Source organism: Halobaculum sp. P14 (genome assembly GCF_051195155.1).
Classification (GTDB): Archaea; Halobacteriota; Halobacteria; order Halobacteriales; family Haloferacaceae; genus JBNTKA01.
This window is the reverse complement of the sequence record NZ_JBNTKB010000001.1, coordinates 1-55,576: the sequence shown is the minus strand read 5'-3', so window position 1 is coordinate 55,576 and position 55,576 is coordinate 1. Positions and strand designations below refer to the sequence as shown.

Genomic DNA, 55,576 nt, shown 5'->3' with positions numbered 1-55,576 from the left:
CACAGTGATTCTATGAAGCGACAGTACAAAGCCGCACTCGGCATCGGAGGCATCGTTCTCGTCACGGTACTCGTCGGTCTCGGCGTGTTCCTCTACTTCGGCTCACAGCTCGGCGTGTACGTGCTGGGCGTCGGCGTCCCGGTCGTCATCGTCGCGTCCATCGGGCTGTACGTCCGCGGCGTCGTGACGCGGTCGTCGACCTCCGAAGGGGAGTTCCTGCAGGACGCCGCGCGCAGCGCCGCGGACTCGTTCCGCGCGGAGCTCACGACGTACAACCAGCTCCGCAGCGACTACCCGCAGTGGCGGCCCGACGGCGTCCAGACGGACGCCGAACAGCTCGCAGACGACTTCGCGGACGCCGGCGTCGACGTCGACGTCGACGCGGCGACGTTCACGGTCCGGTCGCCCGACCGCGTCCAGGAGTTCGACCGGCTGTCCGACCGCGTCGGCTCGTTCGCGGCGGACCGCGACGACGCCTTCCGCTCGTTCGCGGAGGACGACGTGGAGCGCGCGCGTGACGCGGCCGCGACGGCCGCCGAGGACTTCCTCGGCGAGGACGGCACGCCGGTCGACGTCGCCGCGCGCGACGTGCCGGCGGACGGCGGCTACGGCGACGCGGAGGCGGTGCTGCAGGACGCCCGCGAGCAGGCCGCGGCCGCGTTCGGCGACGCGGTCGACCGCATCGAGCGGACCGTCGAGGACTACGACGGCGACGCCGACCGCGTCCGCGAAGAACTCGACGAGGCCGAGCGGTTCGTCGACGCCGCCAGGTACGACGACGCGCTCGCGGCGCTGCGCCGCGCGCGGCAGCACGCCGAAGGCGAGGTGAGCGAGCAGTTCAGCGCCGACCGCGAGGCGCTGGAGAACACGCTGTCCACCATCGACTCCGTCGGCGTCGACGGCTTCGTCTCCGACGAGCACCTCGACACGGTCCGGCGCGTCGAAGACGAACTGGCGTCGATGGACTCCGCGCTCGCGGCGGACGACCTCGACCGCGCCGCCGCCGACGTCCGGTCGGCCGCGACCGCGATGATTCGCGAACTGGAATCGGACCTGGAGCGGCACGTCGACACCATCCGCGACGCCGACGTCCCCATGGGCTTTTACACGGCGCCGCCGGCGGTCGCGACCGACTACGCGGCGCAGCTCGACGACGCTGAGTCGCTCGAGGAGTTCCGGTCGGCGTGGCTGAGCGCGGCGAGCGAACTGACGGACGCCGTCGAGGCCGCGGAGACGAAAGCCGCGGTCGCCGAGTCGTACCCGACGGTCCGCGAACGCATCGACGAGGGGCTCCGGAGCAGCGGCCGGGTCGGCGCCGACGACCTCCCGGTCCGCGACGCGGAGCCGTTCCTCGAACTGTACGCCGACGCCGCCGACGACGTCGAGTTCGACCCGGACGGCCCGGCGGTCGTCGCGGCGGGCGGCGGCGAGTCGTACAGCGTCGAACTCACCGCGCAGCTCGCCGCGAGCACCGGCGAGGAGCACGACCTGACGCTCCGGCTCGACGGCGACGGCGTCGACCGCGAGGCGACCGCGTCGACGTACGTCGCCGCGACGGAGACGTTCGACGACGTGCCGTACGGCGAGTACACGGTGTCGGCGTCGACGCCGACGGACGGCTTCACCGACGCGACCGAGTCGGTCCGCGTCGACGCCGACCGGTCCGTGGAGCTGACGCTGCCCGAGCGCAGCCTCCGCGAGCAGGTGTGCGGCGACGACGCAGCCGACGTCGAAGAACAGTTGCCGACGGTCGCGCCGGAGCTCGAATCGAAGTTCGACGACGACGAGTACCTGACGCCGGAGACCGACCTGCCCATCGCCGACGACTACGTCCCGTGTCTGCTCGTGCTGTGGGCGGAGCAGGAGGGCCACACGGCGACGCTCGACGACGGCGACGTGCTCGTGTACGACCACGACCAGTTCCGGTCGAGGCTGGAGACCATCATCGACCACAACCTCACAGACGGAGACTCAATGACTTTCGACGAGATGCGGACGAAGTTCCTGTCGGTACCGGCCTCTGACGACCTCGTCGCGGCGACCATCCGCGAACTCGACGCCGACGTCACGGTCGGCGACGCGGGGGTGACAGCCTGATGTCTCAGCGCGAACGGTCGTTCACCCGGTGGGCGCTCATCTCCTCGGGAGAGGGCGGCGGCCGCATCGCCGCCGAGTTCCTCGCACGGAACGAAAACCCCGGCATCGAAGACCGCATCCTGATTCTGAACACGAACCGCGCGGACATCCGGAACACGATGGACCACGCCGGGCTGGAGGACGCGCTGGACGACGACCCCGGCGTCGTGTTCGGGTCGAAACGCGGCGTCGGCAACAACTTCCTCGCCGGCGAGGAGTGCGCCCGCGAGGACGTCAGCAAAATCATCGACAACGTCGACGACTTCACCATCGGCTCGGACGCCTTCGTCTACCTCACGACGCTCGGCGGCGGCACCGGCAGCGGCTCCATCCCGTACCTGATTCGGCAGATATCGCAGGACTCGGACGTCGAACTCCCCGGCTGGCTCGACAACGACACGCTCGTCAACGTCGCGTTCGCCGCGTGGCCGTACTACGACGAGCCCGCCCAGCGGCAGTTCAACGCCATCTGCGGGCTGTCACGGCTCCTGATGGACCGCGACGGCTCGCAGAACGCCGACATGGTGCTGCTCGCCGCGAACTCCCACCTCGACAACGACGACGGCGTCGGGAGCTACGGGACGGTGAACGAACGAATCGTCACCGCCATCGACCTGCTCATCAGCGCCGGCCGGGAGGCCCGCGGCGTCATCGACGTGGAGGACTACGTTGCGAAGCCGTCCGAAATCGGCGCGTACCACTTCACGCCGGCGGTCGCCACCGGACTGAACGGGAAGATGATCGAGTACGAACTGATGTTCGACCGCGCGGCGGACCAGACGTTCGTGCCGATGGACGTCTCGACCTCGCGGGCGGCGTACGCCGTCGTCCGCGCCCCCGAACACCTCATCGAGAGCGGCGACGTCACCGAGACCGGCGTGCAGTCGGCGTTCAGCACGTGGAAGCGGAAGAACGACATCGGCGGCGCCGTCGGCATGACGACGCTGACGCCGAAGGAGGGCCGCGGCAACGACGTCGACGTCCTGCTGTTGCTCGGCGGCTTCGACCTGAATCCGCTGCTCGACCACGCCCGCGACGCGTTCGAAGAGCACAAGGACAACATCGAGGTCGCCAGACAGCTCGGGAACGGCGCGGAGAACGCGATTTCGGAGGCGCACCTCGCCGACCTGGAGGAGAACCTCGACCGGTACGTGTCGCTGAACGCGAGGTGACGACGGCATGAAACCACTCCGGACCCGGTCGGTGTTCGCCGTGCTCCTCGCCGTCCTCGTCGTCGGCGCCGCGGCGACGCCGCTCGCCGCCGCGGCGACGACCCAGGCCACGACCCCGGCGGCGACGCACGAATCAGCGGCGAACGCCGCCACGACGACCCAAGGAGCGGTGTCGCCGCCGGACGACGCCGTCACGGCCGCGCTCGCCGGCTCGGACGCCAGCCAGACGGACAGCGGCGGGCTGCGCGTCCGCATCAGCCGGTCGGCGGTCGCCGACCGGAGCGTCGAAATCGCGGTGTCGGCCGGCTCGAAGCGCCTCCAGACGTACCGGAAGACGCCGACGAACGCGAACGCCAACGGGACGCACTACCGGTACGTGGTCGGCGCGGACGCGCTGCCCGACGCGAACCTCGCGGAGGCGACGGTGGTCGTCCGGTCGAACGGGACGGCGGTGTACAACGAGACGCTCGACCTCCGGTACGTGGCGCTGGAAGGCGGCTCCGCGGCGTTCGACGGTAAGGGACGGCTGACGGTCGGGACGACGAAGCAGGTCGGGCTCGGCTCCGCCGCCGTCACCCTGAACGTGACGTCCGAGAGCGGAACCGCCGTCACCGCCTCGGCGACGCAGGTGAACAACGGGACGCTGCGGCTTCCGCGGTCCGACGCCTTCACCGCCCTGCTCACCCCGCCGCGGTCGGTGACCGTCTCGGACGCCGACGGCGGCGTCACCGTCACCGGGTCGGTCACCGCCGACCTCGGGTCGCTCGCCGCGCCGACGACGACGGTTGCCGGGAGCAAAATCGTCGTCGAGTCGCCGCTGCTCGTCGCGGACACGCAGTACACGGTCGCGATACGGACCGCCGGCCCCGCCGGGACGTACGCGGTGCACGAGACGGCCGAAACCGGCCGAATCGTCGTCACGAACGAGTACGTCGCCGGCGCCGACCGCGTGAACGCCACCGTCACCGTCGAGGGCGCGACCGTCGTCGACGACTCGACGAAGCCCGGAGAAATCATCGACGCGAAACTCCGGTCCGGGACGACGCTCGCCGCCGGACAGGCCGTCCCGGTCGACTCGGTCACCCGGGCGCTCCTCGTGACGAGCGACGGCGTCCAGACGCTCACCGGCGTCGCCGTCGACGGCTCGACGGTGTCGCTCGGCGACGTCTCGCTGAACGGGTCCAGCGGCTACCTGCTCGCGCTCGCCGGCGACTCCGGCGCGTCGGCCGTCCTGTCCGTCGGGAACGCGTCGTTCGACGCGCTCGGCTCCGCGGGCGGCAGCCCGTTCGGGGCGACGAACGCCGCCGCTGCCGTCCAGAACGGCACGGCGAACGGCACCGCAGGCACGACCAACGGGACGACGAACGGCACGACGAACGGAACGGCGGGCGGCGGGGGAGCGAAGGCCGGCGGACTCCTCGGCGGGGAAACTTACGGAGTCCCGAACTTGGCGTTCGTCGTCATACTGGTGCTCCTCCTGCTCGCCATCGTCGTGCTGCTCGTCTGGGATACGTTCCTGCGCGACGACTCCTCTGGCGGTGCTGGCGGCGGGGGGAGCCGGACGATTCAGGTCGACGTCCGCGACGGCTTCGCCGGCGGCCCGTTCGGCGCGCCCGTCCACCTGCTCGCGGAGTCGACGTCCGGCGGCGGGCGGCAGGGCGGCCGGAACGTCTCGGGGCCGCAGCCCCGCGAGTTCGAAATCGACGGCGGCGGCGACACCGTCGACCTGCCGCGGGAAGGCTGGCGGCTGACGGCGTCGTACAACGGGCTGAAGGACACCGAGACGGTCGAACTGGTCGACCCGGACCGCGCCGAACTCACGATTCCGCCGGCGCGGAAGTCGATGACCGTCGTCGACGAGGCGGGCGACCCCATCAGCGGCGCGACGGTCGAGGTGAGCTACGACGGCTCCACGGTGCAGGAGGCGACCGACGCCGACGGCGTCGCCCGGTTCGAGCTGCCGCCGACCGCGTCGGACCTGGCGGTGCGCGCCAGCCACGACCGGTTCACGGAGGAGTCGACCGAGGTGGACGACCTCGACGCGTTCCCGTCGGAGGTCCGGCTCATCGGGAAGACCGGCGGGCTCACGGTGACGACGACCGTCGGCGGTGAGCGGACCGGCGCCGTCGATGTGACGCTGACCGCCGACGAGGACTGGCTCGCCGACCACGTCCAGGGCGCCGCGCCGGAGAACCGCGACGGCACCGTCGACTTCGGCGAACTCCCGGTCGGCCGATACCGGCTCACCGGCAGCGTCGACGCACCGGCGTTCAGCGAGGCGACGACGACGGTGCAGCTCACGGAGGACGCGACCCAGCGCGAGACGCTCGACGTCGCCTTCGACTTCCGGCTCTCCGACCGGCAGCGCGACGAACTGGCGGCGCTCCGCGACGAGGCCGACGACCTCGTGCCGTCGAGCCAGCTCGACACCGCCGTCCACCGGTACTACGCCAGCGTCATCCACGACCTGGCGGACACGGTGGAGGAGGTACCGAGCCGCGGCGTCGCGTTCGCCGACGGCGGCGTCGACCCGGACCGCAGCGTCGACGGGATGCTGTCGGTCGGCCGCGGCGTCGTCTCCGTCATCGACGACGCGATGAACACGAAACACAACGTCGACCTGTTCAGCGCCTGCGCCGACCTCCGCGACGTCTCCGTGACGTGGAGCGGCGCCTACCGCCTCGACGACTTCCTGTCGTACGCGGCGATGGACCGCGTCGACCAGCGGTCCGACCTCAAAGACCGCGTCGACGACCTCGACGAGTTCCTCGACGACGCCCGCCGCGACGTGACGGTCATCTCGCCGGCCCAGGCGCTGCTGGACGAACTCCAGCAGTACGTCAGGGAGACGCGGGAGGCCGACGCCGTGAAGAACGCCGCGTTCGTGTTCGTCGTCGTCGGCGTCGCGGACGCGGTCGAGTCCCTGTTCGACGAACCTGCCCTCCTCGATAGACTCAACAGAACGGTGTACTAACATGACGGACACATCACTCACGAGGGCGCTGCTGGCCGTCTGTCTCTGCGCCACCGTCGTCGCTGGCTCGGTGCCGGCGACGGCGACCGCGTCGGCGGCCGACGGGTCGCTGACCGCCGACGAGGCGCTCCAGCAGCTCCAAGGGTTCGAGGACGAACCGGCGTTTCAGACGTACAGCGAGTTCGAAGTGCTGCGGAGCCAGGCCGTCACCGCAGTCCAGGTCGGGACGTTCACCGACGCCGACCGGAAACGGATGCAGGCGGTGCTGACGGTGCTGACGCGGTTCGTCGACGCCTACGACGAGGCGCAGAACGGCAGCCGTATCGACAGCCTCGCGCTCGCCAACGAGACGGCGGCGGCCATCGACGCGCTGCGGGCCGCCGGCGGAACGCAGTACGCGACGCTGGCCCGGCTCGGCCTCGAACGGTTCTACCGGGTGCAGGGCGACGCGCTGTACGAACGGGCGCGGAGCGCCGCTAACACGTCGACGCAGCTCAGGTACCTGGACGCCGCCGCGCAGGCGTTCAAGGCGGGCGGCGCAGCGAGCCGGTACTCGCAGGTCAGCGCGGAGGAGAGCCGGGTGCGCGCGACGTTCCGCGCCGACCGTCAGCGGATGCTGCGCGCGATGAACCAGTCCGCGGCGTTCCTGAACCGGTGCGGCGAGTCGTGCACGTCGCCGACGGGCGCCGTCGCCTCGCTCGGCGTCGGCGTGTTCGGGCAGTACCAGAACGCCCGCGCCGCCGCGGCCGACGCGAGAACAGCCGTCCGGCTCGCCGAGAAGCACGGGCTGCAGGAGGCCGCCGCACGCGCCTCCTCGCTGTCTGAGTCGATTGCCGCGGCGCGGCTCGCGCTCGCGCTCGCCGGGTCGCTGCTCGGATTCGTCTACGCCGGCCTGCTCGGCACCGTCGCGATGCTCGTCGCCATCAGGGTCGCGACGTGGGCGCAGGACGTCGACGGGTCGCAGGTCGGCCGCGTCGTTCCGCGGGAGCCGGTGGAGGTGGCGGACCAATGAGCCGCACCGCCCGCCGGTCGACCGCCGCGCGCGCCGCGACCGTCGCCGTCGCCGCGCTGTTCCTGCTCGGCGTCGCGACGCCGGCGCTCGCCGCGTCGACATCGGTGCAGGTGGACGCCGCGCTCACCGACCAGACGCGGACCGACGAGCTGTCGTTCACGTTCACGGCGTCGTCGAACCAGACTGTGACGGCGACGAGCGGCTTCTCGCGCGCCGGCGGCAACGTCCAGTTCCAGTTCGACCGCTGGGAGCGCACCGACGGCGGCGGCTCCGGGTCGTCGAACTCCTGGCAGGTCGTCTCCGGCGGCTCCTACCGCGTCACCTACGAGGTCACGGTGACCGGCGACGTCGACGACACCACCTACTCCGGAACCGTCGAGGTCTCCGGCGGCGCCGGCACCGAAGCGTCCGAACAGCTCTCCGTGAACGTCGACGTGCTGTACCCGCAGTTCGGCTCCATCGGCGCCGGCAACCCGACGTTCGTGTTCGACGACGGCAGCGGCAGCACGCAGACCCAGGAGTTCGACGTCACCGTCGAGAACACCGGGCAGGGCGTGATGGTGCTCTCGGACGTGACGTTCTCGAACGTCCCGAGCGGCTTCTCCGTCACCGCCGTCGACGTCCCGAACACCATCGCCGCGAACAGCCAGGGGACCGTGACGGTCCGCGTGGAGGCGGACAGCAGCGTCTCCAGCGGCAGTCACAGCTTCACGATGAACGTCGCTGACAACCTCGACTCCGTGAGCGACGCCTCCTCGTCCATCAGCGTCGACGTCAGGAAGCCGCCGGTCGCGGACGTCTCCGGCTCCGAAATCAACGTCGGCGACGTCCTCGTCGGCACCAGCAAGTCGACCGAGTTCACGGTGAACGAGGTCGGCGGCTACAGCGGCATCGACGGCGTCTCCATCGAGGTCGTCGGCAACGAACAGTCCGGCTCCGTCTCGTTCAGCGGCTCCGTCTCCACGAGCGCCGGCGGCAGCGACACGGCGTCCGTGACGGTCAGGGCCGCCGAGGGCGCAGCCCAGCACTCCACACTGTCGTGGGACGTCGAAATCACGCCGTACGCCGAGTACGCGCCGACGCGGACCGTCACCGTGACGGCGCGCGTCATCCACCCGGCGAAGCTTCAGCGCGTCGGCTTGAACCAGGTGACGGTTCCGTTCGACCAGCCGCGGTCGGAGGTGTCGACGTTCACGGAGGAGTCGACCGTCGACATCGTGAACTCCGGTGACCTGGAGATGAACGTCCAGAGCGCCTCCGCGTCGATGCAGAGCGGCGGGCAGTACCTCTCGGCGTCCGTCGAGAACGTCCCGAGCACCGTCGGCGGCCTGTCCACCGGTGAAGCCACGCTCGTCGTCGAGGCGGACGCAGACGCGCCGGAGGGAACCCACACCGTCCAGGTGACCGTCGACACCGAGAGCGCCGGCACCAAGACCATCACGCGCAGCGTCACGATCTCCCAGCAGCCGAGCCTCGGCGTTCAGAGCACCGTCCAGTACGGCGAGGTCACGGTGACCGAAAACCGGACGCAGAGCATCGACGTCGCCGAACAGCTCGGCTACGAGTCCATCACCGGCCTCCAGATTCAGAAGGTGTCCGGGCCGAACAAGTGGCTGACCGTGGTCGAACGGCCGCCGAGCCGGATCGAACCCGGCCAGGTGTCGCCGCTCGTCGTCGCGCTCCGGTTCGACACGCAGGCGGAACTGTACAAGCAGTACCGCTGGAAGTTCCGCGTCTCCGCGGACAACGTCCCGACGAAGACGATCACCGTCGTCGCCCGCCCGAAGCCGTACAGCTTCGACCAGATCACGCAGCCGCTCAGCGACACGGCGAGCCAGGGCGGCTGGCAGGCCGCCACGACGCGGCCGATGAACCAGATGCTGCTGCTGCTCGAAGAGCGCCTGAAAGGAGACGGCGCCGTCGCCGGCGACGACCTCTCGCGGGCGCTCGCCGGCGGCCGCGCGGCGCTGCTGTTCGTCGACTCGCTCGAACGCGCACGGACGGCGCGCCAGCAGGGGAACTACTCGGAGGCGCAGCGCGCGCTCGCCCGGGCCGCCGTTGCCCGCGACCTGCTCGCCCAGTACGTCAACAACCTCCAGGGAGACAAGCTGCAGTCGACAGCGTCGCCGGCCGTCGCCGCGGCGAACGAGGCGTTCGCCGCCACCGCGGCGAAGCAGCGCAGCCACTACGAGGAGGTGCTGGCGGCGAACGAGTCGGTCATCCGGAACGCGCAGGCGCACCGGGCGCTGATGCGGCTCGCCGAGTACACCGGCAACAGCCAGCAGGCGCAGACGCACCGCGAGGCGTACCAGCGCGCCTCCGAGAAGTACCTGCGGCTGGTGGAGCACGCCGCCAACAGCAGCGCCCGCGCGCAGGTGCTCTGGTCCGGGTTCCGCGACAACGCCACGCTCGTCATCGCCGACTACCCGCTCGTGTTGAACCCGGCGCGGGTCGACAGCGTGTACGCGACCACGAACCGCGTCGAGTCGCTGTTCTCAGAGGCCGCGTCGACGTACGCGCGCGCCGGCGCGACCGACGAGGCGGCCGCCACCCGGCAGCGGGCGTCGGCGGTCAGTTCGCGAATCCAGGCCGCGCGGTACAGCCTGCTCGGCGCCAGCGCCGTCTACGGCGCCGCGTTCCTGCTGCTGCTCGTGCGCATCGGCCGGAACACGTACGCGTACGTCCGCGACGCGGACGCCGCGACCACCGGCGACTTCCTGCTGCAGACCTGACCGCGGCAGGGACTCGCCACACGGCCCGACCGGATTCTTTCCGTTCGCTTACTCGCCGCTGCTGAGCGACCCGCTCGAGAACGGTCCGGGGACGAACGTCGGAGGCGAAGAAGGAACGTCGCAGCCGCCCGAACCGCATCGTCACCACCCGCAAGCATCGGCGTCGGAGGTACGCAGGCTGGCCGCTGTGCGTCAGCGGTAGGCGGTGGAGAGCCGGTCCGGGAGGTCGCGGCCGTGGCCGCCGGCGTCGTCTTCGATGCGCCAGGCGTCGCTCGGAATGTCGCCGTCGCCGTCCGCGGACGCGGCGACCGTGACGGTCCGTTCGTCGGCGTCGGCGCCGTCCGCGGTGAGCGTCAGCGTGACCGTGACGGCGTCGCCGCCGTCGACGCCGTCGACGTCGACGATGTGTTCGACGGACTCGCCGGCGCCGAACGACTCGACGGTCTGCGGGACGTACATCGTGTCGTCGACCGCCCCGCCGGACGCCTCGACGGTGACGCCGCTCACGTCGCCGCCGGCGTTGGTGAGTTCGACGAACAGCGCGCCGCGTCCGTCGACGACCCGCGAGTCCGTCTGGAGCGCGACGTCGACGTCCGCCAGCGCGCTCGCGTCGTCGTCTCCGACGAGCGACTCGTGGGGGCACAGCGTCCGCACCGTCTGCCGGTCGGCGCCCACCTGCCCGACGAGTTTCGCGACGACGACGCGGCGGTCCGGCTGCACCGGGAGGTCGACCTCGCCGGTCGCGGTGCCGCCCGCCGCGTCGATGTCGACCGGCACCTGCACGTCGGTGTCCGGGAAGACGAGTTCGGAGAACGACCAGTTCCCGCCGTCGGTTTCGAGGCTGTACGTCAGCGTCGCGCCGCCGTCCGCGCGGTCCCGCCACGTCAACAGCGGGACGACCGGGCTCGCCTCCACCGCGAACTCCGCGCCGTCCTCCTCGATGGTTCCCCAGTCGCCGCGGAGCCGCACCGGCGGCACGGAGACGCGGTCGCCGTAGGCGACGTGGTACCGGCGGCCGTAGGCGGTGCTGCGTCCGCGGACCGACAGCGTCTCCTCGTAGCCGCCGTCGTCCGCGGACAGCGTGAACTCGACGGGCTGGTCGCCGTCGTTGTCGACGACGAGTTTCTCCTCGAACGTGATGCCGCGCCGCGGCGTCGACGCGAACGACCGCTCGACGGACACCGGCGCCCCCGTCGACCCGGCTGCCGCGGGGCCGGAGCCGGGGTCGGGCTCGGGCGCCGCGAGGCTGTCGGCGGACTCCGACACCGCCCGCGACGACGAGCCGCGGTTCGACCCGGCCGGGTCCGGCAGCAGGTCGCTGCGTTCGAGCGTCAGCGGCTCCGTCAGCCGGCCGCCCGAGGTCTCCACGACGACGTCGCGGGAGCCGTCTTCGACGACCGGGAGCAGCAGCCGGTAGGCGCCGTGTGCGGCGAGTTCGACGCTGCGGCTGTGCTCGACGTCGGCGGCCTGCGCGTTCCGGACGGTGAGGTCGTCCGTCGCGTCGGCCGGCGTGTCGTTACGGAGCGTCACGGCGACGAAGCCGTCGCCGGTGGCGTCCACCTCGATGTCGGTCGGAACCGTCGGGACGTCGAGTTCCACCGGCTCCGGGTCGACGCCGGCCGCCTCGACCGTGAGGTCGCCGGCGGGCAGCGGCGTCTCGACGGTCACGGTCTTCGTCTCGCCGGCGGAGACCGTGCCGACGTCGCGGCCGCCGACGCGGACGCCGTCGACCGCGGCGGTGCCGTCGTTGGCGACGTCGACCTCGACCGACAGCGTCCCGCGGTCGACGCGCATCGCGCCCGTCTCGACGGCGAGCGCGGCGGTCGCCTCCGTCACGTCGACCGACTCGGTCGTCGTTTCGCCGTCGACGCCCACCGTGACGTCGACGCTGTCGGCGTCCTCGTCGAACTCGCGGAGCACGACGCGGCGGCGACGCGTCTCGCCCGGGTCGAGCGTCACCGTCAGCACCGACGACGTCGGCGTCGCCCGGTCGGCGTCGACGGTGACCTCCGGCTCGACGGTCACGTCGCCGTCGTTCGTGAACTCGACGGCGACCGTGCCGTCCGACTTCGTACAGGAGTCGGAGACGACGTCGACGGAGACGGTGCCGTCCGTTTCGCCGGTCAGCGCGTACACCGTCGCGGTGGCGCCGTCGAGTTCACAGAGCAGGTCGCTTCCGACCGTCGACGCGGCGGTGCCGCGACCGCTGACGCCGTCGACGCCGAGCCGCGACCCGTCGGGGTCGACGCCGAACACGCCGGCGTTTCCGCGGCCCGGGAGCCACGCGGCGGCCTTCGGTGCGAGCCAGTCGGCGTCGACGTCGAGCGTCCACCGCAGCTCGCCGTCGTCGGTGTAGCCGGCGAGCCGTCCGTCCTTCAGAGCGACGACGACGAGGTCGTCGAGCAGGCCGACAGCCGTGGCGGCGCCGTCGAGCGACACCTCGGTCTGCACGTCGCCGTCGTCGTCGATGACGGTGAGGAACGACCAGGCGGCGACGCCGAGCCGGCCGTCGTACGCCGCGACGGACGGCGCCTCCGCGACGTCGGCGTGCGGCTGGTCGAGCCGGTCGCGCTCCACGCCGCTGCGCCCGTCGAACACGGCGAACTCGCCGCCGCCGGTCCGGACGAACACGGTGTCGGTCGTCGGGTCCGCGTCGACCGACTCCGCGCCGGCGATTTCGGCGCCCCAGACGCGGCTCCCCTCCAGGCTGTACGCCTCGAGCGCGTCGCCGGCGAGGACGTACGCGCGGCCGCCGACCGCGACGTCGTCGACGCCGTCGGCGTCCGTGAGCACCTGGTGGCCGTCGGTTCGCACCGCCTCGACCGCGCCGGTGTCGTCGGCGACCACGACGGCGTCGTCGCCGCCGGCGGCCGCCACCGGGTCGCCGAACTCGAACGAGTCCACCTGCAGGAACCGCGTGTCCGGCGCGGAGGAGCGCTGCTCGGTCACGTCACTCGACCCCCGCGTCCGCCTCGCCCGGCCCTGGCGCGTTCGCCGCCGCGATCTCCTGGGCCTGCTGTTCGATGTACGCTTTCATCTCCGGGTACCCCTCCAGTTCGGACGCCTGCTTCATCACCGACGAGACGTACTGCCGAACCGTCTTCGGCTCCATGTCGTCGAGCTTCGACAGCAGGTACTCCGTGTTCGGCGTAATGGCCTCCTCGTCCGGGTCGATGACGCTCTCGACGAGTTCGCGCTGGAGTTCGGAGCCGAGCACGCGGTCCGCGATTTCGGCGGGCGTGTAGCCGACAGACGCCTCGCCGAGCCGCTCCACGTCGACGTCGCCGTTCTCCGCGATGCGGCCGAGCGACTTCTCCCACACCTGCGCCATCACGTCCTCGTCCGGCTGCGGGATGAACTGCTGAATCGGGAAGCGCCGCGTCGCCGCCGGGTCGATGCTGAACGGCATGTTGGTCGCGCCGATGACGAGCAGGTTGTCCTCGACGTCGTTCATCTCCTGGAGGAACGCGTTCGTCAGCGCGCGCTCGTGCCGCTGGAGGTTGTCGTCGCTCCGGTCCGGAATCAGCGTCTCCACCTCGTCGAAAAACAGGACCGCGAAGCCGTCGCCGGCCGCCTCGTGCGCCTGCTCGAAGGCGGCGCGGACGTTCTTCTCGGACTCGCCGGCGTACTTCGAGACGACGTCGCTGCCGCGCACCTGCAGGAAGACGACCTCGCCGTAGCTGTCCTCGATGGTCGAGTTGTACTTCGCCTCGTAGGCGATGGCTTCAGACACCAGCGTCTTCCCGCAGCCCGGCGGCCCGTACAGCAGCATGCCGCCGCCGCGGTCGGCGAACTCCTCGCCGTACCGCGACACCACCTCGTCGCGGACGTCCGGCTCGAACAGCGACAGCACCATCTCCGCGGTCCGCTTCACCTCCTCGAGCCCCGCGACGTCCTCCTCGAAGTTCACCTGCGGGTTCGTCGGCGTGATGTCGATGGTCGCGTCCTCCTCGGCGCCGCGGCCGCCGCCTCCGCCGGGGCCGCCTCGACCGCCCGGACCACCGGGGCCGCCGGAGGACGCGCCGTCACCGCCGCCTGTGCCGGTCGGCGGCTCGTCCAGCGAGGCAGCCGGCGGCTCGTCGAGGAACTCCAGTTCGGTGTCGTCGTCGACGCGGAGCGTCGTCGCCGCCGGTTCCAGCGTGTCGACCGTGAACTCCACCTGCTCGTCGCCGAACTCGGCGACCTCCCGGATGGGGTGGAGCAGGTACTGGTTCGACCGGAGCGCGTCGGCGAGCGCTTCCTCGTTCGCGTTCTCCGCGTACAGCTCCGCGCGCTTGCAGCTCCGCACCGCGCCGAGCGAGACGTCGGCGTCGACGTAGAAGTCGCTGGTGCGGTCGATGCCGCCGAACAGCCGCGCGACGTTGCTGTTCAGGTACACCTTGTTCTTGATGGTGCTGGCGAAGCCGTCGTCCTCGGTGCGGACGCGGAAGAAGGCCTCGCGGCCGGCGTGCCGCACCCTGACGACGTCCGCGCCGGGGCCGACTTTGCTGCGGCCGACCGTGACGTGCGACGTCGGCTGGTCGTCCTTCGTAATCGGGGTGAGATTGAGCGAAGTCATGCGTGTGGGTTGTAAGCGTCGATGGTTCGGGTCGCGAACGCCCGTATCTGCTCGTACTCCGCGTCGACGAGGTCGTCCGGCGGATTCAGCCACAGCGCCCGGGCGGCCGTGAACCGCAGAACGCGGGCGCTGTCGCGCAGCGCGTCGGCGACGTCGCGGTACGCCGCGGCGGACGAGTCGCAGTCGACGAGTCCGAGCCGCCCCGCGACGCGGTCGTAGCGCGCCGCCGCGCCGTCGAACGCCTCGCCGACGAACGGGACGACGACGTACCAGTTCGCGACGCCCGCGCCGCGGGTCGGCAGCGGCACCGTGACGCCGTCGCCGTGCCGGCTGAGCCGGTCGGCGTCAGCCGCCGTCTCCACCGACTCCGCCGGCGGCGACTCCGCCGACCGGAGAGCCGCGAGCACGTCCTGCACCGCGGCGTCGACGCCCGACTCCGGCGTCTCTGTCGGCGTCGGCAGCGGCAGCGCCGCGTCGACGGTTTCGCCGAACTCCCGGAGCGCCGCGTCGAGCGACAGCACCTCGCTCCACAGCGCCGCCGGCTCCGGCATCTCCGTCCAATCGAGCGCGCGCTCGGCCGCGGCGTCGAACGTCCGCACGTAGCCGAGCCACGACGTCGCATCCATCTGTGGCTACGACTCGGTGATGATGTCCTGGTCGTCCTGTTCGAGCGCCTGCGTCGACTCGCTCAGCTCCTTCGCCTGCTCGGAGCTGCCGCGGATCTCGTCGAGGACGTCCTGGCCGCTCTCCTGCTCCATCCGCTCTTTCTTCGGGACGACGTTCCCCATCACGGACAGGACGTTCGTGAACTGCTCGGAGGCGTTCACGGCCTCCGTCGGCCACAGCTGCTGGGTCCGGATGCGGTCTCGCAGCTTCTGCTTTTGAATCTTGAACGACTGCTCGGTCGATTCGAGCTGCTCGATGACCTCGCCGAGGTCCATCTGCTCGGGGTTCGGGTCCGGAATCGTCTCCTCGTCGGTTTCGGCCTGCTCGATGAGGTTGTCGTAGTGGTAGTACTGCTCGCGGGCGTGGTTGAACCGCCGGAGCTCGTCCTCGTCCAGGTCGTCGACGTCGCGGTCTCCGGCGATGCTCAGCATCTCCTGTTGGTACTCCTCCCGCTTCGCCCGCAGGTCGTTCAGGTGCTCCGTGACGTCAGTCGTCTCCTCCGACCGCGACTCCAGCCGCTCCTGTGCGTCCTTCACGCGGTCGACCGCCGTGTTGATGCGGTCGGTGAGCGTGTCGAAAGCGGCCGCCCAGTTGCTGTACATCTTCACCGCCCGGTCCATCTCGGACTCGTCGTAGGTGTGCGGCGGCCGCAGCACCGTCAGTTCGGAGCCGTCGACGGTGATGATGTCGCGGTCTGCGAGGTAGTCGATGACGGCGCGGGCGGACTGCTCGTCGGTGGCGTGCGGGCTGTCCGCGAGCGCCGCCGCGGCCTGCTCGACGTCCATCACGGCGTTGCCGTCCTCGTCGATGGACAGTTCGTCGCCGAGCATGTCCTCGAGCAGGTACTGGAGGAGCTCCTCCCAGTTCCCGCTGTCTTCGGACCACTCGGCGAACCCCAGTTCGAACCTGACCGCCGATGTGGTCGGGTCCTGCGACCGGGCGACGACAGTTCCGTTCTCTTCGTCCTCGTCGAATTCGGTGTATCGCTGCATTGTGAAAGTCAGATGGGTTGGGTCCGTGTGTTCGGGTTCGAGTCAGTTCGGTCGGGTCAGTACTCCTCGTCGATGAGCTCCTCCGCGCGCTCGCGTATCTGCTTGCGGACGTACGCGTTCCCCTCGTCGCTCGTCGTGACGTGGAGCTCTTCGATGTCGTCGCGAATCTCCGATTTCAGCGAGTCCGCCGTCGCGGCCGTCGTGTCCCGCAGCACCGGACGGGTGAGCTCCGTCGCGTGCGACTCCACCTGCGCCTCCAGCGGCTCGCGGTGCACCGCCAGGTTCCGCGAGTCCAGCACCTCGATGGTCGGCTCGTCGTCGGTCGCGAACTCCTCGCGGACCGCCGAGATGACGTCGTCCTGCGAGAGGTCGGCCCCGCTCGACCGGACGTGCGCGAGCACGTTCGACCGGACGTCGATCTCGGATTCGAGCAGCGTCTCGTACTCCCGGAGCGGCATCACGTGGCCGGCGTCCTCGAACGCGGAGACGACGTCGTCGGCGAGGTCAGCGGCGGTCTGCTTCCCGAACTCGTCGAGCGCGGCGCGGACGAGGTACTCGCCGTCCATGTCGATGATGAGCCCCTCTCCCTGCAGGTAGCCGATGACGTCGGAGGTGGCCGCGACCGAAATCGCCTCCTCGAGCTGGTCGTGCGAAATCTTTCCGTGGACGCTCCGACGCTTCAGCTTCCCCTCCAGGTCGTCCTCGCCGGTCTCCTCTTTCAGCCGCCGGCCGACCGAGTAGTACTCGCGGCTCCCGGCCGCGATTCGCATCACGAGGTCCTGCCGCCGCAGCCCGTTCGCGAAGAACTCCGCGTCCTCGTGCGCGAGGTCGAACGCCTTCCGGAGGTCCTCTGTCGTCACCACCATCTGGTTCCGGAACACGCCCTTCAGGCGCTCCGTGATTCCGGTTCGGGTGCCGGTGCCGAACGGGTCCCAGTAGAAGACGCCCGACCGGATGCGTTCGATGCTGTAGTTTTCGTCCTCCGCCATCTCTCGGAGCGCCTCCTTCGTCTCCGAGGTCGACAGCGTCGGCGCTTTCAGCTTGCTCTTCTCGCGCGACTCGTACTGGTCTTTGAGCTGGTCCCGGACGCGGTCGACGTACAGGAAGCCGTAGTTGTCCTGAGCGATATCCTGAGAGATGTCCTCTAAGACGTCCCGGTCGACAGGGCGGAGCGGCATCGATACGGTAAACGAATCGTAACTATACTAAACTTTACCCCACGCTGCCGTGTCCCGACCGCCTCATTTAGGCGGCGTTCGCCGGAAAGAATCGGTGTGCGGGTCGCCGCGCGGCGCTCCCGTCACGCCGACCCGTCACGGGACACCGGAATCGTCACCGGCGGCATCCCGCCGGCGAGGCCGCCGAAGGCGGTTTCGTACCCCTCGTGGCGGGCCGTCTGCGGCCACACGGTCGGCGTCAGCGTCAGTTCGTCGCCGTCCGCGACCGCTGCGTCGACGACGGCGCCGTAGTGGTACGACAGCGACGGGTCGAGCGTCCGCGTCAGCTCGCCGGCGAACACTTCGTCGCCGCCGCGGGTCAGCGTCGCCTCCAGCGCCATCGCCGGGACGAGCATCCGGTTGTACGGCGTCCGCGCGGAAACCGCGAGATACGCCGACCCCTCGCCGGCGCCGTCGCCCCCGGCGTCGACGCCGCTCGGCGGTGATTCCAGCACCGTCGCGACCAGCACGGCGTCGTTGCTCGACGCCGCCCCGACGACGGTTCCGGGGAGCGCGTCCCGCGCCGGCGCACGCGAATCCGGGAGCGCCTCGTGGGTCATCGGGTCGACGGCGCCCGGTTCGCCGCCGCGTTCGAGCGTCCGGAACGGAATCTCCTCTTTCGCGGCGGCGCTGTAGTCGAACTCCACGTCGATGTCCGCGGGTTCGTCGAGCCGGTCCGCGAACGCGCCGGTTCGGCGCGTCGAGACGGCGCCGACCGAGAGCGTCGCCGTGTACGCGCCGTCGCCGTTCAGCGAGAAGTTCGCGCCGTAGTGGAACCCCATCGGTTGGGACAGCATCGGGTAGATGACCTCCTGGGTCACCAGGTCGCCGTCCTGCGTCACCTCGACCGACAGGCCGGTTTCGGGAAGCACCTGCCCGGTCTCGGCGTCCCAGACGACCGCCATCAGGTGGAGGTCGTCGTCCGACCCGATGGACGTCCGTTCGACGGCGGCGCCGTTGACGTTCCAGAAGCGGTGGGCGTACGAGTACAGCAGCGCGACCGAGTAGTCGCCGACGGTCCGGGTGCCGACGACCTTCATCCCCTCGACGTGCCCCGGGACGTAGACGCCGTCCGGCCGGTCAGACGGCACCGGCGGGACGCCGGCACCGCCCGTCTCCCGGAGTCTGAATCCGAGACAGCCCGCGGCGGCCCCCGCCAGTCCGGTCGCGGCGCCGGTGCGAAGGAAACTGCGTCGCTTCATCGGCGCACCTTCGCCCCCGGAGTGAAAGCCCGTTCCGGTTTCGGCTCTCGCTGTCCGCCTGGACGCGCGAACCCGGTCATTCCGTCTCACCGTCCGGCGTCGGGAGCGCGCGCAGCGACCGCGGTGGAACGAGGAAGTAGCCGCGTCGGCGGACGAAGATGTACTCCAGGATGCCGTTGTTGACGCGTTGGCGGACGGCCGGCGTCACGTCGGTCAGGTCGGCGCCGTTCATGGCGCGGCGCACCTCCTCGAACGCCGTGACGCGGCGCTGCAGCGACGGGAAGTGGAGGCTTGCGACGTCGCTGTCGGTCGACTCGAAGTGTCGGCGGAGCAGCCGCACGTCGCCGTCGGCGTCGCGGTTCGCCCGCGCGGCCTTCTGGGCGTGACCGACCCGTCCGTACTCCTTCGCCTGAGCGACCGTGTCGTCGACGAACCGGTCGACACCGGAGGAGTCGCCGAGGTTCGCGCCGACGCCCTCCACGAGGTCGTTCGCGGCGTGGCCGGGCGAGAACATCTCCATGACGCGCTCTCGGTGGTCCTGTTCGCCGTACCAGTCGGCGAGGCGTTGGCGCCAGTTCGCGACCACCTTCGTCGTGCCGTCGGCGAACGGGCCGTCGGGGAGCGTCACGTAGTCCTCGGTCGCCTGGTTCTTCCGGAAGCCGGCGACGAACCCCATGAACAGCGGCGACCGCTTCGGAACCGGGTTCGGCTCCGGGACCCCTTCGAGTCCGTCCGCGCGCTTGTGCGGCAAGCCGGCGCCGACGAACCCGGTTCTGCGCGACTCCACCGAGACGGCGTCGGTGAGCGGCGCAGGGACGTCGACGCCGTTCGCGACGTCCCGCTCTCCGCGGAGCGCAGCGTCCGCCTCCAGGACGACGTCGGCGCGGTCGGACGCCAGGTGAACCAGGAGGTCCTGCGTGTCGAACTCGGGTTCTTCGAACCCGGAGAGCCGCGCCGGCTTCGGCAGGTCCACGGACGGCGGCAGCGACGCCTCGAACCGGTCGAAGTACGCCGGCGAATATGCGGCCGAGTGCAGCAGCGCGTCGTGGCTCCACGCGTACGCGTCGTCCAGCGCGTCGAGCGCCGCCGAAACGACGCCGCGTTCGTCGGCGGAGGGCGGCCCGTCGTGCGGCAGCGAGCAGTACAGCAGCACCTGGTGTTTCGGGAGGAGGTGGTTGCCGGCGTCGTCGGTGCGGACGTAGTCGTTCCAGGCGTGCTGTCGGTCCGGGTGCGCCGCCGCGCCGTCGCCGGTCGGAACGGGGTCGTCGCCGACGCGGTCGAGACACGCGGACAGTGCCGCCGCGCCGCCGACGGCGACCGCGCGCTTCACGAACGCGCGCCGCGGCAGCGAGGCGTCGAGCGAACTCATCGGCGGTCGTTTGGACTGGCCGGGAAAGGCGGTGTCGGTTCGCGGCCCCCCGCCGCACGTGAGTCCGGGCTGCGCCGTGCGGCGCCGTGCGGCTCCGCGACCGGAACCGGTAAGCGCCGGCTCCCCGCAAGGGAATCCGTGGACGAGACGGTGGAGTGGCTCCGGTCGCGGCCGTACTACGAGGGGCAGATCGCGGACCACCGCGTCCTGTCCGGCCGCGACCCGGAGTTCGCAGACGTCGACCTGGAACCGCGGCTCGCCGACGCGCTCGAATCGGACGGCGTCGACCGGCTGTACCGGCATCAAGCGGAGGCGGTGGAGGCGGTCCGCGGCGGCGACGACGCCGTGTTGGCGACCCGGACGGCGAGCGGGAAGTCGCTGGCGTACACGGTGCCGGCGTTCGAGAACGCGATGGACCACGGCGGCCGGACGCTGTATCTCGCGCCGCAGAACGCGCTCATCGCCGACCAGCAGGAGACGCTGACCGACCTGGCGCGCGCGCTCGGCTTCGGCTCGCGGGTCTCCGTCGACCAGTACACGGGCAGGCTCTCGGACGCGGAGAAGCGCGACGTCCGGGACGCGCGGCCGACGGTGCTGCTGTCGAACCCGGACATGCTGCACTACGCGCTGCTCCCGTGGGCGTACAAGCAGTGGGAGTGGTTCTTCTCGTCGGTCGAACTCGTCGTCGTCGACGAGGTGCACAGCTACCGCGGCGTCTTCGGCAGCCACGTCGCGATGGTGCTGCGGCGGCTAAACCGGCTCTGTGAGCGGTACGGCGCCGACCCGCAGTTCGTCTGCTGTTCGGCGACCATCGGGAACCCGGTCGAGCACGCCGCCCGCATCACCGGCCAGCCCGAATCCGGGTTCCGGCTCGTCGACGAGGACGCGTCGGCGCGCGGGCCGCGACACTGGCTGCTGTGGAATCCGCCCGAGTACACCGGGCGGACAGCGGATCAGCAGTCCGGGCGGCGCCGGTCGAGTCACACCGAGACGAAGCGGCTGTTCTGCGACCTCGTGGAGCGCGGCTACCAGACGCTCGTGTTCACTCGGGCGCGCCAGACCGCAGAGCGGTACGCCACGGACTCCGCGTCAGAGCTCCGCGACCGCGGCGAACACGACCTCGCCGCCGGCGTCGAGGCGTACCAGGCGGCGCTGACCGACGAGAAGCGCCGCGAAATCGAGGCCGGGCTGCACAGCGGCGACACCTGCGGCGTCTGGTCGACGAACGCGCTCGAACTCGGCGTCGACGTCGGCGGCCTCGACGCCGTCATCCTCGACGGCTACCCCGGCACCCGGATGTCGGCGTTCCAGCAGGCCGGCCGCGCCGGCCGCGGCGACGACCCCGCGCTCGTCGTCATGGTCGGCGGCGAAGACCAGCTCGACCAGTACCTGCTGTCGAACCCGGACGACTTCTTCGGCGGCGACCCCGAGCGCGCCATGAGCGACCCGGAGAACGCCGAACTGCTCCCCGGCCACGTCGCCAGCGCGGCCGCGGAGAACTGGCTCTCGCGCGACGACGCGCGGCACTTCGGCGAGACGTTCCCGTCGGTCGTCGACGACCTCGAATCCGACGGCGTGCTCGAACGCCGCGACACCGCCGACGGCGTCCGGTGGACGCACGACGGCGACGGCAGCCCGCAGCACTCGATGAGCCTCCGCACCATCGACGACCGCGAGGTGAACCTCCGCGACGCCCGTACCAACGACCGCATCGCGTCGCTGTCGCTGTCGGACGCGCTCCGGGACGCACACCCCGGCGCGATTTACCACCACCAGGGGCAGACGTACGAGGTGACCGACCTCGACCTGGACCGCGACGTCGCCGAACTTCAGCCGACGTGGGCCGACTACTACACGCGCGTCCTCACCGAAAAGGACGTCACCGTGAACGAGGACGTCCGCGAGCAGCCGCTCGCCGCCAGGCCGGACACGCCGGTCCGGTTCGCGGACGTCACGGTGACCGAACAGATAACCGGGTTCGAGCGGAAGGACGGCCGGACCGGCGAGACCATCGGGACGCAACAGGTGGACCTGCCGGAGACCGAACTGCGGACGAAGGCACTGTACTACACGGTGCCGGCGGACGTCGAGGCGTCGATGCGCGAACGCGGCGGCGAGTACGGCTTCAACGGCGGCATCCACGCCGCCGAGCACGGCATGATTTCGCTGCTGCCGCTGTCGCTGCTGTGCGACCGCGGCGACGTCGGCGGCGTGTCGACGCCGCACCACCCGTACACGGGCCAGTCGACCGTGTTCATCTACGACGGCTACCCGGGCGGCGTCGGCCTCACCCGCGCGGCGTTCGACGACGCGGAGCGGCTGATGGCGCGGACCGCCCGGATGATCGACGGCTGCGGCTGCGAGGGCGGCTGCCCGGCGTGCGTCCAGTCGCCGCACTGCGGGAACGCGAACGACCCGCTGTCGAAGCCCGAAGCGGTCGACCTACTGACGGCGCTGAGCGGAACGAATCTGGGCGCCTAGCCGCTGTGGACCAGCGGTTGTCGGAGAGGTGGGTGAGGGAGCGACAGGACTATTTGAAATCGAGACTAACAATCTGGACGGGCGCGCGCGGGGGAGGGCCGATAGCAGCGGCGCAGCCGACATCGGCGACTACAGATTCACTCACGCCAGAGTTAATTTCGGAAAGCGTTAAGTATCGGCTCTCGAAAAAGGGCGTTGACCTCTGACACGGAGGGTCGAACATGAAGGATACAGGACTTTCACGACGCACGTACATCAAAGGCGCAGCGGGCGCCGGTGCCGCAGGACTGACCGGCTTCGCCGGCTGTCTCGGCGGTAACGGCGGCGGCAGTTCCGACCAACCCCTCGAAGTGCTTCACGGCTGGACGGGCGGCGACGGCGCGAAAGCCGCCGAGGCCCTCCAGAAAGCGTGGAAGGAGGCGCACGGCGACATCACGCTCGAGTTCAAGCCCATCGGCGGCGGCGGGAACACGAACCTGAACACGGTCGTCTCCAACCGCCTGTCGAACAACAACCCGCCGAGTTCGTTCGCCGGCTGGCCCGGCAAGAACCTCGTGAAGTACGAGGGCGTCCTCGGCAACATCACGGGCGTCTGGGAGGACGGACTGCTCGACGCGCACGTCGAGGAGGCCGCCCAGCTGTGCAAGTACAACGGCGAGTACCGCGCAGTCCCCATCGGCTCGCACCGACTCAACTGCCTGTTCTACAACTCCGCGGTCGTCGAGGAAGCCGGCGTCAACCCCGACGACCTCACCTCCGCGTCGAAGCTCATCGACGCGCTCGAGAAGGTGAAACAGAACACGGACAAGGTGCCGATGTCGCACGCGATGAAGGCGCCGTGGACGACGCTACAGCTCGTCGCCGCGGTGCTGCTGTCCACCGGCGGCTACGACACCTACATGAAGGTCGTGAACGGCGAGGGCGGCAAGTCCGCCGTCCGCGAGGCGTTCAAGACCACGAAGACCATCCTGCAGAACTACATCAGCGAGGACGCCTCCTCAATCGGCCTCACCGGGTCGAACGCCAAGATCATGAACGGCGAGGCGGCGTTCATCCACCAGGGCAACTGGGCGGCCGGCGCCTTCCGGAACAAGGAGAACTTCAACTACAACGAGGACTGGGGCTTCAAGACGTTCCCGGGCACGGAGAACCTCTACACGCTCCACATCGACTCGTTCATCTACCCCGGCAACAACCCGACCCCGCAGAAGGCGAAGACGTGGGAAGGGTTCGTCGGCTCGAAGAAGGCCCAGGTCGCGTTCAACCAGTACAAGGGCTCCATCCCGACGCGGACCGACGTGTCGATGGACGCCTTCGGTCCGTACCTGAAGGAGACGATGAACGACTTCCAGAACGCCGAGGAGAAGCCGCCGACGCTCGCACACGGCCTCGCGGTCGTGCCGGAGAAGCTCACGAGCCTGAAGGGCGTCATCTCCAACGAGTTCTCGGGGCCGTACAACGTCGACGCCGCGACCGAGAAGTTCGTCTCCACCATCCAGGGCTGAGGACACGACAGGCACACCCACCATGCACGAATTTTTCGTACGCCTGAAGAGAACGCTCACCGGCTGGTTCACCGACGGTCGACGCGCCATGACCGACGGCGGAACGGCCGCAGCGGAGCGAGGGGTCCGCGCCAGAATCGAAGACCGGTTCGGCGAAGACGTCGTCGAGTCCGCGCCGTTCTGGCTGCCGCCCTTCCTCCTGATGGGCTTTTTCGTATACGGCGCAATCGGCTGGAACATCCTCATCTCGCTGACGGACTACCAGGGGTTCGGCAGCGCCGACTACAGCCAGCTCGACTTCGAGATGTACACGCGGGCGTTCGCGGACCCGACGGTTCAGCAGGCCGCCGTCAACACGTTCGTCCTGCTGCTCGGGTTCACGCTCATCTCGCTCGCGCTCGGCATGTTCCTCGCGATACTCATCGACCGCGGCATCCGCAACGAGAACGTCGTCCGGACCGTCTACCTGCTCCCGATGAGCCTGTCGTTCGTCGTCACGGCCCAGTTCTGGCTGTGGATGTACGACTACAACAACGGCATCGTGAACCGGCTGCTCGGGCTGGTGAACCTCGGGCCGTACAACTTCATCGGGAACCCGAAGCTCGTTCTCGGTGCGGTCATCTTCGCGCTCGTCTGGCAGTTCAGCGGCTACGCCATGGTGGTGTATCTCGCTGCGCTCCGCGCCATCCCGGACTCGCACTTCGAGGCGGCGCAGGTCGACGGCGCGTCGACGGCGCGGATGTACTGGCGCGTCATCATCCCGCAGCTGCGCGGCGCGACCATCAGCGCCGCGGTCGTCCTGATGGTGTTCGCGCTGAAAGCGTTCGACTTCCTGTACTCGCTCGTCGGCGGGTACCGGCCGCCGAACGGCGCGGACATCCTCGCGACGAAGATGGTCCGTGAAGCGTATCAGAACACGAACTGGGCGTACGGCGCCGCCATCGCGGTCATCCTGTTCGTGATGGCGCTGGCCATCATCGGCCCGTACCTCACCTACCAGTACAAACACGACAACCTATGAGCACAGACACATCCGAGACGACCACCGACTCCGTCCTCGACAGCCTCGACGCCGGCCGCGTCATGCTGTACGCCGCCATCGGGCTGTTCATGGTGTTCTTCTTGACGCCCATCGAGTCCGGACTCGTCACGTCGTTCAAGACGGACGCGGCGGTCACGAACACGGCGCCGTACCTGCCACCGCTCGGAGACGGATTCTCGCTGAGCAACTACGTGACCGCCTTCGACATCCTGCTGAAAGGCATCTTCAACAGCCTGCTGTTCGCCGTCCCGGCGACGGTGTTCTCGGCGCTGCTCGGGAGCTTCGCCGCCTACGGCCTGACGCTCGTCGACTGGAAGTACCAGATTCCAGTGCTGGTGCTGTTCGTCGCCGGCGTCTTCATCCCGTACCAGGCGGTGCTGGTGCCGCTCTCGCGGCTGTACTCCATCGTGAACGTCGCGGAGCTGCTGAGTTTCGTGTGGGCGACCACCGGCGTCAGCTCCGAGTACGCGGACCTCATCGAGCTCATGGTGACGCACATCGCGTACGGCATCCCGATCTGCACGGTGCTGTTCCGGTCGTACTACCGGTCGATGAGCGACGAGATGATGGAGGCGGCGCGGCTCGACGGCGCCACCATCCGCCGCGTCTACCGGCGCATCGTCTTCCCCCTGTCGACGCCGATGTTCGCGGTCGTACTCATCTACCAGTTCACGCAGATCTGGAACGACCTGCTGTTCGCGCTCGTCATCGTCGCGACCAGCTCCAGCACCGCGGCGCCCGTGACGCTGTCACTGGCCGGGCTGGGCGCGTCGCTGCAGGGGCTCGACTTCGGCCTGCGGATGGCCGGCGCGTTCGTCGCCGCCCTGCCGACGCTCGTGGTGTACATCATGTTCGGCGAGGAGTTCGCTGAGGGGGTAGCTACCTAACCATGGCACAACTTGAACTCGACCACCTGACAAAGGTATTCGACGACGACGGTACAGACATCATCGCAGTCGACGACGTGACCATCGAAATCGAGGACGGCGAGTTCCTCGTGCTCGTCGGCCCGTCGGGCTGCGGGAAATCGACGACGCTCCGCATGGTCGCCGGCCTCGAAACCGTGACGTCCGGCGACATCCACCTCGGCGGGAAGACCATCACGAAACAGCGCCCCCAGGAGCGCGACATCGCGATGGTGTTCCAGTCGTACGCGCTGTATCCGCACATGTCCGTCCGGCAGAACATGTCGTTCGGGCTGGAGGAGTCGACAGACATGACGCAGGACGACATCGACGACCGCGTCACGCGCGCCGGCGAACTCCTCGGCATCCCGGAGCTGCTCGAACGGAAGCCCGGCGAACTGTCGGGCGGCCAGCAGCAGCGCGTCGCGCTCGGCCGCGCCATCGTCCGCGAACCCGAAGTGTTCCTGATGGACGAGCCGCTGTCGAACCTCGACGCGAAGCTCCGCTCGGAGATGCGGACGGAACTCCAGCGGCTCCAGGAGGACCTGGACACGACGACGATGTACGTCACCCACGACCAGACCGAGGCGATGACGATGGGTGACCGCATCGCCGTACTGAACGACGGCGAACTCCAGCAGGTCGGCACGCCGCTGGAGTGCTACCACGAACCGGCGAACAAGTTCGTCGCGGGCTTCATCGGAGAGCCGTCGATGAACTTCTTCGAACTCGATGTCGACGGCGACGAACTCGTCGGCGACGACTTCACCTACGCGCTCTCGCCCGACACGAAAGAGACGCTCGGCGGCGCCGCGAGCGTCACGCTCGGCATCCGGCCGGAGGACATCGAGCTTGTCGGCGACGCCGAAGGCGACCACGACTTCGCCGCGACCATCGACGTCGTCGAGCCGATGGGGAACGAGAACTCGGTGTACCTCGGCTTCTCCGCGGACACCGAAGACACGTTCGTCGCCACCGTCGGCGGCATGAAACAGGTCGAAGCCGGCGAGGAAGTCACGGTGCGCTTCCCAGAGGAAGCCATCCACCTGTTCGACACGACGACCGGCGAGGCGCTGAAGAACCGGTCGCTCGAACTCACCGAACCGAACGTTTAACGGCCGGCGGTCCGCCCCCGGTCGGTTCCGTTCTGCCGCCGGTTCTCCGATTCACGACGCAAGCAGCGACGCGTCCGGCGGGGCTCAGGTCCGCTTGCTGCGCGCTTCGCGGACGTCCGCTCCGTCCCGGACCTTGTCCGTACACTGCGGGCACACCCGCGGGTCGGACATGCTCTCCGGCGCGAACACCTTCACGTACTCCTCGGTGACGAAGGCCCCGCAGTTCTGACACTCGGCCATACGTCACTGTAACGACGAAAATTCGTTTAGGTTTTGTGGCCTGTTCGGCGTTCGGGGCGACGTGGACGGCGTCTCGCTCCGGCGGACGTCGTCGCCGCGGAGACCTCAGTTCGCCTCAGCGGTGTCGGTGCGCACCTTGTCGGCGAACTGTTCGCGGACCTTCCGAATCTTCGGGTCGGCATTGAACTGGCAGTACTGGTCCGCCGGGTTCTTCTCGTAGTAGTCCTGGTGGTACTCCTCCGCCTCGTAGAACGTCTCCAGCGGCTCGACCTCCGTCACGATGTCGTCGTCGTAGACGTCTTCGGCGTCGAGTTCGTCGACGAACTCCTCGACGGTGGCGCGCTGGTCCTCGTCGTGGTAGAGGACGATGCTGCGGTACTGGCTGCCGACGTCCGGCCCCTGCCGGTTCAGCGTCGTCGGGTCGTGGACCGTGAAGAACACGCGGAGCAGCTCCGGGTACGCGATCTCGTCGGGGTCGTACTCGACCTGAACGACCTCGGCGTGCCCGGTCGACCCGCTGCACACCTCCTCGTACGTCGGCGCTTCGGCGTCGCCGCCGGCGTAGCCGGACGTCACCGACTCGACGCCGCGGAGCTGTTTGAACGCCGACTCGACACACCAGAAGCAGCCGCCGCCGAACGTCGCTCGCTCGTATTCGCTCATGGGTGTACGGTCGGGCGGCGGCCGGATAAGCGTCGCGCCGACGGCAGACCGCTTCCCCGCCGGCCCGCTCGATCGTCGTCAGTCGACGGCGAAGTAGCGGTCGTAGTGGGCGGCGCAGCCCGGATTGAACGCCGCCGCGCAGTTCGGGCAGGCGTCGTCGGCGTCGACGTAGGTCTGAACCGTGAGCTCCGTTCCGCAGGCGCCACAGAGCACCGCCGGTTCGTCGAACCGGTCGGCGGGCCACCGTTCGGTCTCGTGCCCGGCCGCGTCGGCGTCGCCGCCGGCGGCCGCGTCGTGACACCTGTAACACGGGTAGTACGTCTCACAGCACGCGAACTTGATGGCGACGACGTCGGAGGCGCCGTCCCAGTGCGCACAGCGAGTCTCCGAGCCCACGTCGACGCCGCGGACGACCGCGCCGTCGACGACCACTTCCGAGAGCGGCGACGCCGACTCCGCGCGCTCGACACCTGAATCGGGGTCGGCGTCGGTCATCGGAGCACCGACGTGGCGCTGATCGCGCCCTCCTCGAGCGCGTAGAGGACCCGCTCGTCGAGGCTGCGGTCCGCCCAGTCGTCCGGCCGGTCGGCCGCCGGGAGCTGCTCGGCGGCGTCGACGAGGTCGGCGTGCACGAACCGGGCGTGCTCGCCGCACTCCGGGCAGACGGCGACGAAGTACCGGACCTGGTACGGCCGCGTCTGCTCGGCGCGGCAGGACGCACAGAGGTACGTCTCGGTCACACGGCACCGTCGGTGCGCCGGGTACTCGACGTTTTCGGGTAGCGGCGCGGCCGTCGGTCGCGTGGCGGCGCGAACGGACAGTCGGGTCAGTCCGCCCGGGTGTCTTCGAGCCGGTAGTAGGCGCCACAGCACGGGGACGGAGCGACGGAGCCGCGCTGGTCGGCGACCGACTGGGCGGCGGTCCGGGTCGTCCGGCACCGACGGCACCGGTCCGCGACGACGTCGCCGCAGCCGCGGCACCTGACGAGGTACCGGCCGCGGTGGAACGACGGGCAGTGACGGGTCGCGTCGACGTCGTCACACCGCCGGCGGAACGCCGCGCCGTGGCCGGTCGTCCCGAACCGCTGGACCTGTTCGACGTGGACCAGTTCGTGTCGGAGCGTCCGGTTCCACTCGGCGGCGTCGAACGCCTCGAACGCCCGCCACGTCAGGACGACGTCGCACTGGCCCGGCTCCTCGAACCGGGACGCGTCGGTGTCGAAGCCGTCGGCGAGTCGGTCCCAGTCGGCCGGCACGCCGACCTCGGCGTCCGGGAGCCGCGGGTACTTCACGGCCGCCGCGCGCCGCTTCGCGCGACGAGACACTCGCCACTCCCGAATCCGGTCGAAGTCGACGTCGACGCCGTACTCGTCGGCCGCACGGGCGGCGTAGCGGCGGCTGTAGGCGACGAGCGCGTCCGCGTCGTCGACGTCGTCGTAGTCGATACCGGATGGCTCCCGGCCGACCTCCGTCGTCGTTTCGGTTCCGGCGAACCACGCTGCGGACGGTGCGCCCCGGCGCCATGCCGCAGTCTCGACGCGCGGAGGGAACCGTCGCCGACAGGAGTCGTCCCCGTTGGAAGTCGTCTCCGTCAGCGCCGTCGCTTCAGGGGTTCCCGTCGGCGTCGTCGCTCGCGGCGTCGGTGCTTCGACGGTTCGTGACGTCGACGACGACCAGCGCCCCGATGGTGACGCCGGTGACGACGACCGCGGCAGTGACGGCGGCGGCTCGCGGCGTCCACGCGCCGGACGATTCGAGAACGGCAGCGGCACCGACGCCGACCGCGACGATTGCGGCGCTGATGAACAGTTGTGCGACGTCGTGTCTGCCGAGGTCGTGGTCCATGGGTCGGCTCACCTCCGGCCGTCCCGGGGTCGGGAGGCCGGGCCGAACCTCGGTTCGCAAGCCGGGGGCGGGATTTGAACCCGCGAAGTCTCGATTACAAGTCGAGTGCATGCACCGCCCATGCTCCCCCGGCGCGGGCTATCGTTCTTCGTCCTCCGTTTAATCGGTATCGTTTTCGGCGCTCTCCGTGCCGACCGGTTTCCGGTACTCGACGCGGTGTTCGCCGTAGCCGTGCCGCTCGTAGAACCGGCGCGCGCCGCCGTTGTCGGCCATCGCTTCGAGGGTGACGACGTCCGCGCCGTCCGCGGCGAGCGACTCCTCGGCGCGGCTGAGCAGTTCGGCGCCGACGCCGGAGCCGCGGTACGCCGGCCGCACGTAGAGGTTCTCCACGACGCCGCAGTCGACGTCCTGGTCGTACCCTTCCGACTCCGGGCCGCACGTGACGAACCCGACGACGACCGGCGCTCCCTCGACGTCGACGTCGTCGGCGCCGACGTCGGCATCGTCGTCGCGGTCAGTGTCACCGCCGCCTTCGGCGTCAGCGTCGCCGGCGGCGTCGGCTTCGGTGTCGGCCGAGCGGTCGGCTTCGGCGGCGCGGGCGACGAACAGGCCGCCGGTGACCGCGTGGCGCGCGGCGTCGTCGCGGGCGGCGGTCCGGTTCGGCGCCGCGGTGAGCGTCGACCCGTGGTCGCGCTGGCCGCGCGCCAACTCCACCCAGAGGTCGGCGACCGCGTCCGCGTCAGCGACGCTTCCGGGTTCGACCGCGACTCCGTCCATCGTTCACGGGAAGGAGCGTCGCAGGGTTGGGTGTTTCGCCCCGCACCTCTCAGGTCGCCAACGCCACCGTGAACCGTCGCTTCCCCGGATTTTTGCCGCTCGTGTGGGAACATTTAACTCCGTCAGGCCACCCGAGAACTGTGAGAAGGTATCGCAATGGGGATCAATGAAACGTACACGCGCGGACGGGAGTTCGCATCGAACCGGTCGTTCGCCATCCTGGCGACGCTGCTGGTGGTCGTGCTCCTGTTCGACGTGTTCAGACAGCTCTCGACGCCGGGCGGCCTCACGGTCGCCCAGCTCGTCACCTACCTGTGGGAGGGACTCGTCGTCGGCCTCTCCATCGGACTGGCGGGCGTCGGACTCTCGATGACGTACAGCATTCTGAACTTCGCGAACTTCGGCCACGGCGACTACGTCACCACCGGCGCGTTCGCCGGCTGGTCGGTCACGTGGCTCGTCGCCGGCTTCGGCCAGTTCGACGCGGCGACGCTGCTGTTCATCGGCTCCATCTCGACGCGCGAACTCGGCGTCTCCGTCGTGAACACGCCGCTCGCCATCGTCGCCGGCCTCGTCGTCTCGGCCGCCGTCGCGGTGGTGCTGTCGCTCGCCATCGACCGCGTCGTCTACAAGCCGATGCGCGACCAGGAAGGCATCTCGCTGCTCATCGCCTCCATCGGCGTCGCGCTCGCGCTCCGGTACACCATCTACATCATCTGGAGTTCCCGCACCCGCGGGCTCACCGACGCGCAGTCGGTCCCGGAGTTCACGCTGTCGCTGCCCGGCGGCGTCGTCGGCTTCGGCGGCCACCAGCTCACGCTGGTCGTCGTCGCGGCCGGACTGATGTACGGCGTGCATCTGCTGTTGCAGCGGACCAAGCTCGGGAAAGCGATGCGCGCGATGGCCGACAACGAGGACCTGGCCCGCGTCACCGGCATCCCGACCGAGCGCGTCGTCCGGTTCACCTGGATCATCGGCGGCGGCCTCGCGGGCGCCGGCGGCTTCCTCATCGCGCTCGAACGCGGCACGATGAACTTCCAGTTCGGCTGGATTCTGCTGCTGCTCATCTTCGCCGCCGTCATCCTCGGCGGCATCGGCTCCATCTACGGCGCCATGTTCGGCGGCGTCGTCATGGGGCTCGCACAGAACCTCGCGCTCGTCTGGATTCCGAGCGAGTTCTCGACGGTCGCCGCGTTCGCCGTCATGATATTCGTGCTGCTGTTCAAGCCGTCCGGACTGTTCTCGGGGGTGACGACGACGTGACAGTCGGCTTCGACGACGACCGCGACGTCCCCGGCTGGACCCCGTACCGCGAGTGGTTCCGGGACCGCTGGGCGGCCGGCGGCGCCGCCGCCTGGGCCACCGCGCTCGCACACCTCGCCGTCGGCTTCGCCGTCGTGTTCGCGGTGCTGTCGTTCGACCTGTCGTCGCTGCCGGTCGGCGGCAGCCTCATCGGCTTCATCTACGCCGGCGTCGTCGTCGCGGCGCTGTACGCCGCCGTCGCCCCGCCGGCGGAGCCGTACGTCGCGTGGCTGAGCGACCGGTGGGCCGTCTCCGACGTCGACAAACTCGCCATCATCCTCGGGCACGTCGCGGTCGGCTTCTTCGTGTTCGCCGTGGCGCTCGACCTCCCGTTCAACGGCCTCGTGAGTTCGCTCCGCTCGGTGCTGTTCTTCTCGGCGGTGTACGCGATGCTGGTGCTCGCGCTGAACCTCCACTGGGGGTACACGGGCGTGTTCAACATCGGCGTCGCCGGCTTCATGGCCGTCGGCGTCTACACCATGGCCATCCTGTCGTCGCCGGTCGACGCGGGCGCCGCCGGCATCCCCGGACTCGGGCTGCCGCTCCCGGTCGGCATCCTCGGCGGGATGCTGATGGCGTCGCTCGCCGGCCTCGTCGCCGCGCTTCCCGCGCTTCGGCTCCGCGCCGACTACTTCGCCATCGTCACGGTCGCGCTCTCGGAGATCATCCGCATCACGCTGAAGTCCCGGACGCTCCAGCAGTTCACGGTGCCGTGGCTCTCCACCGCCGGCGGGCTGTCGATTACGTCGCGGACGACCGGGACCGGCGGCGCGACCGGCATCTCGATGCCCGGGAATCCGCTCCGCCTGCTGTTCTACGAAGGGTTCGGTCCGGCCGCCGAGCCGGCGCTGCTCGGCTCCGTACTGTTCCCGCTGTTCGAAGGGCTCCGGATTCGGCTGATTCCACCGGGGTCGTCGTGGCTCGGCGTCGTTCCGCTGCCGGCGTTCACGCTCGACCTCGCCGTCCAGCCGCCGGTCATCGTCAACGCGGCGTACGTGCTCGTGCTCACGTGTTTCGTCGCGCTGTTTTACGTGCTGCTCGTCCGCGTCGGCAACTCCCCGTTCGGCCGCGTCCTCAAGGCCATCCGCGAGGACGAAACCGTCGCGGAGGCGCTCGGCAAGGACACGCGGCGGTTCAAAATCGTCGCGTTCATGTTCGGCTGCGGGCTGATGGGGCTCGGCGGCATCCTCTGGCAGGGCAGCCAGGGGTACACGAACCCGGGCGCGTTCAAGCCCATCATCACGTTCTACATCTGGGTCGCGCTCATCATCGGCGGCGCCGGCTCCAACACCGGGAGCGTGCTCGGCGGCGCGCTGTTCGCGTCGCTCGTCTGGCAGGGCCCGACGTACGTCCGCCGCGTCGTCACGAACTACGTCGAGTTCGGCGGGACGCCCGCGAACTTCCCGGCCGCGGTCGGGCCGCTGTTCGAAGGGAAGGTGCTGCCGATGCTGTCGTTCCTGCTCGCGAACGTCTCCGCGCTCCGATTCATCCTCGTCGGCGTCATCCTCGTCGCGCTGATGCAGCGCCGCCCCGAGGGGCTGCTCGGTCACCGCAAGGAGGAGGCCGCGGCGATTCCGCTCGGGCGGCCCGGGTCCGCCGACGGCGACTCCGACGGCCCAGATGCCGCGGACGCCGTTTCCGACGGAGGTGAGCCGCAGTGAACGACACAGCGGACGCAGACGCGGCGGCCGACCCGCGCGACGCCGACGGCGGCGGCGACGCCGCATCGGGCGGTCAGCCGCCGCTGGAGGTCGAGAATCTCCGGAAGACGTTCGGCGGCATCACGGCCGTCGACGGCGCGACGTTCTCCGTCGAGGAGGGGACGCTCACGGGGCTCATCGGGCCGAACGGCGCCGGGAAGTCGACGACGTTCAACTGCATCACCGGCGTCCACGAACCGACCGCCGGCGCCGTCCGGTTCCAGGGCGAGGACATCACCGGGCTCGAGACGCACGACATCGCGAACCGCGGCCTGGTCCGGACGTTCCAGATCGCCCGCGAACTGGAGGAGATGACGGTGCTCGAAAACATGATGCTCGCGCCGCAGGGGCAACTCGGCGAACGGTTCTTCCACTCGGTGCTGCCGGGGCTGCGCAGCCGCGTCGTCGGCGAGGAGGAGGAGCTGCTCGAACAGGTGTGGCAGCAGCTCGAATTCTTCGAAATCGACCACCTCGCCGAGGAGTACGCCGGGAACCTCTCCGGCGGCCAGCGGAAACTGCTGGAGATGGCGCGGGCGCTCATGACCGACCCGGAGCTCGTCCTGCTCGACGAGCCGCTGGCCGGCGTGAACCCGACGCTCGAAGAGAAGCTGCTCGACCGCATCCACGAGCTCCGCGAACGCGGGAACACGTTCCTGCTCGTGGAACACGACATGGACGTCATCATGAACAACTGCGAACGCGTCATCGTCATGCATCAGGGGCAGGTGCTCGCCGAGGGGCCGCCCGAGGCGGTCACGGAGAACGAACAGGTCATCGAGGCGTACCTCGGAGGTGACGTCGAATGACCGACGGAAGCGACGCCGCGGCTGACGGCGCCGACGCGACCGCCGCCGAGGAGGCCGACACGCCGGACGACTCCCTGCTGGAGGTCCGCGGCCTCGACGCCGGCTACGGCGACCTCCAGATTCTCTCGGACGTCGACCTCGACGTCGCCGCCGAGGAGTACGTGACGATCGTCGGGCCGAACGGCGCCGGGAAGTCGACGGTGATGAAGTCCGTCTTCGGGCTGACGACGTACATGGACGGCAGCATCGAGTTCGACGACGAGGAGATTCACGGCCTCCGACCGGAGGAAATCATCCACCTCGGCGTCGGCTACGTCCCGCAGAACGAGAACGTCTTCGAGAGCCTCACGGTCCGGGAGAACCTCGAGATGGGCGCGTACATCCTCGACGAAGTGCCGGAGGACCAGATTCGCGCCGTCTACGACCGGTTCCCGATTCTCGAGGAGCGCTCGGACCAGCGCGCCGGTACGATGTCCGGCGGGCAGCGGCAGATGCTCGCGATGGGTCGCGCGCTGATGCTCGACCCGGACCTGCTGCTGCTCGACGAGCCGTCGGCGGGGCTCGCCCCGGACCTCGTCGAGGAGATGTTCGACCGAATCGACCGCATCAACGACGACGGCACCGCCGTCCTGATGGTGGAGCAGAACGCGAAGGAGGCGCTTCGGCGCTGCGACCGCGGCTACGTCCTCGTGAACGGCGAGAACGCCTACGTCGACTCCGGCGAGGCGCTGCTCGGCGACGAACAGGTCCGCAAGGACTTCCTGGGCGGCTGAACCGCGCCGAACGCCCCCTCGGAGGCCGTCCGGCGCCGTCGCTGCCGGAGCGGTGGACGCGAACGGGGAGGAATCAGATCAGTTCAGGACGTAGCGGTCGCCGTCTTTCGTGACGTGGTCGGCGCCGCGGAGCGTTTTGAGGATGCTGTACAGCGAGATGCGTTTCATGCCGAGGCCGTCGCACAGTTCGTCCTCGGTGACGGCGCCGTGCGTGGCGAGGTACAGATACACCAGTTTCGCCCGCGGCGAGTTCAGGTCGTCCGGGACCTGCTCCATCGTCGGTTCGGTTGCCGAGTCCGACGCGGGGGTGGCGTCGGTTCGAGACGTGGCCTGCATTCGTACCCGCACCCAGTACTTCGACACCCGTAAAACTACTGTACGACGATAGTCGAAACCGGGTCGAGGCGGCCGAACGCAGCGACGAGCGGAAGTAACGGGAGGAGCGTGGCGTGGTTTCGCGGCCACCGCAGCGCCGATGCGGCCGCGGAGTTCGACTCGTGACGGAGAGAAACCGGGGTGCGCGTCGGTCGCGTCGACCGGCGGCGGCGACCGCTCTCGTCGGTGGTGAGTCGGCTCGGTCGGTCAGTACGACCGGATTTTCGGTTCGTACTCCTTCTCCTCGCCTTCGAGGATGACCGGCCGGTACCACAGCTCCGGCGTCCCGTCGTTCCACGACAGCATCGTGTGTTTCAGCCACTCGTCGTCGCGGCGCTCCTGGAACTCCGCGCGCCAGTGGGCGCCCCGGAACTCCTCACGGGCGAGCGCACCGAGCGTGATGGCTTCGGCGACGTCGATGACGTTCCGGGTCTCGATGGTCTGGATGAGTTCGGTGTTGAACGTCCGCGACGGGTCTTTCACGTAGACGTCCTGGTACGCCTCGCGGGCCTCGCGGATGTCCGCGAGCGCCTCTTTCAGCCCGTCCTCCTCGCGGAACACGTTCACGTTCGCGGTCATCGTCTCCTGGACGTCGCTTCGGACCTCGGCGTGCTGGACGCCGTCCTCCTCGTCGAGCAGCGACTGAATCCGGTCGCGCTGGTCGTCGACGGCGCGTTCGACGACCGCGCCGCCGTCCGCGTCCGCCTCGGCGACGCCGCCGTCCGCGGCCGTCCTGTCGCCGGCCGAGTCGACGGCGCCGGGTTCGACGGGCGTGTCGACTTCGCCGGGCTCGTAGTCGTCGGGCTTTCCGGTCGGGATCTCGGCGTCGCCGAGGTCGGCGCCCGCGGCGTGTCGGCCGGCGCGCTTGCCGAACACGATGAGTTCGGGGAGCGCGTTGCCGCCGAGGCGGTTCGAGCCGTGGACGGAGGCGCAGGCGCACTCGCCGACCGCGTACAGGCCGTCGACGCAGGTCGCGCCGTTCTCGTCGGTCTCGATGCCGCCCATCGCGTAGTGCTGGCCGGGCTTCACCGGCATCGGCTCGTCTAGCGGATTGACGCCCTCGAAGTCCTCCGAGAGGTGGACGATGTTCTCGAGCCGGTCGATGATGCGCTCCTCGCCGAGGTGGCGCATGTCGAGGTGGACGTACTCGTCGTCGATGCCGCGGCCCTCGTTCACCTCGGTGAGTTCGGCGCGTGCGACGACGTCGCGGGAGGCGAGTTCGCCGGCGTTGCTGGCGTAGCCGTACTCGAACATGAACCGCTCGCCCTCCTCGTTGTAGAGGATGCCGCCCTCGCCGCGGACGCCCTCCGTGATGAGCACGCCGGTGCTCGGGAGCGTCGTCGGGTGGAACTGGATGAACTCCATGTCCTCGATGGGGACGCCGGCGCGGTACGCCATCGCGACGCCGTCGCCGGTGTTCGCCACCGCGTTCGTGGTGTGATCGAACACCTGGCCGAGCCCGCCGGTCGCGAGCACGACGCCGTCGGTCGCGCGGAACCCGGAGACCTCGCCGGTCTGCAGGTCGTACGCGACGACGCCGTGACACGAGCGGTCCTCCGGTTCGTCCTCGTCGGAGACGGCGAGGTCCGTCACGTACCACTCGTCGTAGACGGTGATGCCGCGCTTGACGAGCTGTTCGTACATGGTGTGCAGCAGCTGGTGGCCGGTTTCGGCGCCCGCGTAGGTGGTGCGCGGGAACGACAGCCCGCCGAACGGCCGCTGGGAGACGCGGCCGTCGTCGTCGCGGCTGAACGCCATTCCCCAGTGTTCCAGCTGGATGACCTCCTCGGGGGAGTCCTGGCACAGCGTCTCGATGGCCGGGGCGTCCCCGAGGTAGTCGGAGCCTTTCATCGTGTCGTACGCGTGGTCCTCCCAGGAGTCGCCCTCGCGGAGGGCGGCGTTGATGCCGCCTTCGGCCGCCCCGGTGTGGCTTCGCACCGGGTGGAGCTTCGAGACGATGGCTACGTCCGCGCCTTCCTCCTGGGCGGCGATGGCGGCCCGTAGCCCGGAGCCGCCGGCGCCGACCACGATGACGTCGTGTTCGTGCATGGTTTCGTTGAGTTGTGTCGTGTCGGGTGTCGGTCGAATGTGAGTCGGGTGCTCTGGACGGGTCGGGTCGCTACCAGAACTTCAGGTTGTTCTTCACGGCCTCCCGCTTCAGCTCCTGGATGTGCTCGGTGAGCGGGATGTCCTTCGGGCACACCTCGGTGCAGGAGAACTGGGTCTGACAGCGCCACACGCCGTTCTCCTGTTCGAGGACGTTGAGCCGGTGTTCTTTCATGTCCTCGCCTTCGCGTTCGTCCATCGCGAACCGGTACGCCTTGTTGATGGCCGCCGGGCCGAGGTACTCGTTGGTGCCGGCGGCGATGTTACAGGAGGACATGCAGGCGCCACACCAGATGCAGCGCGTCGACATCTTCACCTTCTCGCGGTTCTCCCGCGTCTGCCGCTGCTCTTCCAGTTCGCCGTCCGGCAGCTCGTTCGTCTGGAAGTACGGCTTGACCGCCTCCATCTGGTCGTAGAAGTGCTCCATGTCGACGACGAGGTCCTTCCGGACTTCGGCGTGCGGGAGCGGCTCGACGCGGACCGGCTCTTCGAGGTCCGACAGCTGGGTCTTGCAGCCGAGCCGCTGCGAGCCGTTGATGAACATGGCGTCCGACCCGCAGATGGCCTGCCGGCAGGAGTGGCGGAACGTCAGCGACGAGTCGAAGGTGTCGCGCGCGTGGATGAGCGCGTCGAGCACCGTCATCCCCTTCTCGTAGGGGACGTAGAAGTCGTCGAACCGCGGCTCCATCTTCCCCTCCACCTCGGGGTCGTACCGGAACACCTTGAGGTGGTAGGTGCTTTCGTCGCTGGACGCGGCCGCTTCGGCTTCCTCGCGGGCGCGCTCTTCGCGGTCGGCGCGCGCCTCGGCTTTCTTCTGCATCCGCGCTTCCTGGGCGGACGGGAGCGACTCGTCGGCGGTCTCCGTGTCGGATTCGGTGTCTGGAACGTGCGTACTCATGGTTTAGAACGTCGGTAGGCCGGCCCACGCGTTCGCGGTGCGGACTCCCTGGACGATGACGACGAGGCTCGCGGCGAGCAGCGCGTACTTCACGACCTGCCGCTTCGTCCCGGAGAGACCCTGATTCAGCAGGGCGTTGTAGACGCCGTTGACGCCGTGGAACGTCGCGGTGACGAGGAACAGCACCATCAGTGAGTAGTAGGTGACGTTCTCCATCCGCATGCTGCTCTGCATGAACGTCACTTCGGCGGCGTGGTTGACGAAGTGAAGCAGGAAGAAGTGGAACGCGAGCACGACGACGAGGAACGCCGCCGTGATGCGCTGCCAGAGCCACTGCCGCCCGCCCTTCTCGAACGAGGAGTAGCGCTCCGCCATCTCAGAGCACCCCCTCGACGAACGTCGGCACCGACGCGACGACGATGGCGCCGGTGAGGATGAGCGACGCGTAGAAGCTCTTGTCCTGTGATTCGAGGCCGATACCGAGGTCGACGAGCAGCAGGCGGCAGCCGTTCAGGATGTGGAACACGGCGACCGCCAGCAGCCCGACTTCGAGGACGCGGACGACGAGCAGGCTCTCGAGCGTCGAGATGACTGTGGTGTAAACGTCGTTCTCCGCCGCGATGGCCTGCGCGTTGCCGGCCGCGGAGATGGCGGTACTCAGGACGGCGATGTGGGTGAAGAGGTAGCCCACGAGCACCCAGCCCGTGAACTTGTGGAACACCCACGCCCACATCCCCGCCGAGAACTCCCGCCACCGGCCGAAGTCCTCGATGAGGCCTCTGTCGTACGACTGGCTCATGGGTGTACGAGGCTGCGTTCCCCCGTAGTATAGTAGTTACGTGTATCGTCCCGCGGGCGCGCGCCGCCCCGACGCAGTCGGGCGACATCAACCGTGGTTCGGGCAACGCTTACCTCGCGGCCGCTCCGCGCCCGACAGCCCCGATGCGCTCCGCTCAGGTCGCGTTGTCGCTGACCGGCGACTGCTCCAGTTCGACGGCGCGTCGCGTCGACTCGTCGAGTTCGACGAGGTGGCACAGCGGGTTCCCCGGGTAGACCACCGGGTTTTCGAGGACGCCGACGAGCAGCCCGGTGAACGGCGCGACGACCGCCGTGTTGTCGTCCTTGAACGGGTTCGTTATCGTACACACCGTGTCGCCCTCGTGGACGAGCGCCCCCTTCTCGAAGTGCATGTCGACCATGCCGCCGGCGTCCGCGCGCAGCCACGTCTTCTCCTTTTCGTCGGTGATGACGGTGCGCCACCCCGGCCAGCGCACGGCCGCCGGGTCGGTGACGCCGTACTCGCCGAACACGCTGCGGACGCCGTCGAGCGCGTAGTCGATGAGGGTCCGCTGGAACCGGTGTGCCTCGCCCATCTCCACCGTGATGGTCGGGGTGTCGACCGCCGCGGCTTCGACCCGCAGCATGCCGCTGCTGCCCTCGCTGTCGATGACGACGTTGCTGCCGAAGGCGCGCGCGAGCCGCGCGACCTCGGGGTTCGACATGTCGGCGCGGACGTGGACCATGTTCGTCCGGCCGCGCGTCGACGTGTGGAAGTCCAAGCCGAGGTCGCACGGCTCAATGAAGTTTGTGAAGATGGTGTGCGCCATCCGCTTGGACGACGTCGAGTCCGCCGCGCCCGGGAACGACCGGTTCAGGTCGCGGTCGTACACCGGGAGGTAGCGCTGCTGGGCGAGGAACGCCGGGACGTTCAACACCGGCATGCAGATGAGCGTCCCGGCGAGGTCCGAGCGGTCCCACTCGAACGCCACTTCGCGGACCACCTCGATGCCGTTCAGTTCGTCGCCGTGGGCCGCCGCCGAGAGGAACACGGTCGGGCCGTCCCGTTCGCCGTTGACGATGGTGACGGGGATGCGGACGGGGTCGCCGAGGTACGTCTCCGAGACGACGTACCTGATGTTCTGCTGTTCGCCCGGCTCCACCTTCCCGCCGTTGTAGGTGAACGCCCCGTCGTCGGTCATGTCGTAGCCTCGGAGAGCCCCGCGTATAAGCGTGCGTGTGAACCGCACTGCGGCGGCGAGCCGACTGCGAGAGCGGGTCGAACCGGTCTGTGCCCCGGGAGCGAGTCACAGAGGCCGCACCAACCGGGAGTTCTTTTGTGCGACCGGCTGTGCCAAACAGTATGACGGACGATTCGGTTCGAGTGGGGGTTCTGTCGCTGCACACGAGCAAGGAGTCGAAGGCCATCTGTAACGCGGTGGAGGCGCTCGGCCACGAGCCGGTGTGGCTGCGCGAGGAGAACACGAGCGTCAATCTGGTCGACAGCGACGTCGTGCTCGACCCTGACGTCGACGTCGTCGCGAACCGGATGCTGCTGTCGAACACCGAAGAGCCCGCCGAGGGGCTCGGGCTGGCGCAGACGTTCGCGGCGGCGCGGCCGATGCTGAACGAGCCGTCGTCGGTGCTGACCGCGGTCCACAAGTTCGCGTCGGCCGTCGCGCTCGCGGAGGCCGGCATCCGCGTCCCGGACGCGCTGCTCGCGCTGTCGAACCGGAAACTGAACGAGGGCCGCGGCCGCTTCGGCGACGAGGGCGTCTACAAGACCGCCATCGGCACCCACGGCGGCGGCACCTGGAAGGTCGACTTCACGGAGCCGGTGAACCCGATGGTCGGGAACCGGCAGGCGTTCTTGCAGGAACTCATCGACCGCGACGAGGTCCGCCACCACGACCTCCGCGTCTACGTCGTCGGCGACGAAATCGTCGGCGCGATGAACCGCTACGCGCCGGAGGGCGACTGGCGCACGAACGTCGCGCTCGGCGGCGACGTCGAGGACGCGACCGACTCGCTCTCCGAGGAGGCGCGGGAGATGGCGCTCCGCGCCGCCGACGCGGTCGGGCTCGACTACGCCGGCGTCGACCTCGTTCAGGGGTACGACGGCTGGTACGTCCTCGAAGTGAACCCGACGGCCGGCTTCAAGGGGCTGTTCAAGGCGACGGGCCGCTCGCCCGCGCCGCACATCGCGAGGCTCGCCATCGAACACGTCGGCGGCGACGTCGACGACGAGCGCGTGACGGAGCTGACCGCGACGCTGGACGACGCGACGCCGACCTGCATGCCGCGGACCACTCAGGAGTCGCCGAAGGAGACGCCCATCATCGGCTACATCGAGGACGTCGTCGTCGCCGGCACCCGCGGGTCGACGCAGGCGTACGCGAAGTCGGACACGGGCGCGACCCGGTCGAGCATCGACACGGAACTCGCCGCCGAAATCGGCGCCGGCCCAATCAAGAGCATGACGCGCGTCAAGTCCGGGTCGATGAAGTCCGGGAAGGCCCGGCCGGTCGTCGACCTCGTCGTCGGCATCGGCGGCCAGCAGCACACGGTGACCGCGAGCGTTGAGGACCGCTCGCACATGAGCTACCCGCTGCTGCTCGGCCGCGACATCCTCCAGCACTACCGCGTCGACGTCCAGCGGTACGCCGACGAGACGCGGACCGAGGACCGCGACGAAGAGGAGGAAGAAGGGCTGGAGTAGCGGGCGAGCCGCGCAGACACGCGCCGCTCGGCCGTCCGCGTCGGCCGCCGCCGTAAACTACGTTGAGCCGAACAGGTCGGTGTGTCGCTCGAATCCGCGCTGGAGGCAGTCGTCACGGACCCGCAGGCACTCGCAGTCTGGGCCGTGCTGGTGGTCGCGTCACTCGTCGCGGTCCGGTACGACCTCGCGGCGAACAACGCCGCGATTCCGCGGCTGATGCGGTGGGTGTGGACGCTCACCGTCCTCTACTCCGGGCCGCTCGGGCTGGCGCTGTACTGGTTCGCCGGCCGCACCCAGATTCCGCACGACTCGCCGTGGCGCCGCGGCGTCCGGTCGGTCGCACACTGCTACTCGGGGTGTGGCGCCGGCGAGGTCCTCGGGGTCGTCGTCACCGTCGGCGTCCTGTCGCTCGGAACCACGTGGGTCGTCGCCGGGACGTTCACCGCGGCGTACGCGTTCGGGATGGCGCTCACCGTCGGGCCGCTCCTGGAGGAGGGGATGGCGTTCCCGGCGGCGTTCCGCGACGCCGTCTACAGCGAAACCGCGAGCATCACCGCGATGGAGGCGACCGCAATCGGCGTCGACCTGTGGCTCGCCGGCGAGGCCGCCATCGGCGACGTCCTGTTCTGGTCGAGCCTCGTGGTGTCGCTCACCGTCGGGCTCGTCGCCGCCTACCCGGTGAACCTCGCGCTCATCCACGTCGGCGTCAAGGAAGGCATGGGGGACCCCGCGGAGATGGGGTGAGACGAGTTCTCACGAGGCGAACGCAGGCCGGTCGGTTTATCAGTGCCCGTCCGCTCGACCCGGTATGGGCTTTGGGAGCTACGACGAGTCCGAGCAGGAACGTCAACAGAACGACGGCGGGGAAGCCGGCGACGGCTCGACGGTCGACGCACACGAGTCCGAACACGATGGGGAGGCGAGCTTCGAGGCGGGCGCCTCGACGGACGACCTCGTCGACCAACTGCAGACGATGAAGGGCGACGACGCCGACGCGGACGACGAGTAACGGCGGCTCGCCGACGACTCGGTTTCTTCTGCCCGAAATTTTCCGAGAACTATCTGTTCGTTGAAACTGTTCTCTACTGCTCGGCGACTCGTGTCAATCCACCGCAGTCTCGCCGTTCGAGGCGCGAATATCAACTCGAATACTCTGCAGGTAACATATATGAGTCACCTTGCTGCTCGTCAGAGTATCCCCCTTCGCATCTGCGAACGGGTGGGAGCACAACGACAAATGTTCGAATTCATTACGGACGAGGAAGAGCGCGGCCAAGTCGGCATCGGGACGCTCATCGTGTTCATCGCGATGGTGCTCGTCGCCGCTATCGCCGCGGGCGTACTCATCAACACGGCTGGGTTCCTCCAGTCGAAAGCGCAAGCGACAGGCGAACAGTCCAGCCAGCAGGTCTCTAACCGCCTCCAGGCGGTTTCGACGACCGGTCACGTCACCGGCAGCGAAACCATCGACAAGGTGAACGTGACGGTGTCTCAGGCGCCCGGCGCCGGCGACATCGACCTCCTGAACGCCACAGTGTCTTGGATCGGGCCGGACGGCACGTACACCCTGACGGAGAGTTCCGTCGGCAGTCCGGCCGACGGCTCATTCACCTACGCGGAGGTCAAGGACGCGGACAACTCCGCGCCCGTCCTGAACGACCCGGACGACCGCGTCAAACTCATCTTCGAACTCGGCAGCGGGAACTTCACCGGTACCCTGTCTGAGGGCGAAGAGGTGACGCTGAAGATCAACACGATGTCCGGCGCGACGACGACGATCCGGGTGCAGGTCCCGCAGTCGCTGAGTTCGAAGAGCGCGGTCGAACTCTAACGGCCCCGGACGACTCCGTCGACGCGGCGTCGACGGCTTTTCTTTCCCACGGACCGAATCCGAAGCACGACCGCCGCGGTCAGTCAGTCGGAGCCTTCCCAGATGTACCGCGTCCCGTAGCTCCGGTAGGGGCGCCACTGCGCCGCGATGTCGCGCATCTCGCTTCGGCTCTCCGCGCCGTACAGCTCCTCGAAGCCGCGGCGCACCGCGAGGTCGCCGAGCGGGAGGACGTCCTCCCGGCCGAGCGTGAAAATCAGGTACATGTGCGCGGACCACTCGCCGATGCCCTTGATTTCGGTGAGCGCCGAGACGACCTCCTCGTCGGACAGGTCGGCGAGGCCTTCGCGAGTGAGGTCGCGGTTGCGGAACGCCTCTGCGGCGTTCCGGAGGTAGTCGACTTTCGTCGCGCTCAGCCCGGCGTCGCGGAGCGCGTCCTCGTCGGCGGCCAGGACCGCCGTCGGCGTCACGTCGTCGCCGACGACGTCGAAGGCCCGTTCACGGATGGCGGCCGCCGACGCCGTGGAGAGCTGCTGGTTGATGATGGAGACGCTGAGCCGCTCGAACTCGTTGTCCGCGGGCACGAACTCGATGCGTCCGTGCGCGTCGATGAGGTCGGCCATGACCGGGTCGTCGCGCACGGACGCGCTCGACGTCGTCGTTCATGCTCCCCCCGTCGGCGGGGCGGTCGGTCGGTGACGGGAGCCTCTCGGTGCGGTGGTCGGCGGGACTGACATCAGCGGACGGAGGCGTCGCGGGGGGAAACGGGTTTCGGCGCGTGAACGGAAACGCCGGTGAACGGGCGGTTCGTTTCGGGTGGTTCGAGGGGAAACGTTCAATCCGGGGCCGCCCAACCACCCGGCTATGGACCCAGAAGAGGTCGAAACCGTCGCCGTGCTCGGCGCCGGGAACATGGGGCACGGAATCGCAGAAGTGGCCGCGCTCGCCGGGTTCGACGTCCGGATGCGCGACATCAACGAGGAGTTCGTCCAGGACGGCTACGAGCAGATCGAGTGGAGCCTCGAAAAGCTCGCGGAGAAGGACCAGATTTCCGAGGGCGACGCGGAGGCCGCGCTGGACCGCGTCACTCCGGTCGTCCCCGTCGAGGACGCCGTCGCGGACGCCGACCTCGTCATCGAGGCGGTGCCGGAGAAGATGGACATCAAGAAGGACGTCTACGCCGACGTCGAAGCGCACGCGCCGGAGCGCGCCGTGTTCGCGTCGAACACGTCGAGCCTGTCCATCACCGAGCTGGCCGAGGAGACGGACCGGCCCGAGCAGTTCTGCGGGATGCACTTTTTCAATCCGCCGGTGCGGATGCAGCTCGTCGAGGTCATCGCCGGCGAGGCAAGCAGCGAGGAGACGCTGTCGCTGGTCGAGGGCGTCGCCGAGCGGATGGGGAAGACGCCGGTCCGCGTCCGCAAGGACTCGCCCGGCTTCATCGTGAACCGCGTGCTGGTCCCGCTGATGAACGAGGCCGCGTGGATGGTCCACGAGGGCGACGCCACAGTCGCCGAGGTCGACTCCACGACGAAGTACGACGTCGGCCTGCCGATGGGGAGCTTCGAACTCGCAGACCAGGTCGGCATCGACGTCGGCTACCACGTCCTCGAGTACATGCACAGCGTCCTCGGCGACGCCTACGAGCCGTGCCCGCTGCTCGAAGAGAAAGTCGACAACGACGAGCTCGGCAAGAAGACCGGCGCCGGGTTCTACGACTACGAGAACGGCGGCGCGGACATCCCCTCCGACGAGATTCGCGAGGACGTCCGGCGGCGCCTGCTGGCCGTGATGGCGAACGAGGTGGCGGCGCTCGTCGGCAACGACGTCGCCGACGCGGAGGCGATCGACCGGGCCGTCAAGCTCGGCGCCGGCTTCCCGGACGGCCCGGCCAAGATGGCCGACGAGGAGGGACTCGACGTGCTGCTCGACACGCTGGCGTCGCTCCACGACGAGACGGGCGCGGCCCGCTACGAGCCGGCCGACACGCTCCAGCGGCTCGTCGCCGCCGACGAAGGCTTCTACGGCGACGGCGGCGGCGAGGAGGGCGGCGTGGAGTACGAGGCGATCCGCGTCGAGCGCGACGGCCGCGTCGGCCGCATCGTCCTCGACCGGCCGCACCGCATGAACACGGTCTCGGAGGAGATGCTGGAAGAACTCGGGCTCGCCGTGGAGGCGCTCGAATCCGACGACGACGTCCGGTCCATCCTCGTCACCGGCGAGGGCGACCGGGCGTTCTCCGCCGGCGCCGACGTGCAGTCGATGGCCGTCGGCGGCAGCGACTCGCTGTCGGCCGTCGAGCTCTCCCGGAAGGGCCAGTCCACGTTCGGGAAACTGGAGTCGTCCGACCTCCCGGTCGTCGCCGCAATCGACGGCTACTGCCTCGGCGGCGGCATGGAACTGGCGACCGCCGCGGACCTCCGCGTCGCCTCCGAGCGCTCCGAACTCGGCCAGCCCGAGCACAACCTCGGGCTGCTCCCCGGGTGGGGCGGCACCCAGCGGCTCAGCAACATCGTCGGCGAGGGCCGCGCGAAGGAGATAATCTTCACCGCCGACCGCTACGACGCCGAGACGATGGAGCGGTACGGCTTCATCAACGAGGTCGTGCCGAACGACCAACTGCAAGAGCGCGGGCTCGAACTCGCCCGCGACCTCGCCGCCGGCCCGCCCATCGCCCAGCGGTACACGAAGCGCGCGATGCACGAGGGCCGCACCGACGAGGACGCCGGCCTCGAAATCGAGGCGATGGCGTTCGGCCACCTCATGAACACCGACGACCTGATGGAGGGCGTCACGGCGTTCATGTCCGACGAGGAACCGGAGTTCGAAGGCAAGTAGTCGGCGCGTAACCGCGCCCACTCGCTGATTTTCGCAGTCCGTCGTTTCGTTGTCGGTCGTTTCGGTGTCTGCCGTTTCTGTGGTGCGTTCCGGCGGTCAGTCGTCGGCGCCGTGGACGTTCCCCGTCGGGTCCCAGCGGAGGTCCACGACCGCCGCCGCGCCGAGGAGGATGAACAGTACGGGGAGGTCGGTGGGGACGCCGACCGCGGCGGCGACGACGCCGAGCAGGCCGAGCGGAATGGCGGCGACGCGCTCGTAGTGCGGCACGCGGTCGTGGACCGCGGGCGCGGCGGCGCCGAGCAGGTACGCGGTCGCTGCGGCGAGCAGCACGGCCTGAAACAGGTCACTTCCCCGCACCACGGCCCGGACTGTCAGTGCCCCACAGACGAGTGCGGCGAGGCCGTAAACCGCGATTCTGTGTCGTTCACGCGGCACGAGCACTCACCCGGTCTGCGTCGCGCTGTTGATGGAGGGCTGGCGTGGACATGGTCGGGTCGTTCGTCTCGCGGTTTCGGCGCCAGTCACTTCACGGTATGCGGAGGTCGCCGTGGACGGACGGGTCGGCGCGGACTCGGGGTCACCACTCGGCGACCGAGCCGTCGGGGCGGCGCCACACCGGGTTGTGCCAGTCGTCGTGGCCGTCGCGCTCCGCGAGGACGTCCTCGTCGACGTCGATGCCGAGCCCGGGGCCGTCCGGCACCGGGACGAAGCCGTCCTCGTACTCGAAGACGGACGGGTCGGCGAGGTAGTCGAGGACGTCGCTGGTCTCGTTGTAGTGGATGTCGAGGCTCTGCTCTTGGATGAGCGCGTTCGGAACCGCCGCGTCGAGTTGCAGGCAGGAGGCGAGCGCGACGGGGCCGAGCGGGCAGTGCGGCGCGACCGACACGTCGTACGCGCCCGCCATCGTCGCGATGCGGTGGCACTCCGTGATGCCGCCGGCGTGGCTCAGGTCCGGCTGGACGACGTCGACGGCGTTCGACTCGAACACCTGCTTGAAGTCGGTCCGGTGGAACATGCGCTCACCGGTCGCGATGGGCGTCGACGTGCTGGCGGCGATGTCGGCGAGCGCGTCGTTGTGTTCGGGGAGCACCGGCTCCTCGATGAAGAACGGGTCGTGCGGTTCGAGCGCCGCGGCGAGCTGTTTCGCGGCGGTCTTGGTCGCGCGGCCGTGGAAGTCGACGCCGATGTCGACGTCGTCGCCGACGGCCTCGCGGACGACGCGGAGCCGCTCGGCCGCCCGCTCGACGGTCGCCGGCGACTCGACGCGCTCCAGCTCCGGCGTCGCGTTCATCTTCAGCGCCGTGAAGCCGGCGTCGACCTTCGCTTCGGCCGCCTCGGCGACGCCCTCGGGGCGGTCGCCGCCGACCCACTGGTAGACGCGGACGCGGTCGCGGACCGGGCCGCCGAGCAGTTCGTGGACCGGCGCGCCGAAGTGTTTGCCTTTGATGTCCCACAGCGCCTGGTCGATACCGGCGATGGCGGACATGAAGACGGGGCCGCCGCGGTAGAAGCCGCCGCGGTACAGCCGCTCCCAGTGGTCGGCGACCGGCAACGGGTCCTCGCCGAGCAGGTAGTCCTCGACGAGCTCAGCCACCGCTTCCTTCACGCTGCGCGTACGCCCCTCGACGACCGGCTCCCCCCAGCCGACCGTGCCGTCGCTCGTCTCGATGCGGAGGAACAGCCAGCGCGGCGGAACCGCGTACAGGTCGTAGTCGACGATCTCCATACCTCGGCGTCTTCGCGCTCCCCCAAAACTCCGCCGAGGTCGTCGCGGACCCCCGGCGAGTCGCCGGCTCGGCTTCGTTCCGGCTCCCGGCCGCCCGGAACGCGGGGAACGTTTACGACGGTGGCCGCCGTCGGCGCGAGCCATGTCGCATCAGTCGACGCTGCTGCTGTTGACGACGCTGGTGCTCGCGGCGTCGCTGCCGCCGGCCGTCCTCGCGGCGTACGGCTTCCGCGACGCCCCGTTCGGCGGGATACTGCGGCCGATACCGGTGGTTCTCGCCGCGTACCTCGTCGTGAATATCCCGATGATTCTCGGCGTCGCGACGCCGGCCGTGTTCCACCTCGTGCTGTCGACGGCGGCCATCGGCGCGGCGCTGCTCGCGGCGGTCCGCGGGGCGCTGCTGCTCAGCGGGAGGTGGTCGCTGTGAACGTCCACGAGGCCGTCCTGCTCGCGCAGGCCGGGGCGCTCACCGCGGTCAGCCTGCTGCTGCTCTACCCGGTGGTCCGGTACGCGCGAAACATCGCGTACACGGAGGCGTTCGTGTCGCTCACTGCCGGCTTCGTGACGCTGACCGCGTCCTACCTCGCGGACCTTGCGGGCGCGCCGTTCGTCAGCAGGGTGCTCGAACTGGCGGCCGCGCTGGCGGTGTTCGTCGGCGTGCTGCTGTTCGCGAAACCGTTCGTCCGCCTCGACCGCGGCGACCTGACCGAGGAGTCGCCGCCGCCCGTCTCCACCGGCGAAGGAGGGTTCACCGATGATAACTGACGGCGACGACTCGGCCGCGACCGACTCCGGCGTCCCGGCGGCGGCGCGGTTCGAACAGACCGCCGCGGCGCTGCGGAGCGACGGCGGGTCCGCGGACGTCGACGCGGCGGGGAGCGAACTCGCGGCGGAGTTCGGCGACGCGACGCTCGTGCTGCTGGAGGCGATGGACTCGCTGGTCGGGTCCGTCCCGACGACCGCGTTCGACAACGCGCTCGTCATCTCGCCGAGCCAGCCGGGGCGCGTCGAGGCCGCCATCGAGCGCCGCGGCGGCGACCCGGGGCAGTGCGGCCACGTCCCGGTGACCGGGTCGCCGGTGTCGTACGACGGGCCGCTGTGGGTGTCGTCGCCGGTCGACCCGAGCGACCTCACCGGCATCTCAGTCCGGGTGTCACAGGCGATGGAGTACGTCAAGCCCGGCGAGGGGTGGCTGCTCTGGGAGGACCTCCAGTTCCTGCTGCTGTACGCCGACCCGTCGAACGTCTACCGGCTCACCTCGCAGGTGCTCGACCGGGCGCGCGGCGGCGACGCGGCGACGGTCGTCGGGCTGAACGCGGCCGCCGCCGAGGAGCGGACCGTCGCGCGGTTCGCCGGCCTGTTCGACCACTACGCGGACCTGCGCTGACCGCCGGCACCGACCGCTTTTTCCGGGCTCGTCGCCGACGTGCGTCCATGACGATGAACGCAGCCGACGTCGAAGCCGCCATCGAAGCCGGCATCGACGACGCAGACGCCACCGTGACGACGCCGCGCGCGCCCGACGAGGAGCACGAGGACCAGCACTTCGCCGCCGTCGTCGTCTCGCCGGCGTTCGAGGGGGAGTCGCTGGTCGCCCAGCACCAGCGCGTGTACGACGCCGTCGGCGACGCGATGACCGAGGAGGTCCACGCGCTCGAAATCAAGACGTTCACGCCCGAGGAGTACGAGGAGTACCGAGAGCAGAACGCCTGAGATGCCGCGGCGACGCGGCCCGGGCGCGACGCTGCCGTTCGTCCGGCACCTCTCCGCCCCGGCGCGGCGGCTGCTGGCCTCGGTCGTCGCGTTCGCCGCGCCGATAGCGGCCGGTGTCGGCGTTCACTCCGTTCTCGCGTCGATGCGGGCCGTCGGCGACGCGCCGCCGATTCCGCCCGCAGCCGCGGGCGCCGCGACGACCGTGGCGCTCTTCGTCGCCGCCGCGGTGTTCGTGCGGGCCAGTCCTGGTGGTCGGGCCGGCGACGACCCGGAGTAGGGCGTCACTCGTCGGCGATGACGACGTCGTCGCCGACGCGGAACCGGTCGCCGCGCGACGACGCCGGCACCTCGGTGTTCACCATCAGCCGGTAGTCGTGGTCGAACCAGTCGCCGCCGCTCCACGGCGGCATCGTCTCCCGGCGTCGCTCGACGAACCGCTCGCGGAACCCCGGCGTCGCCTCCCCGGTGTCAGGGTCGCGGGTCGGGACGACGCAGCGCTGACAGGGGTTCACGCCGTCGAGCGCGACGTCGCCGACGCGGAACCGGACGCGGTCGCCGCGGGAGCCGAACAGCCGGTCCTCCCAGAACGCCTCGGCGGCGTCGACGACGAGGTTCGGTCTGAGCCGGCGCTTCATCTCGGCCGCGTCGACGCCGTCGAACCACGACGCCACCTCGGCGAGCGTCCCCGTGGACACGACGGTCGGCCCGTCCGCCTCCTCGTCGTCCGGGTAGCCCGCCGGGTCTTCGCCGACGACCGAGACGTCGTAGCCCAGGAAGTCCGCGAGCCACGACTCGACGCCGCCGCGGTCGTCGTCGAGGCCGAACTCGGCGGCGGCCGGCGCGTCGTCGTCGCGCGGCGCGGCGAGCCGGACGGTCCGCCGGCCAAGGTCGAAGTCGGCGCTGACGCGGTGGATGCGCCGCTCGTTCTTCCCGTTCACGTAGTCGCCGTCGGCGTCGACCACCGCGAACTCCCGGTCCCTGACGAGGCCGCCGGCGTCGCCGATTCGGGCGTCGTCGACGCCGACGCCGTCCAGCGCCTTCACCGGGTACACCGTGATGCTGTCGAGCGTCGCCGCGGCGGAGTGGTCCATACCCGAGCCAGGAGCCGGCCGGGAGTAAAACTGTGTGCGGTTCGGTCGCGCCCGGCGGCCGAGGACGACGCTGCTGCCGACCGCCGGCCGTGCTGTTCCGGAGCGCCGTTCCCGACGGTTCCTCGGTTCGCCGGGCGCCGCTGCTCGCAGCGTGGCGGGCGCGAAAACGGAAGCGGTCGGCGTGCGGTCAGCGGACCCGGTCGGCGGACGCGGCGGGCGAGCCGGCGTCCGCGACAGGCGCGGTCGTTACTCCTCGTCGTCGGCGTCGTCGCCGCCGTCGTCCGGCAGGTCCTCGACGCGCTCGGCGAGTTCGTCCGCCGTCAGCGTCGTGTAGCCGCCGTCCTCGGTGATAGTCGCCACGCTGAGGTCTGCGGCGGTGAGTTCGTCGTCGGCCTGCAGCAGCGCGCGGAGCGCGAGGTCGACGCCGTCGTCGAGCGCCAGGTCGTCCGCCCAGTGCTCTTCGAGGAAGTCCTGGATGTCCTGTCGGGAGCCGCCGATGGCGGTCGCCTTCCACTCGTGGGGCGTCCCGGACGGGTCGGCGCCGAACAGCCGCGGCTCGCCGTTCTCGATGCCGCCGATGAGCAGCGCGGCGCCGTACGGCCGCGTGCCGCCCATCTGCGTGTTCTCCTGGATGTGGTCGGTGACGTACTTCGTCAGCGTCTCGACGCCGACCGGCTCGCGGTAGCGGAGCCGGTTGCCCTGTGCCATGCGGCGCGCGAAGTCGATGAGCTGCCGGGCGTCGGCGACGTGGCCGGCCGACGCGGTCCCGACGTGGTCGTCGAGCTTGTGCAGCTTCTCGATGGACTCCGACTCCATCAGGCTGGAGGACGCCTGCGCCTGCGCGGCCAGGACGACGCCGTCGGCCGTCCGGATGCCGAGCGACGGCGCGCCGCGCGAAACCGCCTCGCGCGCGTACTCGACCTGGTAGATGCGGCCGTCAGGCGAGAACAGCGACGTCCCGCGGTCGTACGCCTGCTGGTCGTTCCCTCTCATCGGGTCTCACCGACAGCCTGTGTCGTCGCGGTTGCACTCATCGACTCCGGCTAGGTGCTCCCGCCGGAAAAAGCCTCCCTAAAAGGATTTTTAGCCGGCGGCCCGCGCTCCGCCGCGCCGTCCGGTCAGTCGTCCAGTTCCACGACGTCGGCGCCGGGCGCGTTCTCCTTCACGCTCTGGAGCCCTTCGCGCGCCTTCTGTTTGGAGGCGTACCCTTCGCCGGAGTCGGCGATGATGTTCCCGTTGTCGTGGGTCAGATGCCACCGCCACTCGCCGCCGTCGTCCTCGAACAGTTCGAACGTCGCCTTGCTCGGCATACCCCACCACGCGTATTCAGGCACCTAAGCCCTGGCGGCCGCAGCCGAGTTCGGCGACGGAAAACGATTCCGGGTCCGCCGGATTCCGTCGGTGTCCCGCGGCGTCCGCGTTCCGGACACGGATTCGCGGGGTTATCCGTGCGTCCCCGTCTGGTCGGTCGTATGCAGTGGAGAGCGGACCTCCCCGACTCGTGGGACGACGCGCCCGCGGACCCGCCGCAGGTGGAAACGCCGCCGTCGCGAATCGTCCCGACCGAGTCGGGGTTCGTTTTCGAACCGACGAGCGCGCTCGACCGAGTCGACGCCGCGGCGCGCTCGGCGTTCTCGACGCTCGCCTCTCCCGTCGGCCGGACCGCGGTCGAACGGGACCGAACCGTCGCCGCCGGCGACGACGATTCCGACTGACGGACCGCGCAGCCTCAGGGTCGGCGTCCGCGTCGGCGACGGTCCCCGCTACGGCTCCCGGCGTTCGTACGTCACGATGTCGAAGTCGTCGCGGCGTTCGCGGTCGGTTTCGCGCCACGCGGACCAGTCCGGCTCCGGGAAGTAGGTGTCCCCCTCGTAGCGGTCGTGCAGTTCCGTGACCACCATGCGGTCGGCGCGGTCGAGGAACTGTTCGTACACCGCGCCGCCGCCGGCGACGTAGGCGGCGTCGGCGCCGGTCGATTCCGCGGCGTCGACCGCGGCGTCGACGGAGTCGGCGACCACGACGTCGTCCGGGAGGTCCGGCTCCGACCGCGACAGGACGATGTTGGTCCGGCCGGGGAGCGGGCCGCCGAGGTCGCGCGCGATGGACTCGTAGGTGCGCCGCCCCACGATGACCGGGTGGCCGGTCGTCGTCTCCTTGAAGTGCCGGAGGTCGGCCGGGAGGTGCCACGGGATGTCGCCGTCCGCGCCGATGACGCCGTTGTCGGCGACGGCGACGATGAGGACCAGGTCCACGGCTACTCCGCGACCGCGAACCGGATGCCCGGCGCCGGGTCGTACTCCGACAGCCGGATGTCGTCGAACGTCAGTTCCTCCAGGGGCTTGTCGGCGACGTCGATGGTCGGCCGGTCGCGCGGCTCCCGCGAGAGCTGTTCGAGCATCCCCGGGACGTGGTCGTAGTCCTCCTCGCCGTCGGCTTCCGGCGGCGCCTCGGACTCCAGCCAGTCGGCGACGTCGCGGAACCCGTCGCGGTCGTCGACGGCGGCGACGCGGTCGGAGAGCCGGTCGAGGTTGTCGGCGTACCAGTCGCCGCGGTCGCCGGTGCCGCAGTAGATGTGGGTGTCGACGATGCTGTGAGCAAACTCGCCGGGCTCGAACCCGGTTCGCTGTGCGACCGCGGTCAGCAGGATGCTGTAGGCGGCGACGTTGAACGGGACGCCGAGTGCGACGTCGCCCGACCGCTGAGTCAGGTGCAGGTTCAGCCGGTCGCCCTGGACGTTGAACACGAACGTGTAGTGACATGGCGGCAGCGTCGACACCGTCGCGTTCGCGGGGTGCCAGGCGTTCACGACGATGCGGCGGGACTGCGGGTTCTCCTCCAGCGTGTCGAGCACGTACTGGAGCTGGTCGAAGGTGCGTTCGTCGTCGTTCATCCACCGGTGGTCGTCGTCCGGCCACGTCTCGCCGGTCAGCCCCTCCTCCGGCACCGGGAACCGCCGCCAGAACCGGCCGTAGGCGGTGTCGAGGTGGCCCTCGTCGTCGGCCCACGCGTCCCAGATGCCGGTCTCCTCGCGCAGATTCCGGACGTGCTCCTCGCCGGAGAGATACCACAGCAGTTCGTGGATCAGCGAGTTCCAGCGGAACCCGGAGAGGTCCTTCGTCGTCAGCAGCGGGAACCCCTCGGCGAGGTCGACCGTGTAGTGCTCGGAGAACGACGAAATCGTGTCGACACCGGTCCGGTTCGGCTTGTGCGAGCCGTCGCGCAGAACGCGTTCGGCGGTGTCGAGGTACTGCTTCATACTCCATCCGCGCGCGGCGACACTAAAAATCCTCACGCCACGGCCTTCCCCGCCGCAGTCGTCCCGCAGTCGTCGCGGTGCAGCCTCGGCCCGCGCGGCGTCGAAGGGGAACACGAAAGGCGCCGGGGCGCCCAGACGGACACATGATTCGGAACCTCGCCGCCGGCGTCCAGTCGTTCACCAGCAACGCCTTCCTGGTCTCCGGGCCGGCCTCCGAGGCGGCAGGGGCCGCGGACGACGACGGCGACCACGGCCGCCGCGTCCTCGTCGACACCGGGTCGAACTTCGACGTCGCCGCGGCGGTCCGCGAACACGTCGGCGACCTCGACGCGGTGGTGCTGACGCACACGCACCCGGACCACATCGGGACGCTCGCGGACGTCCGCGAGGCGTTCGACGTGGAGACGTGGGGGTTCGACCCGAGCCAGCCGGCCGTCGACAACGAACTCCCTGACGGCGAAACGGTGCGGCTCGGCACCGCGTCGTTCGAGGCGCTCCACACGCCCGGCCACAAGGACGACCACATCTGCCTGTTCAGCGACGAGACCGGCGCGCTGTTCGCCGGCGACCTCGTCTTTGAGAACGGCGGCTTCGGCCGCACCGACCTGGCGGAGGGCGACCGCGACCTGCTCGTCGACAGCATCGACCGGCTCCGCGACCGCGTCGGCGACGACGTCACCGAACTCCACGCCGGCCACGGACCGAGCGTCACGACCGACCCGGCGCACGACGTCGACCTCGCCGCACAGGCCGCACGGATGCGGTAGCCGCGTCGGCCCGGACCGCCCCTGTGAACTGCTAGCAGACCGCTGCTCAACCTTTAACAGCGTCCCGGGCGAACAGCCGTTCGGAGGGACATTACAATGAGCGAGTACGAACTTGATCCGTTGCCGTACGAGTACGACGCGCTGGAGCCGCACATTTCAGAGCAGGTGCTGACGTGGCATCACGACACGCACCATCAGGGGTACGTGAACGGCTGGAACAGTGCGGAGGAGACGCTGGAGGCGAACCGTGAGTCCGGGGACGTGTCGTCGTCTGCGGGCGCGATTCGGGACGTGACGCA

At 69.7% G+C, this 55,576-nt stretch carries 54 protein-coding genes, 1 tRNA gene and 2 pseudogenes (1 of these 57 cut by a window edge); 28 read left to right on the top strand and 29 right to left on the bottom strand.

The window, feature by feature from the left end; translation table 11 throughout:
• The 6 genes in view from ACQUS7_RS00285 to ACQUS7_RS00260 are tightly spaced (at most 7 nt apart) and all read left to right on the top strand, a layout consistent with a single transcriptional unit that may run on beyond the window.
• Positions 1-16, top strand: the end of a protein-coding gene (locus ACQUS7_RS00285) for a hypothetical protein (protein ID WP_435143370.1). The gene continues 986 nt to the left of window position 1, outside the view; the window shows 16 of its 1,002 coding nt (coding positions 987-1,002); the start codon falls outside the window, past its left edge; it ends in the stop codon at positions 14-16.
• Positions 13-2,097 carry a hypothetical protein gene (locus ACQUS7_RS00280; RefSeq protein ID WP_435143368.1) on the top strand — a complete coding sequence of 695 codons (2,085 nt, stop codon included), beginning with the start codon at positions 13-15 and terminating at the stop codon, positions 2,095-2,097. Before ACQUS7_RS00285 ends, ACQUS7_RS00280 begins: the two co-directional genes overlap by 4 nt.
• Positions 2,097-3,308 carry a hypothetical protein gene (locus tag ACQUS7_RS00275; protein WP_435143365.1) on the top strand — a complete coding sequence of 404 codons (1,212 nt, stop codon included), beginning with the start codon at positions 2,097-2,099 and terminating at the stop codon, positions 3,306-3,308. Before ACQUS7_RS00280 ends, ACQUS7_RS00275 begins: the two co-directional genes overlap by 1 nt.
• A 7-nt stretch (positions 3,309-3,315) precedes the next feature.
• Positions 3,316-6,282, top strand: a complete 2,967-nt coding sequence (locus tag ACQUS7_RS00270; RefSeq protein WP_435143362.1) for a hypothetical protein — start codon at positions 3,316-3,318, stop codon at positions 6,280-6,282.
• A 1-nt stretch (position 6,283) separates the two neighbouring features.
• Positions 6,284-7,294 (top strand): hypothetical protein, encoded by a 1,011-nt coding sequence (locus ACQUS7_RS00265; RefSeq protein ID WP_435143360.1) that lies wholly within the window; start codon positions 6,284-6,286, stop codon positions 7,292-7,294.
• The gene (locus tag ACQUS7_RS00260) at positions 7,291-10,026 is read left to right on the top strand and encodes a hypothetical protein (RefSeq protein WP_435143357.1); all 2,736 of its coding nucleotides are present in this window, start codon (positions 7,291-7,293) and stop codon (positions 10,024-10,026) included. Before ACQUS7_RS00265 ends, ACQUS7_RS00260 begins: the two co-directional genes overlap by 4 nt.
• Before the next feature lie 192 nt (positions 10,027-10,218).
• Here ACQUS7_RS00260 and ACQUS7_RS00255 read toward each other — a convergent pair whose 3' ends face one another.
• From ACQUS7_RS00255 to ACQUS7_RS00225, 7 genes are all read right to left on the bottom strand, one after another.
• Positions 10,219-12,975 carry a hypothetical protein gene (locus ACQUS7_RS00255; protein ID WP_435143355.1) on the bottom strand — a complete coding sequence of 919 codons (2,757 nt, stop codon included), beginning with the start codon at positions 12,973-12,975 and terminating at the stop codon, positions 10,219-10,221.
• A 1-nt stretch (position 12,976) separates the two neighbouring features.
• Positions 12,977-14,584 (bottom strand): ATP-binding protein, encoded by a 1,608-nt coding sequence (locus tag ACQUS7_RS00250; RefSeq protein WP_435129050.1) that lies wholly within the window; start codon positions 14,582-14,584, stop codon positions 12,977-12,979.
• The gene (locus tag ACQUS7_RS00245) at positions 14,581-15,210 is read right to left on the bottom strand and encodes a hypothetical protein (protein ID WP_435143352.1); all 630 of its coding nucleotides are present in this window, start codon (positions 15,208-15,210) and stop codon (positions 14,581-14,583) included. The genes ACQUS7_RS00250 and ACQUS7_RS00245 overlap by 4 nt, the downstream gene beginning before the upstream one ends.
• A gap of 6 nt (positions 15,211-15,216) precedes the next feature.
• Positions 15,217-16,242: a hypothetical protein gene (locus ACQUS7_RS00240; RefSeq protein WP_435143349.1), complete on the bottom strand. Its 1,026-nt coding sequence runs from the start codon at positions 16,240-16,242 to the stop codon at positions 15,217-15,219.
• A 56-nt stretch (positions 16,243-16,298) separates the two neighbouring features.
• Positions 16,299-17,420: a hypothetical protein gene (locus ACQUS7_RS00235; RefSeq protein ID WP_435143346.1), complete on the bottom strand. Its 1,122-nt coding sequence runs from the start codon at positions 17,418-17,420 to the stop codon at positions 16,299-16,301.
• Positions 17,421-17,542: 122 nt separating this feature from the next.
• Positions 17,543-18,661 carry an iron transporter gene (locus tag ACQUS7_RS00230; RefSeq protein WP_435143343.1) on the bottom strand — a complete coding sequence of 373 codons (1,119 nt, stop codon included), beginning with the start codon at positions 18,659-18,661 and terminating at the stop codon, positions 17,543-17,545.
• A 76-nt stretch (positions 18,662-18,737) separates the two neighbouring features.
• The gene (locus ACQUS7_RS00225; protein ID WP_435129065.1) at positions 18,738-20,030 is read right to left on the bottom strand and encodes a DUF7405 family protein; all 1,293 of its coding nucleotides are present in this window, start codon (positions 20,028-20,030) and stop codon (positions 18,738-18,740) included.
• 138 nt (positions 20,031-20,168) lie between these two features.
• On the opposite strand from ACQUS7_RS00225, the gene ACQUS7_RS00220 reads away from it, so the two are divergent.
• From ACQUS7_RS00220 to ACQUS7_RS00200, 5 genes are all read left to right on the top strand, one after another.
• Positions 20,169-22,511: a DEAD/DEAH box helicase gene (locus tag ACQUS7_RS00220; protein WP_435143339.1), complete on the top strand. Its 2,343-nt coding sequence runs from the start codon at positions 20,169-20,171 to the stop codon at positions 22,509-22,511.
• Between the two features lie 221 nt (positions 22,512-22,732).
• Positions 22,733-24,016 carry an ABC transporter substrate-binding protein gene (locus ACQUS7_RS00215; protein ID WP_435129071.1) on the top strand — a complete coding sequence of 428 codons (1,284 nt, stop codon included), beginning with the start codon at positions 22,733-22,735 and terminating at the stop codon, positions 24,014-24,016.
• 22 nt (positions 24,017-24,038) lie between these two features.
• Positions 24,039-25,037 carry a carbohydrate ABC transporter permease gene (locus ACQUS7_RS00210; protein ID WP_435129074.1) on the top strand — a complete coding sequence of 333 codons (999 nt, stop codon included), beginning with the start codon at positions 24,039-24,041 and terminating at the stop codon, positions 25,035-25,037.
• On the top strand, positions 25,034-25,945 hold the full coding sequence (locus ACQUS7_RS00205) for a carbohydrate ABC transporter permease (RefSeq protein ID WP_435129077.1): 912 nt from the start codon (positions 25,034-25,036) through the stop codon (positions 25,943-25,945). The genes ACQUS7_RS00210 and ACQUS7_RS00205 overlap by 4 nt, the downstream gene beginning before the upstream one ends.
• A 2-nt stretch (positions 25,946-25,947) precedes the next feature.
• Positions 25,948-27,078, top strand: a complete 1,131-nt coding sequence (locus ACQUS7_RS00200; RefSeq protein ID WP_435143334.1) for an ABC transporter ATP-binding protein — start codon at positions 25,948-25,950, stop codon at positions 27,076-27,078.
• A gap of 84 nt (positions 27,079-27,162) precedes the next feature.
• On the opposite strand, the gene ACQUS7_RS00195 is transcribed toward ACQUS7_RS00200, so the two are convergent.
• The 8 genes from ACQUS7_RS00195 to ACQUS7_RS00160 form a co-directional block, all read right to left on the bottom strand.
• Positions 27,163-27,318 carry a DUF7563 family protein gene (locus tag ACQUS7_RS00195; RefSeq protein ID WP_435129083.1) on the bottom strand — a complete coding sequence of 52 codons (156 nt, stop codon included), beginning with the start codon at positions 27,316-27,318 and terminating at the stop codon, positions 27,163-27,165.
• Between the two features lie 105 nt (positions 27,319-27,423).
• Entirely contained in the window at positions 27,424-27,981 is a 558-nt protein-coding gene (gene msrA / locus ACQUS7_RS00190; RefSeq protein ID WP_435129086.1) for a peptide-methionine (S)-S-oxide reductase MsrA, read from the bottom strand.
• Between the two features lie 78 nt (positions 27,982-28,059).
• The gene (locus ACQUS7_RS00185; RefSeq protein WP_435143329.1) at positions 28,060-28,476 is read right to left on the bottom strand and encodes a CHY zinc finger protein; all 417 of its coding nucleotides are present in this window, start codon (positions 28,474-28,476) and stop codon (positions 28,060-28,062) included.
• Positions 28,473-28,721, bottom strand: coding sequence for a hypothetical protein (locus tag ACQUS7_RS00180; protein WP_435143326.1), 249 nt, complete (start codon positions 28,719-28,721; stop codon positions 28,473-28,475). Before ACQUS7_RS00180 ends, ACQUS7_RS00185 begins: the two co-directional genes overlap by 4 nt.
• 86 nt (positions 28,722-28,807) lie before the next feature.
• Positions 28,808-29,305: a transcription elongation protein SprT gene (locus ACQUS7_RS00175; protein ID WP_435129095.1), complete on the bottom strand. Its 498-nt coding sequence runs from the start codon at positions 29,303-29,305 to the stop codon at positions 28,808-28,810.
• A gap of 280 nt (positions 29,306-29,585) precedes the next feature.
• Positions 29,586-29,825, bottom strand: coding sequence for a hypothetical protein (locus ACQUS7_RS00170; protein WP_435143321.1), 240 nt, complete (start codon positions 29,823-29,825; stop codon positions 29,586-29,588).
• 59 nt (positions 29,826-29,884) lie between these two features.
• Positions 29,885-29,958: transfer RNA gene (locus tag ACQUS7_RS00165), tRNA-Thr, on the bottom strand.
• Between the two features lie 26 nt (positions 29,959-29,984).
• On the bottom strand, positions 29,985-30,602 hold the full coding sequence (locus tag ACQUS7_RS00160; RefSeq protein WP_435129101.1) for a GNAT family N-acetyltransferase: 618 nt from the start codon (positions 30,600-30,602) through the stop codon (positions 29,985-29,987).
• Positions 30,603-30,758: 156 nt separating this feature from the next.
• Between ACQUS7_RS00160 and ACQUS7_RS00155 the strand changes: the two genes are divergently transcribed.
• From ACQUS7_RS00155 to ACQUS7_RS00140, 4 genes are read left to right on the top strand one after another with little or no spacing between them, the layout of a single operon-like run.
• A complete protein-coding gene (locus tag ACQUS7_RS00155; RefSeq protein WP_435129104.1) occupies positions 30,759-31,865 on the top strand; it encodes a branched-chain amino acid ABC transporter permease in 1,107 nt (368 codons plus the stop codon).
• The gene (locus ACQUS7_RS00150; protein ID WP_435143317.1) at positions 31,862-33,565 is read left to right on the top strand and encodes a branched-chain amino acid ABC transporter permease; all 1,704 of its coding nucleotides are present in this window, start codon (positions 31,862-31,864) and stop codon (positions 33,563-33,565) included. Before ACQUS7_RS00155 ends, ACQUS7_RS00150 begins: the two co-directional genes overlap by 4 nt.
• Positions 33,562-34,410 carry an ABC transporter ATP-binding protein gene (locus ACQUS7_RS00145; RefSeq protein WP_435143314.1) on the top strand — a complete coding sequence of 283 codons (849 nt, stop codon included), beginning with the start codon at positions 33,562-33,564 and terminating at the stop codon, positions 34,408-34,410. Before ACQUS7_RS00150 ends, ACQUS7_RS00145 begins: the two co-directional genes overlap by 4 nt.
• Complete coding sequence (locus ACQUS7_RS00140; protein ID WP_435129110.1) at positions 34,407-35,183, top strand: ABC transporter ATP-binding protein; 777 nt, start codon at positions 34,407-34,409, stop codon at positions 35,181-35,183. The genes ACQUS7_RS00145 and ACQUS7_RS00140 overlap by 4 nt, the downstream gene beginning before the upstream one ends.
• A 78-nt stretch (positions 35,184-35,261) precedes the next feature.
• Here the strand turns inward: ACQUS7_RS00140 and ACQUS7_RS00135 are convergent, their stop codons facing one another.
• From ACQUS7_RS00135 to ACQUS7_RS00110, 6 genes are all read right to left on the bottom strand, one after another.
• Positions 35,262-35,519: a TrmB family transcriptional regulator gene (locus ACQUS7_RS00135; protein ID WP_435129113.1), complete on the bottom strand. Its 258-nt coding sequence runs from the start codon at positions 35,517-35,519 to the stop codon at positions 35,262-35,264.
• Positions 35,520-35,765: 246 nt separating this feature from the next.
• A complete protein-coding gene (locus tag ACQUS7_RS00130) occupies positions 35,766-37,607 on the bottom strand; it encodes an FAD-binding protein (protein WP_435129116.1) in 1,842 nt (613 codons plus the stop codon).
• Positions 37,608-37,677: 70 nt separating this feature from the next.
• The gene (locus tag ACQUS7_RS00125) at positions 37,678-38,562 is read right to left on the bottom strand and encodes a succinate dehydrogenase/fumarate reductase iron-sulfur subunit (protein WP_435143309.1); all 885 of its coding nucleotides are present in this window, start codon (positions 38,560-38,562) and stop codon (positions 37,678-37,680) included.
• 3 nt (positions 38,563-38,565) lie between these two features.
• A complete protein-coding gene (locus ACQUS7_RS00120; protein WP_435129121.1) occupies positions 38,566-38,937 on the bottom strand; it encodes a succinate dehydrogenase in 372 nt (123 codons plus the stop codon).
• 1 nt (position 38,938) lies between these two features.
• Positions 38,939-39,361, bottom strand: coding sequence for a succinate dehydrogenase, cytochrome b556 subunit (gene sdhC, locus ACQUS7_RS00115; RefSeq protein WP_435129124.1), 423 nt, complete (start codon positions 39,359-39,361; stop codon positions 38,939-38,941).
• 154 nt (positions 39,362-39,515) lie between these two features.
• A complete protein-coding gene (locus ACQUS7_RS00110; RefSeq protein ID WP_435143304.1) occupies positions 39,516-40,541 on the bottom strand; it encodes a succinylglutamate desuccinylase/aspartoacylase family protein in 1,026 nt (341 codons plus the stop codon).
• Positions 40,542-40,702: 161 nt separating this feature from the next.
• Between ACQUS7_RS00110 and ACQUS7_RS00105 the strand changes: the two genes are divergently transcribed.
• The 4 genes from ACQUS7_RS00105 (at position 40,703) to ACQUS7_RS00090 (ending at position 43,889) form a co-directional block, all read left to right on the top strand.
• Positions 40,703-42,058, top strand: coding sequence for a RimK family alpha-L-glutamate ligase (locus tag ACQUS7_RS00105; protein ID WP_435143301.1), 1,356 nt, complete (start codon positions 40,703-40,705; stop codon positions 42,056-42,058).
• Positions 42,059-42,139: 81 nt separating this feature from the next.
• Positions 42,140-42,802 (top strand): DUF4396 domain-containing protein, encoded by a 663-nt coding sequence (locus ACQUS7_RS00100; protein ID WP_435129132.1) that lies wholly within the window; start codon positions 42,140-42,142, stop codon positions 42,800-42,802.
• A gap of 64 nt (positions 42,803-42,866) precedes the next feature.
• The gene (locus ACQUS7_RS00095; protein WP_435129134.1) at positions 42,867-43,067 is read left to right on the top strand and encodes a DUF5786 family protein; all 201 of its coding nucleotides are present in this window, start codon (positions 42,867-42,869) and stop codon (positions 43,065-43,067) included.
• Positions 43,068-43,295: 228 nt separating this feature from the next.
• Positions 43,296-43,889 carry an archaellin/type IV pilin N-terminal domain-containing protein gene (locus ACQUS7_RS00090; protein WP_435143297.1) on the top strand — a complete coding sequence of 198 codons (594 nt, stop codon included), beginning with the start codon at positions 43,296-43,298 and terminating at the stop codon, positions 43,887-43,889.
• 83 nt (positions 43,890-43,972) lie between these two features.
• On the opposite strand, the gene ACQUS7_RS00085 is transcribed toward ACQUS7_RS00090, so the two are convergent.
• Positions 43,973-44,509 carry a DNA-3-methyladenine glycosylase family protein gene (locus ACQUS7_RS00085; RefSeq protein WP_435145203.1) on the bottom strand — a complete coding sequence of 179 codons (537 nt, stop codon included), beginning with the start codon at positions 44,507-44,509 and terminating at the stop codon, positions 43,973-43,975.
• A gap of 241 nt (positions 44,510-44,750) precedes the next feature.
• Here ACQUS7_RS00085 and ACQUS7_RS00080 point away from each other — a divergent pair, with 241 nt between their 5' ends.
• Positions 44,751-46,724 carry a 3-hydroxyacyl-CoA dehydrogenase/enoyl-CoA hydratase family protein gene (locus ACQUS7_RS00080; protein ID WP_435129142.1) on the top strand — a complete coding sequence of 658 codons (1,974 nt, stop codon included), beginning with the start codon at positions 44,751-44,753 and terminating at the stop codon, positions 46,722-46,724.
• 96 nt (positions 46,725-46,820) lie between these two features.
• On the opposite strand, the gene ACQUS7_RS00075 is transcribed toward ACQUS7_RS00080, so the two are convergent.
• Both ACQUS7_RS00075 and dgoD read right to left on the bottom strand, forming a co-directional pair.
• Positions 46,821-47,084 carry a hypothetical protein gene (locus tag ACQUS7_RS00075; RefSeq protein ID WP_435129145.1) on the bottom strand — a complete coding sequence of 88 codons (264 nt, stop codon included), beginning with the start codon at positions 47,082-47,084 and terminating at the stop codon, positions 46,821-46,823.
• 217 nt (positions 47,085-47,301) lie between these two features.
• A complete protein-coding gene (gene dgoD, locus ACQUS7_RS00070) occupies positions 47,302-48,450 on the bottom strand; it encodes a galactonate dehydratase (RefSeq protein WP_435143294.1) in 1,149 nt (382 codons plus the stop codon).
• A 142-nt stretch (positions 48,451-48,592) separates the two neighbouring features.
• On the opposite strand from dgoD, the gene ACQUS7_RS00065 reads away from it, so the two are divergent.
• From ACQUS7_RS00065 to ACQUS7_RS00045, 5 genes are read left to right on the top strand one after another with little or no spacing between them, the layout of a single operon-like run.
• On the top strand, positions 48,593-48,877 hold the full coding sequence (locus tag ACQUS7_RS00065; RefSeq protein ID WP_435129150.1) for a hypothetical protein: 285 nt from the start codon (positions 48,593-48,595) through the stop codon (positions 48,875-48,877).
• Positions 48,874-49,215, top strand: coding sequence for a hypothetical protein (locus ACQUS7_RS00060; RefSeq protein ID WP_435129152.1), 342 nt, complete (start codon positions 48,874-48,876; stop codon positions 49,213-49,215). The genes ACQUS7_RS00065 and ACQUS7_RS00060 overlap by 4 nt, the downstream gene beginning before the upstream one ends.
• Entirely contained in the window at positions 49,205-49,837 is a 633-nt protein-coding gene (locus tag ACQUS7_RS00055; RefSeq protein ID WP_435143290.1) for a DUF7504 family protein, read from the top strand. The genes ACQUS7_RS00060 and ACQUS7_RS00055 overlap by 11 nt, the downstream gene beginning before the upstream one ends.
• 53 nt (positions 49,838-49,890) lie before the next feature.
• The gene (locus ACQUS7_RS00050; protein ID WP_435129358.1) at positions 49,891-50,163 is read left to right on the top strand and encodes a BolA family protein; all 273 of its coding nucleotides are present in this window, start codon (positions 49,891-49,893) and stop codon (positions 50,161-50,163) included.
• Between the two features lies 1 nt (position 50,164).
• A complete protein-coding gene (locus ACQUS7_RS00045) occupies positions 50,165-50,440 on the top strand; it encodes a hypothetical protein (RefSeq protein WP_435143287.1) in 276 nt (91 codons plus the stop codon).
• Between the two features lie 4 nt (positions 50,441-50,444).
• On the opposite strand, the gene ACQUS7_RS00040 is transcribed toward ACQUS7_RS00045, so the two are convergent.
• The 3 genes and pseudogenes from ACQUS7_RS00040 to ACQUS7_RS00030 form a co-directional block, all read right to left on the bottom strand.
• On the bottom strand, positions 50,445-51,254 hold the full coding sequence (locus ACQUS7_RS00040; protein ID WP_435143284.1) for an MOSC domain-containing protein: 810 nt from the start codon (positions 51,252-51,254) through the stop codon (positions 50,445-50,447).
• A gap of 246 nt (positions 51,255-51,500) precedes the next feature.
• Positions 51,501-52,247 (bottom strand): archaeal proteasome endopeptidase complex subunit alpha, encoded by a 747-nt coding sequence (psmA, locus tag ACQUS7_RS00035; protein WP_435129162.1) that lies wholly within the window; start codon positions 52,245-52,247, stop codon positions 51,501-51,503.
• Between the two features lie 125 nt (positions 52,248-52,372).
• A pseudogene (locus ACQUS7_RS00030) lies at positions 52,373-52,558 on the bottom strand (HVO_2922 family protein); the annotation flags it as partial.
• A gap of 168 nt (positions 52,559-52,726) precedes the next feature.
• Between ACQUS7_RS00030 and ACQUS7_RS00025 the strand changes: the two are divergent.
• Positions 52,727-52,969, top strand: a complete 243-nt coding sequence (locus ACQUS7_RS00025; RefSeq protein WP_435143279.1) for a hypothetical protein — start codon at positions 52,727-52,729, stop codon at positions 52,967-52,969.
• 48 nt (positions 52,970-53,017) lie between these two features.
• Here the strand turns inward: ACQUS7_RS00025 and ACQUS7_RS00020 are convergent, their stop codons facing one another.
• Positions 53,018-53,506 carry a dihydrofolate reductase gene (locus ACQUS7_RS00020; protein WP_435143276.1) on the bottom strand — a complete coding sequence of 163 codons (489 nt, stop codon included), beginning with the start codon at positions 53,504-53,506 and terminating at the stop codon, positions 53,018-53,020.
• A gap of 2 nt (positions 53,507-53,508) precedes the next feature.
• Positions 53,509-54,510 carry a thymidylate synthase gene (thyA, locus tag ACQUS7_RS00015; RefSeq protein ID WP_435143273.1) on the bottom strand — a complete coding sequence of 334 codons (1,002 nt, stop codon included), beginning with the start codon at positions 54,508-54,510 and terminating at the stop codon, positions 53,509-53,511.
• Positions 54,511-54,653: 143 nt separating this feature from the next.
• On the opposite strand from thyA, the gene ACQUS7_RS00010 reads away from it, so the two are divergent.
• Both ACQUS7_RS00010 and sod read left to right on the top strand, forming a co-directional pair.
• Entirely contained in the window at positions 54,654-55,277 is a 624-nt protein-coding gene (locus ACQUS7_RS00010; RefSeq protein WP_435143270.1) for an MBL fold metallo-hydrolase, read from the top strand.
• Between the two features lie 96 nt (positions 55,278-55,373).
• Positions 55,374-55,576, top strand: a pseudogene (gene sod / locus ACQUS7_RS00005) (superoxide dismutase [Mn]); the annotation flags it as partial.

Bases quoted from the DNA above. Each gene is read 5' to 3' on its own strand.
- ACQUS7_RS00050 (WP_435129358.1), top strand. From the start codon at position 49,891: ATGAACGCAGCCGACGTCGAAGCCGCCATCGAAGCCGGCATCGACGAC.
- ACQUS7_RS00010 (WP_435143270.1), top strand. From the start codon at position 54,654: ATGATTCGGAACCTCGCCGCCGGCGTCCAGTCGTTCACCAGCAACGCC.
- ACQUS7_RS00025 (WP_435143279.1), top strand. From the start codon at position 52,727: ATGCAGTGGAGAGCGGACCTCCCCGACTCGTGGGACGACGCGCCCGCG.
- ACQUS7_RS00170 (WP_435143321.1), bottom strand. From the start codon at position 29,825: ATGGACCACGACCTCGGCAGACACGACGTCGCACAACTGTTCATCAGC.
- ACQUS7_RS00140 (WP_435129110.1), top strand. From the start codon at position 34,407: ATGACCGACGGAAGCGACGCCGCGGCTGACGGCGCCGACGCGACCGCC.
- ACQUS7_RS00135 (WP_435129113.1), bottom strand. From the start codon at position 35,519: ATGCAGGCCACGTCTCGAACCGACGCCACCCCCGCGTCGGACTCGGCA.
- ACQUS7_RS00215 (WP_435129071.1), top strand. From the start codon at position 22,733: ATGAAGGATACAGGACTTTCACGACGCACGTACATCAAAGGCGCAGCG.
- psmA (WP_435129162.1), bottom strand. From the start codon at position 52,247: ATGAGAGGGAACGACCAGCAGGCGTACGACCGCGGGACGTCGCTGTTC.
- dgoD (WP_435143294.1), bottom strand. From the start codon at position 48,450: ATGGAGATCGTCGACTACGACCTGTACGCGGTTCCGCCGCGCTGGCTG.
- ACQUS7_RS00265 (WP_435143360.1), top strand. From the start codon at position 6,284: ATGACGGACACATCACTCACGAGGGCGCTGCTGGCCGTCTGTCTCTGC.
- ACQUS7_RS00045 (WP_435143287.1), top strand. From the start codon at position 50,165: ATGCCGCGGCGACGCGGCCCGGGCGCGACGCTGCCGTTCGTCCGGCAC.
- ACQUS7_RS00210 (WP_435129074.1), top strand. From the start codon at position 24,039: ATGCACGAATTTTTCGTACGCCTGAAGAGAACGCTCACCGGCTGGTTC.
- thyA (WP_435143273.1), bottom strand. From the start codon at position 54,510: ATGAAGCAGTACCTCGACACCGCCGAACGCGTTCTGCGCGACGGCTCG.
- ACQUS7_RS00095 (WP_435129134.1), top strand. From the start codon at position 42,867: ATGGGCTTTGGGAGCTACGACGAGTCCGAGCAGGAACGTCAACAGAAC.
- ACQUS7_RS00225 (WP_435129065.1), bottom strand. From the start codon at position 20,030: ATGAGTTCGCTCGACGCCTCGCTGCCGCGGCGCGCGTTCGTGAAGCGC.
- ACQUS7_RS00125 (WP_435143309.1), bottom strand. From the start codon at position 38,562: ATGAGTACGCACGTTCCAGACACCGAATCCGACACGGAGACCGCCGAC.
- ACQUS7_RS00055 (WP_435143290.1), top strand. From the start codon at position 49,205: ATGATAACTGACGGCGACGACTCGGCCGCGACCGACTCCGGCGTCCCG.
- ACQUS7_RS00195 (WP_435129083.1), bottom strand. From the start codon at position 27,318: ATGGCCGAGTGTCAGAACTGCGGGGCCTTCGTCACCGAGGAGTACGTG.
- ACQUS7_RS00130 (WP_435129116.1), bottom strand. From the start codon at position 37,607: ATGCACGAACACGACGTCATCGTGGTCGGCGCCGGCGGCTCCGGGCTA.
- ACQUS7_RS00160 (WP_435129101.1), bottom strand. From the start codon at position 30,602: ATGGACGGAGTCGCGGTCGAACCCGGAAGCGTCGCTGACGCGGACGCG.
- ACQUS7_RS00275 (WP_435143365.1), top strand. From the start codon at position 2,097: ATGTCTCAGCGCGAACGGTCGTTCACCCGGTGGGCGCTCATCTCCTCG.
- ACQUS7_RS00240 (WP_435143349.1), bottom strand. From the start codon at position 16,242: ATGCAGCGATACACCGAATTCGACGAGGACGAAGAGAACGGAACTGTC.
- ACQUS7_RS00110 (WP_435143304.1), bottom strand. From the start codon at position 40,541: ATGACCGACGACGGGGCGTTCACCTACAACGGCGGGAAGGTGGAGCCG.
- ACQUS7_RS00120 (WP_435129121.1), bottom strand. From the start codon at position 38,937: ATGGCGGAGCGCTACTCCTCGTTCGAGAAGGGCGGGCGGCAGTGGCTC.
- ACQUS7_RS00245 (WP_435143352.1), bottom strand. From the start codon at position 15,210: ATGGATGCGACGTCGTGGCTCGGCTACGTGCGGACGTTCGACGCCGCG.
- ACQUS7_RS00085 (WP_435145203.1), bottom strand. From the start codon at position 44,509: ATGGCCGACCTCATCGACGCGCACGGACGCATCGAGTTCGTGCCCGCG.
- ACQUS7_RS00205 (WP_435129077.1), top strand. From the start codon at position 25,034: ATGAGCACAGACACATCCGAGACGACCACCGACTCCGTCCTCGACAGC.
- ACQUS7_RS00235 (WP_435143346.1), bottom strand. From the start codon at position 17,420: ATGCCGCTCCGCCCTGTCGACCGGGACGTCTTAGAGGACATCTCTCAG.
- sdhC (WP_435129124.1), bottom strand. From the start codon at position 39,361: ATGAGCCAGTCGTACGACAGAGGCCTCATCGAGGACTTCGGCCGGTGG.
- ACQUS7_RS00155 (WP_435129104.1), top strand. From the start codon at position 30,759: ATGGGGATCAATGAAACGTACACGCGCGGACGGGAGTTCGCATCGAAC.
- ACQUS7_RS00040 (WP_435143284.1), bottom strand. From the start codon at position 51,254: ATGGACCACTCCGCCGCGGCGACGCTCGACAGCATCACGGTGTACCCG.
- ACQUS7_RS00200 (WP_435143334.1), top strand. From the start codon at position 25,948: ATGGCACAACTTGAACTCGACCACCTGACAAAGGTATTCGACGACGAC.
- ACQUS7_RS00105 (WP_435143301.1), top strand. From the start codon at position 40,703: ATGACGGACGATTCGGTTCGAGTGGGGGTTCTGTCGCTGCACACGAGC.
- ACQUS7_RS00230 (WP_435143343.1), bottom strand. From the start codon at position 18,661: ATGAAGCGACGCAGTTTCCTTCGCACCGGCGCCGCGACCGGACTGGCG.
- msrA (WP_435129086.1), bottom strand. From the start codon at position 27,981: ATGAGCGAATACGAGCGAGCGACGTTCGGCGGCGGCTGCTTCTGGTGT.
- ACQUS7_RS00260 (WP_435143357.1), top strand. From the start codon at position 7,291: ATGAGCCGCACCGCCCGCCGGTCGACCGCCGCGCGCGCCGCGACCGTC.
- ACQUS7_RS00080 (WP_435129142.1), top strand. From the start codon at position 44,751: ATGGACCCAGAAGAGGTCGAAACCGTCGCCGTGCTCGGCGCCGGGAAC.
- ACQUS7_RS00090 (WP_435143297.1), top strand. From the start codon at position 43,296: ATGTTCGAATTCATTACGGACGAGGAAGAGCGCGGCCAAGTCGGCATC.
- ACQUS7_RS00270 (WP_435143362.1), top strand. From the start codon at position 3,316: ATGAAACCACTCCGGACCCGGTCGGTGTTCGCCGTGCTCCTCGCCGTC.
- ACQUS7_RS00280 (WP_435143368.1), top strand. From the start codon at position 13: ATGAAGCGACAGTACAAAGCCGCACTCGGCATCGGAGGCATCGTTCTC.
- ACQUS7_RS00065 (WP_435129150.1), top strand. From the start codon at position 48,593: ATGTCGCATCAGTCGACGCTGCTGCTGTTGACGACGCTGGTGCTCGCG.
- ACQUS7_RS00185 (WP_435143329.1), bottom strand. From the start codon at position 28,476: ATGACCGACGCCGACCCCGATTCAGGTGTCGAGCGCGCGGAGTCGGCG.
- ACQUS7_RS00250 (WP_435129050.1), bottom strand. From the start codon at position 14,584: ATGACTTCGCTCAATCTCACCCCGATTACGAAGGACGACCAGCCGACG.